Here is a 43,036-nt window from a genome sequence, read left to right on the forward strand (position 1 = left end):
GGCTTCGGGCAGAACGACCAGTGGAACCACGGGCAGAACGACCAGACGAGCCACGGCAGCTTCAGCCAGAACGACCAGTGGAACCGCGGCCAGAACGACCAGATGGCCGGCAACGGGCACCAGCAGTTCCAGCAGAACGCCGGCCACGGCAGCGGCCAGCAGATGCCCGGGCACTTCGTGAACCACAGCAACCCGCACGTGTACCAGCCGGGGACGCTGCTGAACAGCCCGCAGTCGCTGTCGGACGACTCGGTCGGCGACAGCCACCAGTTTTTCCACGGCGGGAGCCACCAGAGCGCCGGCCACAAGAGCGCGGGCGGCAAGGGCGTCGGCCACAAGAGCGCCGGCATGATCGAGGAGTCGGCCGCCGGCCGCGACGCGGATGTCGTCTCCGTCGGCTTCAAGCGGAACGGCCTCCCGGTCATCAGCGGCCTCCTGCCGGACGGCAGCCGGACCCGGGAGAGCGCCTCGGCCCTGAGCGGTCTCCCGGTCGGCGGCGCGCCGGTCGACCCGGCACGCCTGGTCCCCACGGTGGCGTCGTCGGCCTCCGCCGCGCCGTACGGCTCCGCTCCGGCCCGCCCGGGCGCCATCGCACCGTCCACTGTGCCGTCGGCGCCGTCGGTCGCGCCGTCGTCAGTGGCCCCGACCGCGGTCGCGCCGTCTTCGGTCGCCCCGACCTCGGTCGCGCCGAGCGCCTCGGAGGCGCCCTACACCAAGAAGGACGCCGTCGACGACCCCCGACTGAAGGAGGAGCCGATCGAGAGCATGCCGTCGAGCTGACCTGAGCTCGCCGAAGAGCGCGCACCCCGGGCAAGGGGGGTGCGCGCTCTTTCCGTTTCACCCGCCCTGATCAGGGAAAAGTCCTGTGATGCAGACCTTCCTGCCGTACCCGGACTTCCTGGCGAGCGCGAAGGCACTGGATCCCAGGCGCCTCGGCAAGCAGCGGGTCGAGACGATCCAGGTGCTGCGCGCCCTGACCGTTCCGGACTACGGCTGGCGGCACCACCCCGCGGTGCTGATGTGGCGTGGCTACGAGGAGGCGCTGGTCCGCTACGGCCTGGCGATGTGCGAAATCTGGACCGCCACCGGCCGCGCCGACACCTGCGCCGGCACGCTCGTCGCCGACCTGCGGGAACGCAAGGGAATCACGACGGTACGCAGCCAGCCGCAGCTGGCCCGGATCGTCGCCCTGCCGCCCTGGCTCGGTGACCCGGAGCTGCACCGCAGTCACCAGTCCGCGCTGATCCGCAAGGACCCGGACTTCTACCGCCCGCTCTTCGGCGACGTGCCCGACGATCTGCCTTACGTCTGGCCTGGCGAGTCGACCAGCAGATCCCAGCTGAGCAGCGTGAACGTGGTCTCCTCCAGGGCGCCGGCGGAGCGGTAGGTGGCCAGCGCCGCGGCGTTGTCGTTCTCGGTCGCCACCCACATGCCGTAACAGCCGGCCTTGCGGGCCAGGTCGGCCATCGCGCTGACCAGCGCGGTCCCGATGCCCTGCAACCGGGCCACCGGCGCCACCCCGAGCTCGTAGATCAGCATCTCGGTGCCCTTGTCCGGGTGGGTGGTCTCGACCCCGGAGATCATCCCCACCGGGCGGCCGGCGTCGTCGTAGGCGAAGAGCAGGTGGTGGGTCGGGTCGCTGAGGAACCGGTGGGTCGCCTCGGGAATCGGCGGCGCGTCGAAGAGATCGGCCCCGCGGTGGACCTCCTCGGCGTCGGTCACGCGTTCGATGCGCATGGCGCCACCCTAGCGATGGGTAAGTCACGCTTCAGCACTCAATCGCCGGAAACGGACAGTCCTGGCAGACGGGAGGAGGACTTCGTGATCGCCCGGTTCGCCGGCTGAAAGCGACCGCGACCTCGCCGAGCCGCCCCGTCCGGCGAACGGAGAAGGGGCCGCCCGGCGGGCGGCCCCTTCCCTCAAGCCTCGGTTCAGATACGGACGCCGGTGGTGGCGTTGAAGACGTGCAGCGAGTTCGTCTGCGGCTTGATGTAGACCGTCTCACCCATGCTGGGCATGTTGCGACGCTCGGTCCGCACCACGAACCGCTCCGAGCCGCCCGCCAGGTCGGCGTGGCCGTAGACGTTCGCGTCCGAGCCGAGGTCCTCGACCAGGTCCACCACGATCGGCAGCGCGTCGACCGACTCGTTCACGACGTCCGCGGCCTCCGGGCGGAAACCGACGGTGACCTTGCCGTCGCCGTTCTTCGCCGCCTCGACCTGCTCGCGGGTCAGCGGCACGGTCAGCGGGCCGAAGGTGGCGCCCGACTCGGTCAGCGGCACGGTCTTGATGTTCATGGCCGGCGAGCCCATGAAGCCGGCGACGAAGACGTTGCCGGGGGTGTCGTAGAGCGCCCGCGGGGTGTCCACCTGCTGCAGCACGCCGTCCAGCATGACCGCGACCCGGTGCCCCATGGTCATGGCCTCGACCTGGTCGTGGGTGACGTAGACGGTGGTGACGCCGAGCTTCGCCTGCAGCGTGGCGATCTGCGAACGGGTCTGCACGCGCAGCTTCGCGTCGAGGTTCGACAGCGGCTCGTCCATGAGGAACACCTGCGGCTGGCGGACGATCGCGCGGCCCATCGCGACACGCTGGCGCTGACCACCGGAGAGCGCCTTCGGCTTGCGGGTCAGGTACTCCTCGAGCTGGAGGAGCGACGCCGCCTCCTTGACCGCCCGGTCGATCTCGGCCTTCGGGGTCTTGCGCAGCTTCAGGGCGAACGCCATGTTCTCGTACACCGTCATGTGCGGGTAGAGCGCGTAGTTCTGGAACACCATCGCGATGTCACGGGACTTCGGCGGGAGGTGCGTGACGTCCTTGTCGTTGATCAGGATGCGGCCGCGGTCGACATCCTCCAGGCCGGCGAGCATGCGCAGGCTGGTGGACTTGCCACAACCGGAGGGGCCGACCAGGACGAGGAACTCGCCGTCGCCGATCTCGAGGTTCAGCTCGTTGACCGCGGGACGCTCAGCGCCCGGGTAGATCCGGGAGGCCTTCTCGTACGTGACGGTAGCCATGGTGAATCGAACTTCCTTTCCACCGGCAGGAACGTGCCGGACGATCCGAGTAGAAGGAACAGCTCCGCAACCGTATTTGCTTTGAACAGTCCTGCCAAGATGGCGAACACAATTCGGGACGTTATGCTGAGCCGGTCGCCCCTGTAGCTCAGTTGGCCAGAGCACCCGTCTTGTAAACGGGAGGTCGTCGGTTCGAGCCCGACCGGGGGCTCCACTCGGGGTGTCCCTGTCCGCGGAGGGCGCGGACCGGGGCGTGTCGCTTTGCTTCCTGGGGGCCGAGCCCCCAGACCCCGCGTTACGGGGTCGTTGTGGGTGGGACGCTCCGGGTTCGCGTTCGGCGGGTGCCTTTGCGGGGGTGGCTTCGCCACGCCCGCTCGGCTCGGTTTGGCCTGCTCTGAGCTGTGCAAGCGCTCACGGCGACTCGGGGATGGCTTCGCACCCCCGGCCGGCTCGGTTTGGCCTGCACTGAGCTGCGCAAGGCGCTCACAGCGACTCGGGGATGGCTTCGCACCCCCGGCCGGCTCGGTTTGGCCTGCTCTGAGCTGCGCAAGGCGCTCACAGCGACTCGTCGGGGGGTGGCTTCGCACCCCCCGATCGGCTCGGCTTGGTTTGGCCTGGCTTGGAGCGCCTGGTCTGGTCTTGTTCAGTTGGTTTCTCGGGGGTTCAGCCGTGGGTTCGGCGGCGGGCCACCTCGGCCAGGGTGACCGCGGCGGCGACGCTCGCGTTCAGGGACTCCACGTCGGACGCCATCGGGATGCTGACCCGCAGGTCACAGGTCTCGCCGACCAGGCGGGAGAGGCCCCGGCCCTCGGAGCCGACCACCACCAGCAGCGGGCCGACCGCGGCCTCCAGCTGGTAGAGGTCCGTCTCGCCGTCGGCGTCCAGGCCGATCGCGGTGAAGCCCTGCTTCTGCGCCGACTTGATCGCCCGGGTCAGGTTGACCACCTGGGAGACAGGCACCCGGGCGGCCGCGCCGGCGCTGGTGCGCCAGGCGGTGGCGGTGATGCCGGCGGCCCGCCGCTCGGTCATGAACACGCCGTGCCCGCCGAACGCGGCCACCGATCGGATCACCGCGCCCACGTTCCGCGGGTCGGTGACGCCGTCCAGCGCGACCAGCAGCGGCGAGGTCTGCTCCAGCGCCGCGGCCACCAGGTCGTCGAAGTCCTCGTAGGCGAACGGCGGCACCTGCAGCCCGATGCCCTGGTGCAGCACCCCGCCGGTCATCCGGTCCAGCTCGTTGCGGCTGATCTCCAGGATCGGGATGCCACGGTCGCCGGAGGTGCGCACGATCTCGGCGACCCGCTCGTCGATGTCGATGCCCTGCGCCACGTACAACGCGGTGGCCGGCACCAGCGCGCGCAGCGCCTCGACCACCGGGTTGCGGCCGAGCAGCAGCTCGGGCCCTTCCTTGGTGGGGTTGGACTTACGCCCGGGCGCGACCCGCGGGCCGCGCGGACCGGAGGCCCGGCCACCGCGGGCCGCGGCGGTGCGGGTGATGCCCGGGGCGCGGCCGCCGCCACGGCCCCACGTGGTGTCCTTCGTGCCCGGAGTGCCGACCTTGGGGGCGCGCCCCTCGGACGCCGCCGCCCGGCGCTCCTTCTCCTGCTTACGGGCGGTCTTGTCGGGCAGCTTCTCGGTGCCCGAGTAACCCTTGTGCCACGGCCGCTCGTCGGCCGGCAGGGTCTTGCCCCGGCCCTTGAGCCCGGCGCGGTTCTTGCCACCCGACCCGATCGAGGCGCCCTTCTTGGACGTCGCCCGCTTGCTCGCGTTCTGTGAGTTACCCGGCATCAGTGCTGCTCTCCTACCGTCCAGCGCGGCCCGGCCGGAGTGTCCTCCACCTGAATACCCGCGTTCTTGAGCTGGTCGCGCACCGAGTCGGCGGCCGCCCAGTCCTTGCGTGCACGGGCCTGCGCCCGCTGTTCCAGAGCCAGCGCGACGAGCCCGTCGACCACCGGCTTCAGATCGTTGCCGCCCTGACCGCCGTCCCACGCCTCGTCGAGCGGGTCGATGCCGAGCACGCCGAGCATGGCCCGGACCGCGGTCAGCGCGCCGCGGATGGCCGGCTCGTCACCGGCGGCCAGGGCGGTGTTGCCCTCCCGGATGGTGTCGTGCACCACCGCGAGCGCCGCCGAGGTGTTCAGGTCGTCGTTCATCGCCTCGGCGAAGGCCGGCGGCACGGCTTTGGGCCGGCCGGGGCCGACCACCTCGGCCGCCCGCTGCACGAAGCCCTCGATCCGCTTGTACGCCACCGCCGCCTCGCGCAGCGCGTCGTCGGTGTAGTCGATCCGCGAGCGGTAGTGCGGGCTGCCCAGGTAGTACCGCAGCTCGACCGGGCGGATCCCGGACCCGGTCACCGAGGCCAGGTCGATGACGTTGCCCAGCGACTTGCTCATCTTGGAGTCACCCAGGTTGAGCAGGGCGTGGTGCACCCAGAACCGGGAGAAGCCGAGCCCGGCCGCCCTGGACTGGGCCAGCTCGTTCTCGTGGTGCGGAAAGGTCAGGTCCAGGCCGCCGCCGTGGATGTCGAACTCGTCGCCGAGGTAGCGCCGGGCCATCGCCGAGCACTCGATGTGCCAGCCGGGCCGGCCCCGGCCCCACGGTGACGGCCAGTACGCGTCCTGTGGCTCGTCGGCCTTCACACCCTTCCAGAGCGCGAAGTCGCGCGGGTCGCGTTTGTCCCGCTCCGGCGCGTCCTCGGCGGAGCGCATGTCGTCCGGCCGCTGACCGGAGAGAGCGCCGTACTCCGGGAAGGAGCGGACGTCGAAGTAGACGTCGCCGTTGCCGGCGGCCGCGGGGTACGCGTTGCCGCGCTCGATCAACGCGGCGATCAGGTCGTGCATCTCGGTGATGTGACCGGTGGCCAGCGGCTCGTAGGTGGGCGGCAGCACGTTGAGGCTGCGGTAGTCGCGGTCCAGCAGCAGCCGGTTCTCGTAGGCGATCGCCCAGTACGGCCGGCGCTGCTCCAGCGACTTCTGCAGGATCTTGTCGTCCACGTCTGTGACGTTGCGGACGAACGTCACCTCCAGGCCGGTGTGCAGCAGCCAGCGGCGCAGCACGTCGTAGTTGACGGCGGACCGGAGGTGGCCGATGTGCGGAGAGGACTGCACGGTGACGCCACACAGGTAGATCCCCACCTGACCGGGCGTCATCGGGACGAAGTCCCGGACCGATCGGGTCGCGGTGTCGTACAGGCGGAGAGTCACCGTACAAGGGTACCGACCGGGGCGATCGGTTCGACCGCCCCGGTCGTCCGACACGTCAGCGGCCGCCGACCGCCGCGTAGGCGTCGACGATGCCGTGGCCGTAGAACCCGTTGAAGTCCGTCCCGCCCTCGCAGAGCGCGTCGAACTCGGCCGGGCGGCCCTCCTGCGCGTAGCTCTGCAGGCGCGGCGCCGGGCAGGCGTGCTCGTCGGCCGTGCGGTAGAGCACCTGCTCGACCACGTCCGGCGACAGGGTCTTGCCACCACGGCGGAGGTCCGGAAGGCCGTACCGGCTGACGATCAGGGCGCCGACCCCGGCCGCGTGCGGCGAGGCCATCGAGGTGCCCTGCAGGTACGTGTAGTAGCCGCACTTGCCGGCCTTGGTGCAGTCCTTGAGCACCGAGCCCGCACCGGCCTCGGTGATGTCGCCGGCCGCGTCGACCAGGCCCTCCTCCTGCAGCACCTTGAGGGGGTAGCTGGACAGGATCTCGTTGCCCACGGTCTGGAACGTGTCGGTGCCGAAGCCGTCGCGGTACCAGCCGCCCGGCGCGGCGACCGAGATCTGCTCCCGGCCGTAGTTCGAAAAGTCCGACTTGCGGCCGGACGGGCCGAGCGAGGAGACGCCGATCACGTGCGGGCCCTCGACCGGCAGGTCGAGGCAGGACGAGTTGTCGATCGGCCGGTCGTGCGGCGTGCCGCCGTAGTCCGGGCTGGAGACGTCGGTACGCGGCTTGCCCAGGTCCTCGTGGTTGTTGCCGAGCGCGCCGAAGAGCGTGACGCCGCGGGCGTGCGCGTAGTTCAGGGCCCGCTTCATGCCGGTGATGATGGCCCGCTGCTCGGCCTGCTCCTCGGCGCTGTCCGCCGGGTTGGCCGTGCAGTTGTAGAGCCACGGGTCGACGTAGAACGACATGTTGACCACGTCGAGGCCCTTGTCGCCGGCGTAGGTCAGCGCGTTGACCACCGGGTCGAGGAAGAAGAATCCGGAGTCCTGGCCGCCCTTGAGCTCGACCAGGGTGACGCCCGGCGCGACGCCGGAGAGCCCGGACCCGTTGAGCGCGGCGCCGATCGTGCCGGCCACGTGCGTGCCGTGCCCGCCGTCGTCGGTGCCGACCGGGTCGAGGCAGCCCGCCACCTCGCACTCGCCGTCGATGTCGACCAGGTCGGGTGCGAAATTGCGGGACAGCCGGCTGCTGAAGTTCGCCGCGAGGTCCGGGTTCGACGCGTCCAGCCCGGTGTCCAGGACCCCGACCGTGACGCCCTTGTCACCCGACTCGATCTTGCGGGCCTTGTCCGCCTTCACCATGGCCAGGCCCCAGAGCTTGTCGTCCAGCGGGTCGGCCTTGGCCGGGCCGTGGCCCTTGCCGCCCCTGCTCCTCAGGCCCTTCTCGACCTTCTCCACGCCGTTCGGCGCGTACCCGATGGCCTTGCGCTCGCTCGCGCCGATCAGCTCCGCCGAGGCGGTCGCCTTGCTCTCGAACCGGGCGTCGGTCGACGAGACCCGGTACACGCCGACCGCGTCGTTACCGCTCACGACAGTGCCGCCGGCGGCTTTGATCGCCGCCGTCGCGTCCGCGGCGGAGACCCCGTCGGCGGCCACGACCGTGTAGTCGGTCGCGGCTGCCGGCTCCGCCTGGGCGGAGCCTGGGACCGTGGTCAGGAACGCCAGACCCGTCACGGTGACGACGGCTCCGACAGTGAGGCGTCTTCTCATGGAATGCGCTCCTCAGAAGAGTTGTTCCCCGCATCACATCGAGAAAGATCGTTCAGCGCAAGGTCGAGGACCGCCTATTTCACGGCCTTGTCATCTTCAGAACATCGAGCGCCTGGTCGAGCTGCTCCTCGGTCAGGGTTCCCGCGCTCACGTGCCCGCGCTCGATGACCACCTCACGGATCGTCCGGTTCGTCGCGAGCGCCTGCTTCGCGATCGCGGCGGCCTCGTCGTACCCCAGGAATCGGTTCAGCGGGGTGACGATCGACGGCGAGCCCTCGGCGTACCCCCTGGCGATCTCCTCGTTCGCCTCCAGGCCGGCCACGCAGCGGTCGGCGAGCAGCCGGGCCGCCGCGGCCAGCAGCCGGATCGACTCCAGCAGGTTGCGCGCCATCACCGGCAGCATCACGTTCAGCTCGAAGTCGCCCTGGGAGCCGGCGAAGGCGACCGCCGCGTCATTGCCGATCACCTGCGCGGCGACCTGCCGGACCGCCTCGGGCACCACCGGGTTCACCTTGCCCGGCATGATCGAGGAGCCCGGCTGCAGGTCGGGCAGGCGCAGCTCGCGCAGCCCGGCGCGCGGGCCGGAGCCCATCCAGCGGATGTCGTTGGCGATCTTGTAGAGGCCCACCGCCACGACCCGGAGCTGGCCGGACGCCTCGACCAGCGCGTCCCGGGCGCCCTGCGCCTCGAAGTGGTCGCGGGCCTCGCTCACCGGCAGGCCGGTCTGCTCCCTGAGCCGGGCGATCACCGCCGGGGCGAACCCGGGCGGGGTGTTCACGCCGGTGCCGACCGCCGTGCCGCCCAGCGGCAGCTCACCCAGCCGCGGCAGGGTGGCGGTGAGCCGCTCGACGCCGTTGGCGACCTGCTGGGCGTACCCGGAGAACTCCTGCCCGAGGGTGACCGGGGTGGCGTCCATCAGGTGGGTGCGGCCGCTCTTGACCACCTCGGACCAGGCCGCCGCCTTCTCCCGCAGGGCGCCGGCCAGGTGCTCCAGGGCCGGGATCAGGTCGGCGGCGACCGCCTCGGTGGCGGCCAGGTGGATCGAGGACGGGAACACGTCGTTGCTGGACTGCGACGCGTTGACGTGGTCGTTCGGGTGCACCGGCCGGTCCAGCGCGCGGGACGCCAGCGTGGCGATCACCTCGTTGGCGTTCATGTTCGACGAGGTGCCCGAACCGGTCTGGAAGACGTCGACCGGGAACTGGTCGTCGTAACCGCCGTCGGCCACATGCGCGGCGGCCGTGGCGATCGCCTCGGCCAGCTCCTTGTCCAACACTCCGAGCTCGGCGTTGACCAGCGCCGCGGCGCCCTTGATCCGGGCCAGCGCGTGGATGTGCGCCCCCTCCAGGCCGCGCCCGGAGATCGGGAAGTTCTCCACCGCGCGCTGGGTCTGCGCCCGCCACAGGGCGTCGACGGGCACGCGCACCTCGCCCATCGTGTCGCGTTCGATCCGGTAACCACTCACATCGTTCGTCACCGGTCCATCCTCTCTCCGATCACCGCTTTTCGGATGTGATGCCGATCCTCCCACCGAGGTCGAGCAGGGCGGCCCGGCCGCGCGCCTCGGCCAGCCGGCGCCGGCTGGCCGGGGCCACCCGCGGCGAACGCTCGTACATCGCCCGCACCCCGGCGACGGCCGGTCGCGCGAGCGATATTCGACGATCATGCCGCGACGTGCGCCCGGAACTCGGTCCGCTCCGGCACGCCCATCCGCTCGAACAGCTCGGCGGCGTGCGCCCGGAGCCGGTCCCGCTCCGGATCCGCCGGGTCCAGGCAGGCCGCCAGCCCGGCCTCGGCCTGCGCCACCACGTACGCCTGACCGCCCCGCCGGGCCAGGTCCAGTACCCGCCGGTACATCTCCCGGGCCGCGGGCAGGTCGCCGGAGAGCCGCAACGTCGTCGCCCAGTCGTAGCGGAACTCGGTCTCGTGCCGGGAGTCCAGCAGAGGCCGGGCGATCTCGACGGCCCGCCGGTGCTCGGCGACCGCCTCGGCGTACCGGCCCTCGGCCTGGAACAGCACCGCCCGGTAACCGTGCACGTCGGCCTCCGACGACCGGTAGCCGGACGGCCGGACCAGCCGGTCGGCCGCGTCGACGTAGCGGTGCGCGGTGGCCGGGGTCATCGTCCCCTGGACGGTCCGCAGGCGCTGGATCAGCAGCAACGAGGTGGCGATCAGGTTGTCGTCCCGGTCGTCGATCACGGCGAGCAGCCGGATCCGCGCATAGCGCAGCGCCTCCTCGTACCGGCCCAGCGTGCCGAGCGTCTCGGCGAGGGTGAGCAGCTTGGTCGCGAAGCCGGCCGTGCTGCCGGCCCGGATGCTGAGCAGGCGGAACAGCAGGACCGCGTCGATGCACTCGGTGAACCGGCCGACCGCCTGGTAGACGGACGCCAGATTGCTGTACGCGGTGGCCAGCCCGGAGAAGTCGCGGAGCTCCTCGCGCAGCCGGATCGACCGCCACAGACACTTCTCCGCCTCGGCGTGCTCCGCGGTCCGGGCGTGCACCGAGGCCAGGTAGTTCGCCACGCTCGCGATCGCGGCGCGGTCCGGCTCGGCGGCGCGCTCCAGCACCGCCATCGCCCGCAGCAGCAGGTCGCGGAGGTCGTCGGTGTACCCGCGGAAGAACAGCAGGTACCAGGCGGCCCGGGGAATGGCCCAGGCGTAGTCGGTACGGCCGATCCCGGCGGCCGCGTCGACCAGGGCGGCCAGGTTCGGCCGGTCCCACTCCAGCCGGCCGGTCGGGTCGCCGAGCGCGGCCAGCAGGTCGGGCCGCAGCGGGCTGGGCGAGCCCAGGTCGCGGCGCAGGCGCTCCTGGTAGCCGGCCGCGGTCCCGGCGATGCCGGCGTGCAACTGGAAGTCGAGCAGGCCGGTCAGCGCGTCCCGGCGCTCGGCGGGCGGCAGGTCGGCGGCGAGCATTCCGGCGTACTCCCGGAGCAGGTCGTGCATCCGGAACACCCCGCGCTCCGGTTCCTCCACCAGGTGTACGTCGAGCAGGTCGTCCAGCGCGTCCTCGGCCTCGTCCAGCGGCAACCCGGTGAGCGCGGCCACCGCGAGCGCGTCGAAGGCCTTGCCGGGGTGGACGCCGAGCAGCCGGAACGCCCGCCGCAACGGCTCCGGCAGCAGCCGGAAGGTGAGCGTGAACGCGTCCGCCACGCTCCGGTCCTCGGCGGCCAGCTCGGGCAGCGCCGTCTGGCCGAGCCGCCGCACCAGGTCGGCGACCCGCCAGCGCGGGCGATGCGCCAGCCGCGACCCGGCCAGCCGGACCGCCAGGGGCAGCCGCCCGCAGCGCCGGACCACCTCGGCGGCCGCCTCCGGCTCGGTCCGCACCCGGTCCCCGGCGATGCGGGCGAGCAGCGCGACCGCGTCGTCCGGGGCGAGCAGCGGCATCGACTCCAGGTGCACGCCGTCCAGCCCGGCCAGCCGCCGGCGGCTGGTGACCAGGGCGAGGCTGCCCGGCGCGGTCGGCAGCAGGTCGGCCACCTGGGCGCTGGACGCGACGTTGTCCAGGATCACCAGCGACCGGCGGCGGGACAGCTCGGTGCGCCAGAGCGCGACCCGGTCCACCGGGTCGGCCGGGATCTCGCCGGCGGTCCGGCCCAGCTGTCGCAGCAGAACCAGCAGCGCGGCGGCCGGCTCGACAGGGGCCTGCTCGCTGTGCCCCTGCAGGTCGATGAAGAGGTGCGCGTCCGGGTACCGCTCGCCGATCAGCCCGGCCACGTGCAGCGCCAGGGTGGTCTTGCCGCTGCCGGCCATCCCGTCGATCACGGCGACCACCGGGCCGGCGTCGGCCGCCACGGTGATCTCGTCGAGCAGCCGGTCGATCTGCTCGCGGCGACCGGTGAAGTCGCCGACCGTACGCGGAAGGCAGCGCACCGGGCCCTCGGCCCGCGTCTCAGCCGCGGGACCGGACGAGATCTCCCTGTTGAGGATCTCCCGGTGCCGGCCCTGCAGCTCCTCACCCGGCTCGATGCCCAGCTCGTCGGCGAGCAGCCGGCGGGCCTTGCGGAACTCGGCGAGCGCGTCGGCCTGCCGCCCGGACCGGGCCAGGGCCAGCATCAACTGCCCGCGCAACCGCTCCCGCAGCGGGAACCGCTCGACGTAGGCGCTCAGCTCGCCGGCCAGCTCCCGCTCGTTCCCGGCGGCCAGCTCCAACTCGGCCCAGTCCTCCACCGCGAGCCCGAACCGCTCGTCCAGCACCGCGGCCGCCTGCCGGATCGCCGGAGCGTCCAGCTCCGCGCACGCCGGGCCGCGCCACAGCCCCAGCGCCGCCCGGAACGCCGCCCGGTCGCCGCCGGCGCGGGCCCGCTCCACCGAACGGGCGAAAACCTCGGCGTCCAACTCGTCCGGTCCGACCCGGATGCCATAACCGGCCCGATCGGTAAGGATCACCCCGGGTTGTAGGATTCGCCGCAATCGCGATATACATGACTGTAATTGCCCGCGCGCTGTCGCCGGCGGAGCGCCGTCCCACATCGCCTCGATCAGCTCACCCGCGCCGACTATCCGGTTCGGATTGACGAGCAGCATCGCGAGCACGGTCCGGTCACGCCCGGCCGTCACCGCCACCGCATGTCCGGCCTCGGTGACGGACAGTGGCCCCAAGATGCGGTAGCGCACAGTAGCCACCCCGTTCCCCGTGCCGGGCATCGAGATTAGCCGACACGTGAGAGCGGATCGACAGCGGAACGAGAGTGTTGTCCCGCAGAGTCTTCTTCGCGCCGCTCCGTCGCTGATGTTCGGACATCGCCCCCAGAATGCGAGGGTGCGGCCGCGGCTTGGAATCACGGGGGCGCGCAGCCCGCTCACGGTCACCGTGGGCGGGCTGTTCGTATCTCGCCGGTAACTCTCGGTTGGACGTCGGCCGGATCGGAACGTACCGTCGGTCGGAGCTTCCCGGCACCTCCCCCCGACGAAGAGGATCCACAGATGCGACCCGCCATCCTGGCCGTGCTCGCCGGCGGCGTGCTGCTGACCGGCGCCGCCTGCGAGAGCGATGTGCAGGTTTACAACACCGGCGCCCCGGCCGCGTCAGCCAGCGCGGACGCGTACACGCCGCCGGACTACTCCCAGGACACCGCCAAGGTCTGCGGGGAACTCGACAAGGTCTTCACCGGCGAGCTGGACGACTTCGGCGCGGCGATCGGCAAGATGATCGCCTACCAGGAGGCGAAGCAGACCGAGAACGCCGACAAGGCGGAGAAGACGGCCGCCGCCGAGCTGCAGTCGGCGGGCGCCCGGATCCGCGAGGAGACCAGCGCCGCGCAGGACCCGGAGCTCAAGGCGGCCGGCGAGACCTCGGCGCGGAAGCTGGAGAAGAGCGCGAAGGACCGCGCGTACATCAAGAAGATCAAGTCCACGGCGGACCTGGACAAGACCCTCAAGCCGCAGCTGGCCGAATGGCTGAGCCCGGTCGCCGGCTACTGCGCCTGATCATCGCGCCCGGCGCCCTCCGACACCCCGGCATCCGGCCGAGAACAGCGAGCTGGCACCCAGGGGCGCGGCAAAGGGATCAGGTCGACCCCGGGGACGGCTAGCGCCGGCCGATGCTCAGGACCGGCTTGGTGACCTCGGCGAAGAAGTCGTTGCCCTTGTCGTCGACGACGATGAAGGCCGGGAAGTCCTCGACCTCGATCTTCCAGACCGCCTCCATGCCGAGCTCCGGGAACTCCAGCACCTCGACGTGCCGGATGCAGTCCTGGGCGAGCCGGGCCGCCGGACCGCCGATCGAGCCGAGGTAGAAGCCACCGTGCGCCTGGCACGCGTTGGTGACCTGCTGCGACCGGTTCCCCTTGGCCAGCATCACCATCGAGCCGCCGGCCGCCTGGAATTTCTCCACGTAGGAGTCCATCCGGCCAGCCGTGGTGGGCCCGAACGAGCCGGACGCGTAGCCCTCCGGGGTCTTCGCCGGGCCGGCGTAGTAGACGGCGTGGTCCCGCAGGTACTGCGGCATCGGCTCGCCCGCGTCCAGCCGCTCGGCGATCTTGGCGTGGGCGATGTCCCGGGCGACGACCAGCGGGCCGGTCAGCGAAAGGCGGGTCTTGACCGGGTACCGGCTGAGCTCGGCGCGGATCTCGGCCATCGGGCGGTTCAGGTCGATCCGGACGACCGGCTCCTCGCCGAGGTCGACGTCCGGGAGGAAGCGTGCCGGGTCGGTCTCCAGGCGCTCCAGCCAGACACCGGACGGCGTGATCTTGGCAACCGCCTGGCGGTCGGCGGAGCACGAGACGGCGATCGCCACCGGGCAGGACGCGCCGTGCCGGGGCAGCCGGACCACCCGGACGTCGTGGCAGAAGTAGCGGCCGCCGAACTGGGCCCCGATGCCGAAGTCCCGGGTCAGCTCGAGGACCGCGGCCTCCAGCTCGAGATCGCGGAAACCGTGCGCGGCCATGGTGCCCGCGGTGGGCAGGTTGTCCAGGTACTTCGCGCTGGCCAGCTTCGCCGTCTTGAGGGCGTGCTCGGCGCTGGTGCCACCGATCACGATCGCCAGGTGGTAGGGCGGGCAGGCGGACGTACCGATCAGGCGCAGTTTCTCGTCCAGGAACTGCATCATCCGCTGCGGGTTGAGCAGCGCCTTCGTCTCCTGGTAGAGGAACGACTTGTTGGCCGAGCCGCCACCCTTGGCCATGAACAGGAACTTGTACGCGTCGGGCTGCCCGTTCGGGTCCTCGGCGTAGAGCTCGATCTGGGCCGGCAGGTTCGTCCCGGTGTTCCTCTCGTCCCACATGGTCAACGGAGCGAGCTGCGAATACCGCAGATTGAGCCGGGTGTACGCCTGGTAGACGCCGAGCGCGATGGCCGCCTCGTCGGCGCCGTCGGTGAGCACGTGCCGGCCACGCTTGCCCAGCACGATCGCGGTGCCGGTGTCCTGGCACATCGGGAGCACCCCGCCGGCCGCGATGTTCGCGTTGCGCAGCAGGTCGAGGGCGACGAACCGGTCGTTCGGCGAGGCCTTCGGGTCATCGATGATCGCGCGCAGCTGGGCGAGGTGCGCCGGGCGCAGGTAGTGCGCGATGTCGTGCATCGCCTCGGCGGTGAGCTGGGTCAGCGCGGACGGCTCGACGGTCAGGAAACGGCGGCCGCCCGGCCCCTCCACGACATCCACGCCCTCGTCCGTGACCAGGCGATACTCGGTCAGGTCGTCGCCGGTCGGCAAGAGCGGCGAGTAGGTGAAAGCGGCGCCTCTGCTCATGAGCGGCAAGCCTAGGCCAGCGGTGAGCCGGGACGCACACCCGCACCCCGGCAGATGCGGGCATCGGCGGTCAGCTGTAGGGCAAATAGGCCATGTCACGCCCGGAGACCAGAATCAGGCCGCGCTGCGCGGCGGCGAAGACCTTCGCATCCGTACGCACATCGGCACGTACCGCCCCATTGGCCGGGTTCAGTGCCGTCACCCGTCCGGACGAGACGACGATCACCGCGTACGGGGTGACCGCCGCGCCCGCCTTGGCCCGCCCGTTCTGCCGCCACACCGCCTTGCCCCTGCTGAACGACCAGCCGCGCAACGAGTCGCCGGTGCGGATCACCGCGTACCGGTCGTCGAGTGACAGCACCTCGGCGGCCTTGTCGCCGTACCAGAGGATCCGCCCGTCCGCGGCGTTGATCAGCTCCTGCCGGCCGTACGGATCGACGCCGAGCACCACGTCGTACCCACCGGCAGGGTCCCGGTCCTGCTTGCAGTCGCTCTCCGCGGTCCGCAGGTTCAGCCCGTCGCGCTTCCACACCGTCCGGTTGCCCGGCGGCGACGTCGCCACCACGCCGTAGTAGCAGGTGCCGTCCCGCGCCGTGCCGGTGATCGTCAGCACCCGCCCGCCGATCACCGCGATCCGCTGGTCGGCGCCGGCCTCCACGGTGCGCACCAGGCGGCCGTTCGCGGTGTCGATCACCCGGACCCGGCCGCCGTCCGGGAGCCCGAGCAGCCCGGGCATCACGGCCGGGCCGGCCGCGTCGTCGTCCACGTCCCCGGTGCCGAGCCGGCGGGCGTCCGGCAGGTCCGGGTTGGCGGCGTGCAGCACGAAGCCGATCCCGCCGGTGGCCACCGACCAGAGCCGCGAGCCGGACCGCGGGTCCCAGGCGGTGAGGCGGCAGTCGTTGCCGCCGGAGCAGCGCAGATCGACGATCCCGTTCTGGTACGCCCAGACCGCGCCCGCCCCGGTGTCCGCCCGCCGCACGGTCCCGGTCCGCGGGTCCAGCACCTGGTAGCCCTTGGTGAGCAGGCGGCCGGTGACCACCACCGCGTCGTCGCCCTGTCCCGCGACCGAGGCCCAGTCCGCGTCGCTCGACCACATCTTGACCGAGGTGGTCAGGTTGTAGGCCTCCACCGAGGTGCGGTACTCCACCACCACCGACTCGCCGACCACCGAGATGCTCTGCGGGGTCCCGCCGAGCCGCTGCTGCCAGCGGGTGCCGGGGGCGACCGGCCCGCTCGTGCTGACCCACTCCCACAGCTTCGGGAACGGATTCCACACCCCGGTGGTGGCCAGCACGGTGACCGTGACGGCGGCGACCAGCGTGAATCCCTTCCACGTTCCCGAGGAGGCCATGCGGGCAGGCTAATGACCTCGATCCACAGCACGGCAGAGGCGAAGAAAGCCCGTGTCGATGCCTTACATCCGGATTGCGGCCTTTGTCAGGGGCACTGTCCGGTACGGGATCAGCTCGGCCAACGCGATGATCGTATGCGCCCGCCTGATGCCCTCGTAGCCGACGATCTTGTCGATCACCCGCTGCAGGTCGGCGTTCGAGCGGGCCACGATCCGGCACATGACGTCACCGCCGCCGGTGATCGTGTGCGCCTCCAGGACCTCGGGGATCTCCGCCAGGTGGCCGGTCACGGCGTCGTGCCCGTACCGCTGGCTGATCTCCAGCGTCACGAAGCTCATCACCCCGAACCCGATCGCGGCCGGCGTGACGTCGGGGCCGAAGCCCTTGATCGCACCGCGGGCGGTCAGCTTGTCGAGCCGGGCCTGGACCGTGCCACGCGCCACCGCGAGGCGCCGGGAGAGCTCCAGCACACCGATCCGCGGCTCGGCGGCGAGCAATTCGATCAATCGCGCGTCGAGTTCGTCGAGCTGGACAGCCTGTTCAGCCAAACCCGTCTCCCACCATACTGATTGCACAGAATGACCAGCCGGAATACTCACTGTTGCCCACCGGTGTGACCTAGGTCAACCTCGGATTCATGACGACTCTTCAGGACGGCTCGGCCGCGAGCGCCGACACAATCGGTGAACTGCCGGAGAAAAACGACGTCTTCCCGGTGCGAGGCGTCGACCACCTGCGCTTCCTGGTCGGTAACGCCCGGCAGGCCGCGCACTTCTACTCGACCGCGTTCGGGATGCGCTGCGTGGCGTACCGCGGGCCGGAGCAGGGCTACCGTGATCACGCCGAGTACGTGCTGGTCAGCGGAGGCGCCCGGTTCGTGCTGACCGGCGCGGTGCACGCCGGCGCGCCGGCCGCCGGGCACGTCGCCAAGCACAGCGACGGCATCTCCGACATCGCCCTCGAGGTGCCGGACGTGGACGCGGCGTACCTGCACGCCACCTCGACCGGCGCGCGCGGGGTGACGGAGCCGTACGACGTCAAGGACGAGCACGGCACCGTACGGATGGCGGCGATCGCCACCTACGGCGACACCGTGCACACGCTGATCGACCGCTCCGGCTACGACGGCCCGTTCCTGCCCGGCTTCGTGGCCCGGGACCCGATCGTCGCGGTCCGCCCGAAGCGTTTCTTCCAGGCGATCGACCACGTGGTCGGCAACGTCGAGCTGGGCCGGATGGACGAGTGGGTGGAGTTCTACCGCCGCGTCATGGGCTTCACCAACATGGCCGAGTTCATCGGCGACGACATCGCGACCGACTACTCGGCACTGATGTCCAAGGTCGTCGCGGACGGCACCCGCAAGGTGAAGTTCCCGCTCAACGAGCCGGCCGTCTCGCAGCGCAAGTCGCAGATCGACGAGTACCTCGAGTTCTACGGCGGTCCGGGCGCCCAGCACGTCGCGCTGGCCACCAACGACATCCTGAACACCGTCGACGCGATGCGCGGGGCGGGCGTCGAGTTCCTGAACACGCCGGACTCGTACTACGACGACCCGGAGCTGCGAGCCCGGATCGGCGAGGTCCGCGTCCCGATCGAGGAGCTGAAAAAGCGCAAGATCCTGGTGGACCGCGACGAGGACGGGTATCTCCTGCAGATCTTCACGGCCCCGGTGCAGGACCGGCCCACCGTATTCTTCGAGTTGATCGAGCGGCACGGCTCCCTCGGTTTCGGCAAGGGCAACTTCAAGGCGCTCTTCGAGGCCATCGAGCGGGAGCAGGAGCGGCGCGGCAACCTGTGACGCTTCCGACCTGCGCGCAGGGAACCGTCAGGCATTCGTGGTAAAGGTTTGCGCATGAGTTCCCTTCCCGCGGGTTGGTACAAGGACCCGGCCGACACCAGCACCCAGCGCTACTGGGACGGTGAGGGCTGGCTGGGCAAGGCCATCCCGGCCGACGCGGTCCCGCCGGACGGGCCGCCGCCGGTGGAGGCGGAGCCGCCCACCACTCCGCCGCCGGCGACGGCTCCGCCGGCGCAGCCCCTCGCGCCTCCCGGGCCGCCGCCCGGCTGGGCTCCGCCGGGAGCCCAGCCCCCGCCCGGCTGGCAACAACCGCCGGCCGGCTGGCAGCAACCACCGCCCGGCTGGCAGCAACCGCCGCCCGGTTGGCAGCAACCGCCGCCCGGCTGGCCGCAGCCGCCGGCGAACTTCCAGCACCCACAGCCCCCGGCCGGCTGGCAGCAGCCTCCGCCGCCGCCACCCCCGGGCTGGCAGCCGTATCCGATGGCCCAGCCCCCGCACGCCTACCTCTACCCGATGCCGGAGGTCCGTCCGCACGGCTTCCCGCTGGCCGGCCTCGGCCAGCGCCTGGTCGCCCGGCTGATCGACATCGCCGTCGTGCTGGTCCTCAACGTCATCGTCAACGGCTGGTTCGTCTACCAGTGGTGGCAGGACTTCCGCCCGATCTACAACCACTACGTCGACCAGATGCTGGCCAACACCGAGCCGGACATGATCCAGCCCACGGGCCGGATGCAGTCGCTGCAGATCGCCATCATCCTGATCGCCACCCTGCTCTGGCTGCTCTACGAGGCTCCCGCGATCGCCGGTCGCGGGCAGACCCTCGGCAAGATGGTGATGGGCATCAAGGTGGTCGGGGTGGAGGGCACCGCACCGATCGGTTTCCGCCGCGCGTTCGGCCGCTGGGCACAGCTCGGCATGTGGACGCTGTTCTGGGGGTGCCTGGTGGGATTCGTGGTCCAGTTCCTGGACTCGCTCTCCCCCACGTTCGATCCGCGCCTGCGGCAGGCCTGGCACGACAAGTCCGCACGGACTGTCGTCGTCGCGGTCCCGCACGGTGTCCAGACCGTCGAGGCCGCGCCGCGCGGCGACAACCCAGGAGGACGAGAATGACCCGGTTGACCCGCGCCGACCTGGACGCGCTTCCCGCGTACGTGCCCGGTCGCAACGTCGCCGACCTGGCCCGCGAGCTGGGCATCGCCGAGGCGATCAAGCTGGCCAGCAACGAGGTGCCGTACGGTCCGCTCCCCGGCGTGGTGGAGGCGGTCACCGAGGCCGCCCGGGAGATGCACCGCTACCCGGACATGGGCGTGCTCAAGCTGCGCGACGCGCTGGCCGCCCGGCTCGGGGTGGCCGCCGAGCGCGTGGTCACCGGCTGCGGCTCGGTCGCGCTCGCCGAAATCCTGGTCAAGGCCACCTGCCTGCCCGGCGACGAGGTTCTCTACGCGTGGCGCTCGTTCGAGGCGTACCCGATCGTCGCGGCCGGCGCCGGCGCCACCAGCGTCCGGGTGCCGAACACCCCGGGGCACGCCCACGACCTCACCGCGATGGCCGAGGCGATCACCGACCGCACCCGCCTGGTCTTCGTCTGCAACCCGAACAACCCCACCGGCACCGCGCTGCGCAAGCCGGAGCTGGACCGCTTCCTCGCCGCGGTGCCGTCGGACGTGCTGGTGGTGCTCGACGAGGCGTACCGGGAACTGGTCACCGACCCGTCGGTGCCGGACGGCCTGGACACCTACGGCGACCGGCCCAACATCGTGGTGCTGCGGACCATGAGCAAGGCCTGGGGCCTGGCCGGCCTGCGGATGGGCTACCTGGTCGCCCAGCCCGAGGTGGCCACGGCGGTGCGCAAGGTCCTCACGCCGTTCTCCACCAGCCTGGTCGCCCAGGCCGCCGCGCTCGCCGCGCTGGCCCAGGAGCAGGAGGTGGTCCGGCGCTGCGCCCTGGTCACCGCGGAGCGTGCGCGCGTCACCGAGGCCCTGCGGAAACTGGCCGTCGACGTCCCGGAGAGCCAGGCCAACTTCGTCTGGCTCCCGATCGGCGACCGCACGGCCGCCTTCGCCGCCGCCTGCGAGAACCGCGGGGTCATCGTGCGCGCCTTCCACCCGGACGGCGTTCGCGTCACCATCGGCACCCCGGAGGAGAACGACGCGTTCCTGGCCGCCGCCGAGGCCGCCCTGACCCTCTGACCCACCCGACCCTCTGATCCGCCCGACGAAGGTCGCCCGGCCGGTCCGCGAATCCGCCGCGGGCCGGCCAGGCTTTTCCTTGCGGCCGTCTTCGACGTTAGCCGCCACCACCAGCCGGTTCGCCACCCACCGGGCGGATTGCCCACTATCGGGTGGTGTTCCCGGCCCGGCAAGCGCGGATCTCCGCGTCGCGTCAGTGCGGCGCCGCGGCCTCCGCGGAGACCCGGTGATGGTCGTCCGCGCTGATCCGGAACGGGAACACGGTCCGCGAGGTGGCCACCAGGATCCCCGCCGCCACCGCGAACAGCGCCGCCAGCAGTGGCAGCGCCCCCAGCCCGCCGGCCGTCACGAACCGCTCCCCGACGAACGCCCCGCCACCGATGCCGATCTGGAAGGCCACCACGTAGACCGCCGAAGCCGCATCCCGGGCGGTCGGCGCCACCCGCATCGGCGCCGCGCCCAGGAACACCGGGATCGCGGTGAAGGCGCCACCCCACAGCAGCGCCGCCAGCACGGTCGGCACGGCTCCCAGCACGGGGGCCAGCAGCGCCACCGACGCCGCGTGCACGGACAGCAGGACCAGCAGCACCGGCCCGGGATGCCGGTCCACGTACCGCCCCACCACGAAGTTGCTCAGCAGGCCGACCGCCCCGTACCCGAGCAGCAGCACGCTCAGCGCCGCCCCGTCCAGCCCGGCGTCCCGGCGGACCAGCGGCGCGATGTAGGTGTAAGCCGCGAAGTGCCCGATCACCAGCACCGCTGTCACCGCACACAGCCGCGCCACCCGCGGGTCCCGCATGATCCGCACCGCGTTGCGCAGCTGCTGCCCGCTGCGGGTCGCCATGTCCCGGGGCAGCGGCGGCAACTCGGGCAGCACCGCGAGCAGCAGCGCCACGCACACCACCCCGCCGACCGCCATCGAGCCGACCGCCACCCGCCAGCCCAGCCACTGTCCCAGCGCGGTACCGATCGGCACGCCGAGCACGATGGCCAGCGAGTTGCCCAGGAACGTCATAGCGGTGGCCCGGCCGATCTGGTCGGGCGGGGCCAGCCGGGCGATGATCGGCCCGATCACCGACCAGAACACGCCGTGCGCCAGCGCGCAGAGCAGCCGGGCCGAGGCCAGCACCGCAAAGGTCGGGGCGAATGTGGCGGCCGCCTGGGAGACCGCGAAAATCGCTACGGTTGCGGCGATCAGGGTGTGCCGGGGGACCCGCATGGTGAGCGCGGTGAGCGGGATCGTGCTCAGCGCGGCCACCACTGCGTAACTGGTCAGCAACAGGCCCACCTGGGCCTCGGTCACGTGCAGCCCGGCCGAGATCTGCGGCAACAGCCCGACCGGCAGCGTTTCGGCAGTGACATAGAAGAACGTGGAGGATCCGAGAACGACCAGCGCGGGACGGTTGAAGCTCACCTCCGCACAATAAGCTCTGAGCAAGAGCAAAAGAAGGGCGACAGATGTGACGACGCGCTCCACCGAACTGCTCCGCGTGGTGCACCGCAGCCCCGGCGTCACCCGTGCCGACGCGGCGCGGCTGCTCGGCGTCGGCACCGGCGCGGCCACCGAGCTGGTCACCAAGCTCAGCCGCGCGGAACTGCTGATCCAGGGTCCAGCCGCGCCGAGCGGCGCCCGCGGGCGCCCGACCACCGTGCTGCTGCCGCACCCGGACGGCCCGCTCGTACTGGCCGTCGCGATCACCCACGAGACGTGGCGGGTGGAGGCCGTCCAGCTGGGCGGCACGTGCGCGGCCGAGGTGGAGGGCCGGCACGCCGGCGCCGCCTGGCCCCAGGTCCGCTCGGCGGTGCGGGGCGCGATCGGGGAGCTTCGCCGCCAGTACGGACCCCGCCTGCGCGCGACCGGGGTGTCGGTGCCCGGCACGGTCTCCCGGGACCTGCGCCTGGACGCCGTCGGCGCCGGCTGGCACGACGTCGACCTGACCACGCTCTGCCCGGACACCGACGTCTTCGTGGCCGGCAACGACGCCACGCTGGCCGCCACCGCCGAGTCCCGCCGCGGCGCCGCCACGGACGCCTCGGTCGCCCTGCACCTGCGCATCGAGTCCGGCCTGGGCGGCGCCGTGGTCGAGGACGGCCGCCCGGTGATCGGCGCCCGGGGAGCGGCCGGCGAGTTCGGCCACATGCCGTTCGGTGACCCCGCGGTCCGCTGCCCGTGCGGCGCGCGGGGCTGCTGGGGCATCGCGGTGGACGGCCAGGCGCTGGCCCGCCTGCTCGACGAGCCGGCCCCGCTGGACTCGTTCAGCTACGCCCGCCGGGTGCTGGCCAGCGCCGCGCGGTCCGCGGAACCCGAGCTCAGCGCCGTCCGGACGGTCGCCGCGACCCTGGGGCGGGGCATCGCCGGCCTGGTCAACGGCTTGGACGCGGACCTGGTCACGCTCGGCGGCCTCGGCGCCGACCTGCTGGCCGCCGTTCCCGCCGAGATCGGCGCCGCGTACCGGGACGGCCTGATGTCGATCCACCGCGAGTCACCGCCGCCGATCGTGCCGGCCGCGCTCGGCGACCACGGCCCGATCGCCGGCGCCGCCGAGGAGGCCTGGTCCGCCCTGCTGCCCCGGCTCGCGTAGGGCGTCGGCCCGGCCGCCTCCTACAGCGCGACCAGCAGCACGGTGTCCGTGGTGTAGTAGTAGATCGGCGAGTCCGGATCGTCCGGGCCACCCTTGCGCCGCCGCTCGATCGCCACGTAGTGCTCGGAGACCATGAGACCGCCGAGGTCCCACAGGTCGTCCTCCTTCCGGTAGGCGAGGCGGAACCGGTAGCGCGCCCGGCCGTCCCTGACGTCCAGCCCGACCAGGTAGTGATCGGGCGTGAGCAGCAACACCCGGCCGGTCACCCCGCCCAGCAGCCGCGCCTGCCCGGACCAGGTCCACAGCGTGCTGCCGTCCTCCCGGTAGGCGGTCACCACCCCGTTGCCCGCGGACACCACCAGACCGGCCGCGATCGTCGACTCCGGCCGGTCCAGCGCGGGCGAACGCCGGGGCGCCGGCGCATCGGCCAGCCACCCACGGCTCGCGCCGTCCCGGAAACCGGCGCACCCGGAGCGGGCCACCGCGCAGCCGGCCGGGACGAACGGACCCGCCGGCCAGCCCGGCACGGCCTTGCCGGTGGCCAGGTCGTAGGCGCCGGTGGCACAGACGTAGGCGCCGCCCGCGGTGGTGAAACCGTCAGCGCACCCGGCCGGGGCGGTGACACGCCAGCGCTCGGCGCCGGTGCTCACGTCGTACGCCCAGATCTGGTGATCCACGGTGACCACCACGGCGCCGGCGGCGATCCGCAGACCCGGCGGATCCCACACCGTCGCGGCGCCGGTGCGGTGCCCGGCATAGCCCGGCCCCGCACCCGCCTCCGCCCGCCAGGCGATCCTGCCGGTCCGGCCGTCGAGCGCCACCAGCGCGCCGTCGGACCACCGGGTGATCACCGTGGGGCCAGCCGCCACCACCCCGCTGAGCTGCTCCGGCCAGCGCCGCAGCGACCAGCGCGTGGTGTAGACGGACTTGCCGTAGACCGGCTCGTCGGCGCGCACCTGATGCTTGGCGGCGTAGACCCGCAACCGGTCCTCGATGATCAGCGGCGCCACGTTGATCCGCCCCAGCACGCCGGGCGCGGAGACCACCAGCGGCGGGTACGGCGTCTTCGACGTGGCCAGCACCTCGGCGGGCTTGAGGATCCGCCAGCCGACCAGAACCGTCGCCAACAGCAAAAACGCCGCCGCCGACCCTCGCAGCAGCACCCTCGTCACGGCCGGAAGTATCTCAGGTGCCGTCCAGATCGATCACTCGTACCCACCGTTGACGAGGCCGAGGCGGACCAACTCGGTCAGCGGCTCCACCACGTTCGCCGCGCCGAAGCCGGCGAAGAGGGGGCGCGGAGCGTCCCGGTGCGTCCGGGCCGGCTCGACCAGCGGCACCGGATGCGTGGCCGCCAGCGCCTCGGCGACCTCCGCCACCTCGCCGCCGTCCACCGCGAGCAGCGTGGCGACCAGCACGTTGAGGAAACCGTGGTGGGTGAAACCAGTCTCCGGATCGGTGTGCCGGGTGGCGTGCCGCAGGCCTGCCGCCAGCTTGAACGGCAGGTCGCGGTCGCGGCACGCGCAGATCACCGCGGCCAGCTCGACAGGCGTCGGGAACAGCTCGGCGGCCAGCCCGCCGACGCGGAACTTGGGCGCGATCGGCAAACCCTCCCGGCGGATCTCGGCGACCGTGTCCAGCGCGCCGATCAGGCCCCAACTGAGCGGGATCTCCGCCCACACCCGGGTGGACTCGTGCGCCGCGAACGCGCTCAGCAGCGCCAGACCCGGCTGCGGATCCTCACCGCGCCGGGCCACCGCCGCCTCGACGTGCTCGATCGTCATGCCGGCCGCGCGCAGCTTCTCCACGGTCGCCGGCAGCGCGCCGGCCGGGATGTCGCCGATCAGCGCCGCCCGCGCGATCCTGGGCACCGGCTCGGCACCCACCACCGAGGCGGGCACCAGCAGCGCCCCGACCAGATCCGCATACCACGCCGCGGCGTGCTCGTGGAACTTCGCCTCGGCCTCGGCCAGATCGGTCGCGCTGGGCGGCAGCAGGGACGCGTCATCGACCAGCCCGGCATACAGCGGAGGCACCATCGTCGACACGAACCGAACCTAACGGACCACGTGTGAGCCGGACAACCATGCGGCTCAGACCGCCCAGACCGCCGTCTCGATCGTGAGGCTCGTGGGCACCGGCTTCTCCACCGGGAAGGCCGGGATCCGGAAGGCGACCACGTGCCTCGGATCGGCGGTCCGGCGCATGCAGTAGGCCCGGCCGGCCTCCAGCTCCAGGTACTGCGACTGGTAGCTGACACCGTTGGCCTCCGCGCAGGCCTGCGGCCCGGCGAACGGGTCACCGGCGGCCCGGGCCACCACCGACAGCCTCTCCAGCGGGTCGGCGCTCCACACCCGCTCGTCCTCGCCGGCGCAGTGCTGCACGTCGTCGCCCTTGCCCGGGGTCGAGCAGATCAGCGACAGGTCACCGGTCCACGGATCCGGGCCCGGCCGCGGCGGATCCAGCAGCAGGATCGCGGCCTGCGGATACCTGTCGCCCCTGGGCAGCTTGAGAGCCAGCCGCCGGGCCGCGGCGCCGAGCCCGGCCTGGGCCGAGAACGACGGTGTGACCGGGGCCTTCTCCGCCGGCCGGTGCGACCGGTAGAGCAACACGCCGGTCACACCCGCGGCCAGCGTCATGACAACCAGGCCGGCCGCGAAGTAGGTGCGCCCGAGAGTCTCGGCCCGGAACAGCACGACCAGCACCACGGCCAGGGCCGCCAGGGCGAGCGCGGCAATCAGGAGATCGGCCATGAGCGCCAAAATACGGGGACGCCTGTCGATGCGGCTGCACGGGTCGCGCTCATCCCGGGTCCCGGCCCGATTGCGCTGGTACGGCGTGAGCCGGCGGCCCTGCTGGCCGCGCACCGGCCCTGGCGCTGGTGCGGCGTGAATCTCCCGGTCAGCGCCGGCGGGTCAGCACCACCAGATCGGCGGCCGCGGCCAGGACCATGCCGGCGATCAGCGTCGGCAGGCCGCCGACCACCGCGTAGGCCAGCAGGAACAGCGGCGCGGCGAAGGTCAGGTAGAGCGCGGCCAGCAGCGCCCGTCCGGTGCCGCGCAGGCGCGACAGCACGAGCCCGGCCGGCTCGGCGAGACGGCTGCGGAACCACAGGACGACCGCGAGGAACACCAGGAAGCCGATCAGGCCCGCCCAGACCCGCGAGATGCCCGCGCTGACCAGGGTCATCGCGGCGGTGAGCACGGACGCGACGAGCGTGCCGTTGGCGCCGTAGCGGATGGTCTCCAGCACCGCGTCCAGGGAGTCGGCGGAGACGTCCAGCACCGGCTTGCGCGGGCGGCTGACCGCGGGCGGCTCGGACCAGTTCGGGCGGGGCGCCGGCGTCTTCTCCGGCTCCGGATCCGCCTGTTCCGGATCCACCGCGGATGGCGGCTCGGCCGGGACCGCGCCCAGCGACGCCTCCTCGGCCAGTTCCTCCAGCGCGCGGGCCCAGCGGCGGCGCTCCAGCCGGACCACTCCCACGTCCTGGACCGCGTCGCCGATCGCCGGGTCGAGGTCCAGCGCTTCCGCATACGCCCGCTGAGCCAGGTCGAACAGCCGCAGCCGGGCCGCGACCACGGCCAGGACCAGGTGCGCCTCCGCCTCGGCGGGCGCCACCCGGACGCCGTTCCACGCGGCGTTCAGCGCCTCCTGGCCGTTGCGCGACTCACTGAGCAGGGCGGCTCCGGTGCGTTGCGCGTACGCGTCCCCGGGCCAGGTCCGCAGGATCTGCCCGGCCACCCCGGCGGCGTCCGCGAACCGGCGGCTGTCGATCAGCGCCATGGCGCGCACCACCAGCGCCGGGAGCGTGCCCGGCTGGGCCGCGGCGGCCCGGTCGGCGGCGATCAGCGCCTCGGCCGGCTGCTCGGCGGCCAGGTGGATCCTGGCCAGGGTGGTCAGGAGCGCGGACTCCTCGGGGCCTGTCCCGCCGGCCGCGCCGGGCTCGGCGCCGGTGGCCGCGTCGGGCCCTCCGCCGGCCCCGGTGTCCGGCTCTGCGCCGGCCGCGGCGCTCAGGCCGGCCGCTATCTCCTCGGTCGCCTCGTCATAGCGGCCGAGATCGGCCAGCAGCAGCGCGCGCTGGCGGTGCTCCTCGGGCGTGGTGTCGGGCTCCATGGGGGCGGGCACAGTCGGAGCGTAGGCGGTCTACCTGTAGATCACATGGGTCGGGGTGAGACGGCAGACCAGCCGGACGGTCTCCGGGCCGTCACCGGTCCATGGCTCGTTCGCGTACTTGAAGCTGAGCTCGCCGATCAGATCGGCCTGGTCGTCGCTGAGCGCTACGGTGCCCTCGACGGTGCAGTAGGAGTACGGCTGCGCCGGGTCGTAGGCGCAGATCGACACGCGGGGGTCGCGCTCCATGTTGCGGGCCTTCTGCCGGCCGCGGACCGTGGAGAAGAGGATGTCGTCGCCGTCGCGTTTGACCCAGATGACGGTGGACTGCGGGGTGCCGTTCGAGTTGATCGTGCTGAGCACCGCGTAGGTGGGATTGTCGATCAGTATGCGGGCCGCACCAGGCAGAACGACAGTCATGATCGTCATCATGCCGGAAGATCGGCCCTCCTCCCGTCGTGACGGTCCCCACCCGAAGCACAACGTCCCAGCTCAGCGGACTTCCCCGGTGGCGGGCCTCACCGCACCCGGCACCGTTGCACCCGGCACGACCGCGCATTTGGGCCAATCCCACCCCGGCGCCACCGCACATGTTGGTTCACCCACCCGGCACCGTTCCGCATCCGGGCTCGCCCCACCCGGCACCAGCGCGCGTCCGGGCTCGTCCCACGTGCCGCCGCTCTGCGGGAGAGCTCAGCTCACCTGGCGTTCCGCCGCGTCGGGCGGCTCGTTGTAGACCATGGCCACCGCGACGCCGGCCAAGCCCTCGCCCCGGCCCGTGAGGCCCAGCCCGTCCGCGGTGGTCCCGGAGACCGTGACCGGCGCCCCGACCGCGGCGGACAGCACCTTCTCCGCCTCCGCGCGCCGTTTGCCGATCTTCGGGTGGTTGCCGATCACCTGTATCGAGACGTTCCCGATCGCATACCCGGCCGCCCGCACCAGCCGGGCCGACTCCGCCAGCAGGGTGACGCCGGCCGCACCGGCCCACTCCGGCCGGCTGGTACCGAAGTTGCTGCCCAGATCACCGAGCCCGGCCGCCGAGAGCAGCGCGTCACAGGCGGCGTGCGCGGCGACGTCGGCATCCGAGTGACCGGCCAGTCCCGGCTCGCCGGGCCACTCGAGCCCGGCCACCCAGCAGGCCCGCCCAGCGTCGAATGCGTGCACGTCGGTGCCGATACCCACCCGCGGAATGATCACCCAGCCACCCTATCGACGGCCCCGTGCTCCCCTCCCCCAGCCCAGCGGCCCCAACCGGCCGCCAGAGGCGCCTTCGGACCTGCGACAGAACCGTCACCTCCAGCTCAGCCGCATCGGCCGCCGCCAGCGGGCCCTTCGGACCTGCGACGGATCCCCACCCCCAACTGAGCTGCCATGGCTGGCCGCCAGGGGTCTCCTGGGCCCCGAGAGACGACCCCTCGTGTCCAGCTGGACGCTGCCTCAGGGGTGACCGGGCCTTACGGCCGCCGGCGGAGATCAGTGTTTCGGAGGCGGTCGATCCACGTACTTCTCTCAGCTTCCAGCCGGCTGGACCCAAGGTCGGCGCAGCGTCATCGATGTCATCGCCGGCTTGGGCGGTGCTTCGTGGCCACGCCGGTGGCCGCGGTGGAGCCGGGAAGGTGAGGGAAAGCGAGCGTCAGACGGTTGGAGGCTCCGGATCGGGGAGGGCGAGGAGATGCGTGGCAAGGGCCAGATCGAGCGGGCGCGTGATCTTCAGCGCCAGGTCGGAACCGGGGACGCAGCGAACCGGGATTCCGAGCTTCTCGACCGCACCGGCGTCGTCGGTGTGGGAGTCGGCGGCGGCCTCATGGGCGGCCCGCAGCACCGCGGCGCGGAAACCCTGTGGCGTCTGGACGGCCCTGAGCACCGAACGGTCGACCGTGCCCAGCACGGCGCCGTCGGCGTCGACCTCCTTGATCGTGTCGACCACCGGAAGGACCGGGATCACCGCGTCGGCGCCCGCCCGGACGGCCGCGGCCACCCGCTCGGTCACGGACGGTGGGGTAAGACAGCGGGCCGCGTCGTGCACCAGCACGATCGGGACCTCCTCGGGTACTACCGCGAGCGCGGCGGCCACCGACTGCTGGCGCTCGGCGCCGCCGGCCACCACGGTGACCGGCGCCACTGGAGCGAGCAGGGCGTGCACCGCGTCGACGTCAGCGCGCGGCGCGGCCACGACGATCATGCGAACCGAGGGCGCCGCGGCGAGCCGGCGGACCGCATGCACGAGCAGCGGCTCGCCCTCGAGGAGGCGCAGCGCCTTCGGCGCGCCTGGGCCGAGCCGCAGACCGGCGCCCGCGGCCGGAACGACGACCGCGACGTCACCGCGAGCATTGAGCTGCGCGGTCACGTCGCGGTCGTCGTTCACGGGGCGGTGAGGGTGCTTCGGTCGGATCAGGCCTCGGTGAGGACCTTGTCGAGCAGGACCTCAGCCTCGTCCTTGGTGCTCTTCTCAGCGAGGGCCACCTCGCCGACCAGGATGTCGCGCGCCTTCGCCAGCATGCGCTTCTCGCCAGCCGAGAGACCGCGCTCCCGCTCGCGACGCCAGAGGTCACGAACAACCTCGGCAACCTTGAGCGGGTTACCGGAAGCGAGCTTCTCCAGGTTGGCCTTGTAGCGCCGTGACCAGTTGGTCGGCTCCTCGGTGTGCGGAGCGCGGAGGACGTCGAAGACCTTGCCCAGGCCTTCCTCGCCGACCACTTCGCGCACGCCGACTTCCTCGGCGTTCTCAGCGGGCACCCGAACCGTCAGATCGCCCTGGGCGACACGCAGAACGAGATACTGCCTTTCAACGCCCTTGATGACCCTAGTCTCGATTGCCTCGATGAGTGCGGCCCCGTGGTGGGGGTAAACAACGGTCTCGCCGACACTGAAAACCATAGGTTCGAAACCCCTTTCGCTGTGTCTAGGGTAACACGCTCAGGCGACGGTGTCTCGCCCTGACGGTCACTGTTAGTGCAGCTCAGAGGCCCTGTGACGGGGCTTTCTACCGCTTGACAGCAGGACGGCAAGCTGCCTGTGTAACGCAAAGTGACCAGGGCATCACTCAGCCTGCTAATGAGTCGGGAATTCCGGACCTGATGGCTTTGCGAGATCAAGCGTATCGCTGAGGTCCGCGCCGCCCCACCACTGGCGATGCGGCGTAGCGTGCGAGACGCTGGACGGAAGTTCCCCGACCGAAGCAAGATCTGGTCGGCCAGGGGGGAGGTGGATCATGGCAGGTGCGAGCGACAACGGCGGCTGGCCGCCCGACGGCGGCTCCTCGGACGAACTGCCCGACCTCCCTGAGGAGTGGGGTGTCATCGTCATCCCGGACGACCTGTCCGAGCTGGCCGACGAGGTCGAGGCGGTGCGCGCGGAGCTGCATCTGGCCCCGCCACCCAACCGCTGGCAGCGCTTCCTTCGCCGGCCCGGGATGCGCCGGCTGCGCCGGGCGGGCGCGCTGCTGCTGCGCGCGCCGGTGCTGATCGTCTCGATGGCGATCCTGGTCACGGTGGCGAGCCTGTTCGCCTCGGCCTGGCCCGGGCCGGTCCGGCAGCCGGCCGCCCAGCGCACCTCGGGCAGCACCGCGGCGCCGGTCCGGACGCTGCCCGCGCTCGAGCTGATCGGCTCCGAGGGGCAGGCCGTGCCGATCACCGGCCACATGCCGGTGGTCATCCTGCTCGTCGACGGTTGCGACTGCGCCGGTCTGATCGCCGAGACGGCCGCCGCGGTCGACGCGGAGACGACGGTCCTGGCCGTGTCCAGGTCCGCGCCGTCCCCGGCGGCTCCCCGTGGTCCGCTGGCCACCGGACCCTCCTCAGCGGCCCCCGGCGGCCCGGCGGCCGACGGAACCTCCTCAGCCGCCCCCGGCCCGCCGGCCGACGCAACGTCCCCAGCGGCCCCCGGCCCGCCGGCCAACGCGCGGACGCCGCGCGCCGACGGCGGAACCGTGCACTATCTGCGTGATCCGGCCGGCAGTCTCCGCGAGCACCTCAGCCTGACCGCGCAGGACGGCACCGCCGCCGCGATCCTGGTCGACCAGAGCGGCAAGATCCTCCGCACGGTCTCCCACTACGTCGCCGTCAAAGCCATCCTGCCCGATCTCGAACGCCTCTGACCACGGCCGGCAGCCCGAGCCGGCGCGGGCGCCGGGAAAGAATCGGCAGCAAGGAAGCCGGGGCACGCAGCCACCACGGCCACCGCGGGCACGCGGCCACCGCGGGCATACGACCCCCGCCGGCATGAGGGCGGTCAGACGGATCGCTGCAGGGTGAAGCGGAAGATCACCGGCCCCTGCTCCTCCACCAGGGCCCGCAGGTGGAGCCGCGTGCCCACCCCGACGCTGAAGATCTCCGGCGTACGGGACCCGGAGCACGGCAGCCCTCGCCCCGAGTCCTCACCGCCGCCGAAGCTGACCCGCACCCGGCTGCCCTCCGGCCCCGCGCACACCACCGCCACCTGGAACGCGCCGCCGTCCAGATCGGCCGCCTTGTCGTAGCCTCCCCGGGCCGGCAGCACGACGGTGTCGGTCATCTCCTGCTCCCCGCTCTCCGGCAGGAGCTGCTCGGCCGCGAGCCGCCAGGCCAGCAGACGCGGGTCGGAGTCGTCACGCGGCGCCGACCGCCACCACCAGACCCCGCCGACCAGCAGGAGCAGGGCGGCCAGCCCGTGCAGGACCGCACCGCGTCCCCGTTCGCTCACGCCGCGACTGTTTCGCTCACGCTGCGACTGTAGAGAACTCGAGCAGCGCTCCGTAGAGGGTGAGCCCCGGACCGAACGCGAGCACGACGACGTACCGCGGGGGTCGCGGCCTGCGGCGCAGGGCGTCCAGGACCAGCAACACGGTAGGTGACGAGCAGTTCCCGTACGCCGAAAGCACGCCCCGTGACGCCGCCAGCGCCTGATCGTCGCGCCCGAGCCGTTCCTGCACCACGTCGAGGATCTTCGGCCCGCCGGGGTGCAGCGCCCAGCCGTCCACCTCCCCGATGCTCAGCCGGTTCCGCTTGAGCAGGTCCTCGACCAGCCCCCGGACGTGCAGCGAGAGCACCGCGGGCACCTCCGCCGACAGCCCCATCCGGAATCCGAGATCGGTGACCTCCCAGGTCATGTGCCCGGCAGTGGTGTTGTCGGTGACCGCGGCGATATCGCGGACCTCGTACCCCGGAAGGGCTCGCGAAGCGGGCGTGAGCACAGCGGCGGCCGCCGCGTCGGAGAAGAGCGCGTGCGACACGATCTGCTCCACGTCCGGCACGGTGGCGTCGGCCGGCTGCATGTGCAGGCTGGTCAGCTCGGCGCAGAGCAGCAGCGCGGGCCGGTCCCGGGCCACCACGAAGTCACTCACCGTGCCGAGGCCCGGCAACGCGGCGTAACAGCCCATGTGCCCGATGAAGAGCCGCTGCACGTTCGGTGACATGCCCAGATCCCGGGCGAGCACGATGTCCAGCCCGGGCGTGGCGTATCCGGTGCAGGAGCAGACCGCGAAAAGTCCCAACTCGGACGCGGCCAGCCCGGCGCCGGCGAGCGCCCGCTCCACAGCGGCCCGGCCCAGCGGTGGCGCCTCGGTCTGGTAGCGGCGCATCCGCCGCTCGGTGGACCACGCCGACACGTCCTCCACCAGTGGGCTCACCGCGGCCTGCCGGGTGACCACCCCGGAGTTCGCGAAGATCCGCTTGGCCAGGCCGCGCCGCCGGCCCGCGTAGTGCCGGGCGAAGAAGCCGTCCCAGAGCTCGTCCTGTACCGCGGAGGGCGGCAACGCCACGCCCAGCCCGCTGATCACCGCAGCCACCTAGACCAGCACTTCCTTGCGACCGGCGCCCTGATAGAGAACCGCTGTGGAGAAGGTGGGCACCATCCGCCCGAGGGGACGCCCGGCCGGCTCACGCCTCAGGGCGAGCCACCGCACCATCCCGGGGAGGCTGGGCCGCACGCCGCGCACCGCCAGCCGCACACCGTGCCGCCCGAACTCGGCCCGCAGCCGCTCCGGCGTCACGAACAGCGCCGGATCGTGCACGCCGATCGGCGCCACACCGAGCCGCTCGCCGAGCGTCACCGTGAGGAACCGGCTCACCGCGTTGTCGTTCACCGTGTCGAGCACCACCCGCCCACCCGGCCGCAGCACCCGGCACAGCTCGGCCACCGTGCCCCGGAGGTCTGTCACGTGCTCCAGGATCTCCCCGGCGACCACCACGTCGACCGAGTCGTCGGCGAGCGGCAGCGCGGTCACATCCCCCGCGATCGGGGCCACGCCCCGCTCCGCCGCCCGCACCAGCCCGGAAACCCGCAGGTCGACGCCGACATGGCGATAACCCAGCGCGCGCACGTGCGGCGCCAGCAGCCCGCCGCCGCACCCCGCGTCCAGCAGCACCTGGCCGGGCGCGGAGGCCGGCGGCACCAGCTCGGCGCGGGCCGCGGCCAGCCAGTGCAGCAGCTCGAAGCCACCGCCCGGCCGCCACCACTCGCCGGCCAGCTCGTCGTACAGGCGCGGATCGTTACGCCGCATCGACACCATGTGATCGAGCCTGGCACGGTTGCCGCCCGCCCACCACCGGAGACGATCGTCCTGTGGAAAACCGGCGGGCCGCAACCGCCGCCCCTGTGGACGACAGCTGTCCCATCGGGCTCGATCTGGCAGCTTGGTCCCATGCACCGCGAACCCGTGCGAGCGCTGATCCGCTCGTCCCATCCGGAGCCGGGCGCCGCCGTCACCGCGGCGATGACCCTGCTCGCCCTCGGCGCCGGGCACCGTGGCCGGAGCCTGCTGTGCGTGGCCCTCGCGGTGGCGTTCAGCCAGCTCGCCGTCGGCTGGGTCAACGACTGGCTGGACGCCGATCGCGACAGCCGCACCGGCCGGCGGGACAAACCGATCGCCCGGGGCGCGGTCTCCCGGCGTACCGTCGGGGTCTCGGGCTTCATCGCGGCCCTGGCCGCTCCCGCGGCGGCGATCCCGCTGGGCCCGGCGGCCACCGTGACCATCGCCGTGGCCACGCTCTTCGGCCTGCTCTACGACTGGCCACTGAAGTCCACGCCGTTCTCCGTGCTGCCCTATCTGGTGGCCTTCGGGCTGCTCCCGGTGTTCGTGGTGATCGCGCTGCCCGGGCATCCGGCGCCGCCGCTCTGGTTGGTCGCGGCGGGCGCCCTGCTGGGTGCCGGCGCGCACTTCGCCAACGTGCTGCCCGACCTGGACGACGACGCGGCGACCGGGGTGCACGGCCTGCCGCACCGGGTCGGCGCCGGCGGTTCCCGACTCGCGGCCGCGGCGCTTCTGCTGGGCGCGACGGTCACGCTGGTGCTCGGGCCGCCCGGAGCGCCGTCGTGGTCCGGCTGGGCGGCCGGCGCGACCGCCGTCGTGGTCCTGCCGATCGGGTGGTACGCGGCGACCCGCTCCCGTGGCAGACCGGTCGCGCTGTTCCGCGCGGTGATCGTCGTCGCCCTGATCGACGTTGTCCTGCTGATCCTGAGCGGGCCCGTGGTGTGATCCACAGCGACCGGATGGATGGGTCGGCGCACGCGGCCGATTGCCGCCCACTAGGCTGATCTCACACCTTGGTGTCGCTATTTGGAGGATCGTGATGCGCACGCTGGGAACCCGTCGCGCCGCCCTGCTCACGGGTGTCGCCACGGCCGCGGTCGTCGCGCTGGCCGGTTGCTCGGCCGGTCAGGTCGCCGAGACCGCCATCCTGGACACGCCGATCGCCGGTGTGAACGCGGATTCCGCCCACGGCAGCGTGTTCGTGCGCAATGCCCAGGTGGCGTACAACGGCATCGAGGGCTACGCCCGCGGCGGAAACGCCCCGCTCGAACTGGGCCTCTTCAACCAGTCCGAGAAAGACGTCACGGTCACGATCAGCAGCACTCCGCTGGAGCGGCCGCAGGTCACCTCCGCGGCGCAGGTGGGCTTCGTCACCCAGCCCGCCGCCGCCCAGGCCGGCGCTTCGGCGCAGCCGGGTGCGACCACGTCCGCGCAGGCCGGCGCTGGCGCGCTGCCGGGAACGTCCGCGCGGCCGGGGGCGTCCGCCCAGCCCGGAGCGTCGGCTCAGCCGGGAGCCTCCGCGCAGCCGGGAGCGTCCGCGCGACCGGGTGCCGGCGCGAGCGCTCCGGCCCAGACGGTCACCGCGGCCGAGATCAAGCTCAAGGCGCTCGGCTCCGCGCTGTTCAAGGCGGAAGACGCACGGCAGCTGCAGGTCGTCAACCTCGCCGACGACCTCAAGCCGGGCGAGTCGGTGAACCTGGTGTTCCACTTCAGCAACGGCGAGCCCGACCTGGTCCTCCAGGCGCCGGTCGCGGTCCCGCTGAGCCCGGCCCCCCGGGCTCCCGGCGTGCAGCACGAGAACACCGAGGAATGACGTTGTCGTACCCGGCGGCTAACTTGGCCGGGTGACGACCTCTCGGACAAGTTCCAAGGCGGCCCGGCCGGCCTACGTCTGCGACGCCTGCGGCCACCAGCCGCCGAAATGGCTGGGCCGGTGCCCGGAGTGCGGCGAGTGGGGCTCGATCATCGAGTCCACGGTGACCGTCGGGGTCTCCGGGCGGGTGGTCAGCTCACGCATGCCGGCCGAGCCGGCCCGGCCGATCTCGCAGATCAGCGCCGCAGCCGCGCGGGCCGTGCCGACCGGGGTCGGTGAGCTCGACCGGGTGCTCGGCGGCGGCCTGGTCCCCGGCGCGGTGGTGCTGCTCGCCGGCGAGCCCGGGGTCGGCAAGTCGACGCTGCTGCTCGACGTCGCCCAGCAGTGGGCTGCCGGCGCCGGCACGCCCTCGCTGGTGGTCAGCGGTGAGGAGTCGGTCAGCCAGGTCCGCCTGCGGGCCGAGCGGCTCGGCGCGTTGCACGAGCGCCTTTTCCTGGCCGCGGAGAACGACCTGGGGACGGTCATCGGCCACCTCGACGCGGTCAAGCCCGGCCTGCTGGTGCTCGACTCGGTGCAGACCGTCTCGGCGCCCGGCACCGAGGGCGTCCCCGGCGGCGTCACCCAGGTCCGCGCCGTCACCGCCGCGCTGGTCTCGATCGCCAAGGAGCGCGGCATCGCCACCGTCCTGGTCGGTCACGTCACCAAGGACGGTCAGGTGGCCGGCCCCCGCGTGCTGGAGCACCTGGTCGACGTGGTGCTGCACTTCGAGGGCGACAAGCACTCCTCGCTGCGCCTGGTGCGCGGCGTGAAGAACCGGTTCGGCGCGGCCGACGAGGTCGGCTGCTTCGAGATGCACGAGGGCGGCATCACCAGCCTGCCCGACCCGTCCGGGCTGTTCCTCACCCGCTATCAGGAGCCGGTCCCGGGCACCTGCGTGACGGTCGCCATGGAGGGCCGGCGGGCACTGGTCACCGAGGTGCAGGCACTGATCGGGGCCGAGGTGCAGGGCTCGCCGCGGCGCACGGTGTCCGGCCTCGACAGCGCTCGGCTGGCGATGGTGCTGGCTGTGTTGGAGCGGCGCACCAAGCAGCTCAAGCTCTACAACCGGGAGGTCTTCGCGGCCACCGTCGGCGGCATCCGCCTGGTCGAGCCCTCCGCGGACCTGGCGATGGCGCTGGCCGTCGCGTCCGGCGGGCTGGATCTGGCGATGGCGCCGACCCTGGTGGCGATCGGCGAGGTCGGGCTGACCGGTGAGATCCGTCGGGTCAGCGCGATCGGCAGGCGGCTGGCCGAGGCGGCGCGGCTCGGCTTCCGGGTGGCCCTGGTGCCGCCGGGGTCGACGAACAGCGGCGAGGGGGTGGCGCCCAAGGGCATGGAGGTGATCGAGGTCGGCGACCTGCGGTCGGCGTTGCAGAGCGCGGCCCGCGCCTCGGCCGAACGCGGCTCAAGGTAACCAAGAGTGACGAATCATCACGCTACGGAGCATTCATCGAACCATGCCTCGTTGCTCCGTGCGGCAGTTCGTAGACTGTACCGGTGCCGCTCGACCGCGATGGTTCCAAGTCCGCCGCCAGTTCAACGCCGCGCCCCGGCGTCAACGGCGCGGGCCACCGCGCGGTGAGCCCGGCGACCGGCCCGGGTCTCACCGGTGGCGCCAGCGATCCGCTGCGCGCCAACCTCGCGCTGATGGCTCCCGGCACCGCCCTGCGCGACGGTCTGGAGCGCATTCTGCGCGGCCGCACCGGCGCGCTCATCGTGCTGGGCTACGACGCGGTCGTCGAGGCCATCTGCACCGGCGGTTTCCCGCTCGACGTGGAGTTCTCCGCGACCCGGCTGCGTGAGCTGTGCAAGATGGACGGCGCGGTGGTGCTCTCCAGCGACGGCACCCGCATCGTCCGGGCCGCCGTGCACCTGATGCCCGACCCGTCGATCCCGTCCGAGGAGTCCGGCACCCGGCACCGCACCGCCGAGCGGGTGGCCAAGCAGTCAGGCTTCCCGGTGATTTCCGTGAGCCAGTCCATGCGGATCATCGGGCTCTACGTGAACGGGCAGCGCCACGTCCTGGACGACTCGGCCGCCATCCTGTCCCGGGCCAACCAGGCGCTGGCCACCCTGGAGCGGTACAAGCTGCGGCTGGACGAGGTGTCCGGCACACTCTCCGCATTGGAGATCGAGGACCTGGTCACTGTCCGGGACGCGGTGGCGGTGGTGCAGCGGCTGGAGATGGTCCGCCGGATCGCCGACGAGATCTCCGGTTACGTGGTGGAGCTCGGCACCGACGGCCGGTTGCTCGCGCTGCAGCTGGACGAGTTGATGGCCGGCGTCGACTCGGACCGCACCCTGGTCATCCGGGACTACCTGCCCTCCGGCCGCAAGGCCCGCACGCTGGACGAGGCGCTCGTCGAGCTGGACCTGCTCACCGCCACCGAGATGATCGATCTGGTATCGGTCGCCAAGGCGATCGGTTATCAGGGCGCCTCCGATGCGCTGGACGCGGCGGTGTCGCCGCGCGGGTTCCGGCTGCTGGCCAAGGTGCCGCGGTTGCCGGGCCAGATCGTCGACCGGCTGGTGGGCCACTTCGGGAGCCTGCAGCGCCTGCTCGGCGCGACCGTGGAGGATCTGCAGGCGGTCGAGGGGGTGGGCGACGCCCGGGCGCGCGGCGTCCGCGAGGGCCTGTCCCGGCTGGCCGAGGCATCGATCCTGGAGCGGTACGTCTAGAGCGAGCGCGTGTCGCCGATCCCGGAGCGGTACGTCCCGGGCGAGCGAGGTCGCCGGTCCGGCAACGGCGGTGACTCCGGGGTCCGCCCCGCCTCAGAGGGCGCGCATGATGTCGTTCGCGTGATCGGCGATCGCCGCCCCGGTCACGGTAGCGGTGAGCGGCAGGATCTCCAGGCACCGCCGGATCGCCGGGGCCATCACCGGGTTGGGCACCCGCAGCGACACCGTGCAGTGCGGCACCCACAGCCCCGGCCGGTAGTGCTCCCAGACCTCCACGCCGCCCGCTGACAGCCGTTCGTGGATCACCCGATGGTGGTCCATCAACTCGGGCGTCATCGTCACACCGAGCCAGAGGACGCGCCCGACGAACTGGCCGGCGAAGTCCATCCGCAGGGTCAGGCCGCGCCCGACGACGAGACCGTCCAGGGCGGCCGCGGCGGCGTGCGGATCGATCGTCCGCGCCGCCGCGAGCGAGACGTGCGGCCGGTGCTTCTGGTGCAGCGAGCCGAGGGTGGGGATGCCCTCCGACTCGAGGGCACGCCACAGTGTCCGGACCCGCCGCGTGGCATCGACGTCCAGGTACAGCTCGAGGGCGGCGACCAACCTCAGGAGATGGTCACGGTGACCGGGTTGCTGAGGATGGTGTCCAGCCGGCCGCGCAGCTCGTACTTTCCGGCCTGCAGAGCCGGCCCGGACGCCGCGCCGCCGCTGCACGCGGTGGACTGGCGGCCGTTCCAGGTGATGTTGTACTCCCGCTGGTCGCCGGGCTTGAACGTCTGCACGTCGCTGCCCTTGGTGGTGCTGCACTTGTCGGACGACCAGTACTTCTGGGCCCCCTGATCCAGGTACAGCTCCTGCGGATCCGCGCCGACGTCCCGCGTACACGTACGGGATCCGATGTTCTTGATCCGCAAAGTGATCGCCAGGGCGCCGCCGCGCTTGACAGTGGTGGCGGACGGCACCGGCGTCACCGAGATCTCGTTGTCCGCGCAGGCGTTGCCACCCTGCCCGCCGACGTTGGTGTTGGTCCCGTTGGCGGTGGCCGGGTTGTTGTTCGGCAACAGGCCGCTGTCACCGTCCGGCTGCTGCGACTGCACCGGGTCCGGGTAGACCTGGCCGCCGGGTGGTGCCGCGTCGAGCAGGTCGTCGTCGGGCGCTGCCGAACCGCTGGGCGCCGCGGCGCTGGTAGAGCCCGGAGCCGGCGTCGGGTACTGCGTCGAGGCGCTCTTGGTGCTCGGTTTGCTGTCGTCCTCGTGCGAGCACGCGACGAACAGAGCGATGATGCCCAGCAGCAGGGCGCCGAGCACGACCGCGCGTCGCCGCCAGTAGACCGCGGGTGGGAGGGAACCAACCGTCGTACGCATGATGTGGCCAACCGTAAACCGGACACCCGCGGCCATCGCACGCGACGCGCCGGAGACGCGACACCAACTCACGGATCGTTCGTTAGAGATAGACCTTGCGCGGAAAGATCGCGTGCGCACCGGCCACCCGATCGAGGAACAACTTTCCCGCGCAGTGATCGATCTCATGCTGCAGGGCGCGCGCCTCGAACGCGTCGGTTTCGAGCGTGACCGGCTCCCCGGTGCCCGGCCGCAGGCCTTCGACCACGATCCGGGCGGCCCGCTTCACGTCGCCGGTCAGGTCCGGCACCGACATGCAGCCCTCCCGCCCCGGCCGCCACCGGCTGGCCTCGACGATCCGGGCGTTGCAGAGCACGAAGGCGCCGTGCGTGGTGATCGCCTTGGGATGCCCGGTCACGTCCACACAGAACACCTGCGCGGAAACTCCGATCTGCGGCGCGGCCAGCCCGACGCAGCCCGGCGAGGCCCACATGGTCTCGATCAGCTCCTCGGCGAGCCGGACCACCGCCGGATCGGTCGGGTCCACCTCCTCGGCCGGGGTGCTCAGCACGGCCGAGGGGGCGGTGACCAGCTTCACAGCAGTTCCGATTCGGCGTGCCGCAGGGTGACCTCGACGCCCAGCTCGGCGGCGGCCACCGCGAGCTGCTCGGCCAGCTCCCCTTCCCGCCCCGGGGGCAGGTCCACCTCGGCGACGAGCAGGTAGAGCGGCCCGGTGAGCCGGGTGGTGAGGTCGGTGATGTTGCCGCCGGCGGCCGCCACCACCCGGGTCACCGCGGCGACGATCCCGAGCCGGTCGGCGCCGTGCACGCTCACCAGGTACGGCTCGCCGGTCTCCCGGTCCGGGCAGGCCTCGACCTCGCGCACCGTGGTGAGCAGCTCCGCGCCGAGCCTGACCAGCGCCCGCTCCGCGTCCGCGGCCGGCGGGCCCGTGCAGATCAGGGTCATCGTGAAGTGCCCGCGCAGCCGGGTCATCGTCGAGTCGGTCAGATTCGCGCCGACGGCGGCGAGCGCCTCGGCCACGTCGGCGACGATGCCGGTGCGGTCCGGGCCGATGACGGTGATGGCGAGCTCAGGCACCCGCTTACAGTAAGTCCTGTTATGACTCTCGCCGACGAAGCCATCACCTGGTACGACCTCCACGCCCGCGATCTGCCGTGGCGGCAGCCGGAAACCACTCCTTGGGGTGTCCTGGTCAGCGAGGTGATGCTGCAGCAGACCCCGGTGGTCCGGGTGGAGCCGGCCTGGCGCTCCTGGATGACCCGCTGGCCCACGCCGGCCGCGCTCGCCGCCGACCCGCAGTCCGAGGCGGTCCGGATGTGGGGGCGGCTCGGCTACCCGCGGCGGGCGATGCGGCTGCACGCCTGCGCGCTGGCGATCGTGGAACGGCACGGCGGCCGGGTGCCGGACGACCTCGACCAGCTGCTCGCGCTGCCCGGGGTGGGGACGTACACCGGGCGGGCGGTCGCCACGTTCGCGTACGGCCAGCGGCACCCGGTCGTGGACACCAACGTCCGCCGGGTGGTCTCCCGGGTCGTCGAGGGCAAGCCCGACGCCGGTCCGGCCACCACGGCCGCCGACCTGGTCGCCATGGAGGAGCTGCTGCCCGAGGAGCCGCCTTGCGCGGCCCGGGCCAGCATCGCGTTCATGGAGCTCGGCGCGATCGTCTGCACGGCCCGCTCGCCGAAGTGCGCGGAATGCCCGTTCCGCGACGTCTGTGCCTGGCGGCTCTCCGGCGAGCCGCTGCCGGAGGGCCCGAGCCGCAAGCCGCAGCGCTACGCGGGCACCGACCGGCAGGTCCGCGGCCTGCTGTTGGAGGTGCTCCGGCACGCCACCGGCCCGGTGCCCCGCCAGCGCCTGGACGTGGTCTGGAGCGACGAGGTGCAGCGTGCCCGCGCCCTGTCCGGCCTGGTCGAGGACGGCCTGGTGGAGGCGTTCGGCGCGGAGGAGTTCATCCTGGCCGGAGACGCTCCGAAGGGCGAGGTGCAAACGCTGTAGGGGTACCGGCATCGCCGGCGCGGGCCGACGTCCGCGATGACGTCACCCCGCGCCGGGCGGCGTGGCGCCGAGACGAGCCCCGATCGCCTCGGGCAGTGGATACACCCGCTCGTCCGGCAGCAGCCCCGCCGCCCCGGCCTCGTCCCCCGCGTCGAGCCGCCCGCGGATCTCCCGCACCATCTCGGTCACGTCCTCGATCCTGGTGATCCACTCGTCGGCGTACCGCGGAACCGCCGCACCCCCGATCCCCACCTGCAGCGACCGATACGGCAGCTCCCGCAGCCGCAGGTCGCGTTCCGGGTCCCACTGCACCCGCGTCGGCGCCGCCCGCAGCTCCCGCTGCCAGGCCGCCTGGTCCACGTGCACGCCGCGCACGTAGTGGCTGAGAGCCGCCCGCTCCAGCGCCCACTCGAAACCGGCCCGGGTGATCGACACCGCGAGCACCCGCTCCTGGCCCTGCTTGGTGGCCCAGCCGCAGCGGTACATCATCCACAGGAACGACGGCTTGATCCAGGTCATCCGGTCCCGTTTGAACGGTTCCACGAACCGGCCGGCCCGCACCGCGGGCTCCGCGATGGCCGGCGAGTAGGCCTGGTAGACGGTGATCGTGTGCTGGTCGAAGCGAGCCCGGATCTGACGCATACCGGAAATGATCGCCGGTCAGATGTGGTGCAGCCAGGCAATAAAGAAGACCACCTCGGCGGCCGCGGCGACCATCACCACCGGCAGCACCCAGGCGCCGCCCGGCTCGCCCGCCAGCCGGGCCGTCCAGCGCCGGTGCAGCGCCGCGATCCCCACCAGCGCGGCCAGCCCGGCCGCCGCGAGCGGGACGCCCACCAGGAAGTGCACGAGCCAGGCGCCGCCCCGGGTCGGCCCGCCCCAGGACGTGTCGTACGGCCCCGGGTCGACCCACCCGTAGCAGATGCCGCGCGCCACGAAGGCCGCCTGGAAGCCCAGCGGGATCACCGCCAGGATGCCGAGGACCAGGCCCAGGAGGGCGTTGCCGGCCGCGGGGAGGAACCGGCCGGGCAGCGCCGGGGGCCGCCCGATCCGGCTCTGCCAGCCGGTCGCCAGGTGCGCCGCGGCGGCCGGCCGCCCGGCCACGATCAGTCCCAGGCTCGCGGCGCTGACCAGCCCGAGCCCGGAGGAGTAGAGAACGGCCTGTCCGATGCGATTCACGTTCATGCATCGCAAGCTATGGATCACCCGAGGCGGCCGGCGTCACCCCGGGGTGCCAACCCCATGTCGTACCCGGGTATGACAAGGAACGGCCCGGCCTCCGAGAGGAGACCAGGCCGTTCCGTCGTGCTTAGCGGATCACTCCTCGCTGGAGGCCGCGCCGAGGTCGGCCGGCACCGCGTCGGGCACCGCACCCGCCTTCTCGGCGCCGCGGAAGACCAGCTTGGACTTCTCCACGTTGGCCGGGTCGCCCTCGCAGTCCACGACCACGATCTGGCCGGGGCGCAGCTCGTTGAACAGGATCTGCTCGGAAA

Annotated in this window: 41 protein-coding genes and 1 tRNA gene; 14 read left to right on the plus strand and 28 right to left on the minus strand. The window is 72.3% G+C overall.

The genetic code is table 11. From position 1 onward, the window contains the following. Both Asi03nite_RS32870 and Asi03nite_RS32875 read left to right on the plus strand, forming a co-directional pair. The coding region (locus Asi03nite_RS32870) for a hypothetical protein (RefSeq protein WP_373872198.1) at nt 1-780 on the plus strand (780 nt) is incomplete at its 5' end. An 88-nt stretch (nt 781-868) separates the two neighbouring features. After that, nucleotides 869-1,387 carry an MSMEG_6728 family protein gene (locus Asi03nite_RS32875; protein WP_203684411.1) on the plus strand — a complete coding sequence of 173 codons (519 nt, stop codon included), beginning with the start codon at nt 869-871 and terminating at the stop codon, nt 1,385-1,387. Here the strand turns inward: Asi03nite_RS32875 and Asi03nite_RS32880 are convergent. Both Asi03nite_RS32880 and Asi03nite_RS32885 read right to left on the minus strand, forming a co-directional pair. Continuing rightward, the gene (locus Asi03nite_RS32880) at nt 1,303-1,737 is read right to left on the minus strand and encodes a GNAT family N-acetyltransferase (protein ID WP_203684412.1); all 435 of its coding nucleotides are present in this window, start codon (nt 1,735-1,737) and stop codon (nt 1,303-1,305) included. The two genes, Asi03nite_RS32875 and Asi03nite_RS32880, sit on opposite strands and share 85 nt — an antisense overlap. Before the next feature lie 194 nt (nt 1,738-1,931). Next, nucleotides 1,932-3,017, minus strand: coding sequence for an ABC transporter ATP-binding protein (locus tag Asi03nite_RS32885; RefSeq protein ID WP_203684413.1), 1,086 nt, complete (start codon nt 3,015-3,017; stop codon nt 1,932-1,934). 137 nt (nt 3,018-3,154) lie between these two features. On the opposite strand from Asi03nite_RS32885, the gene Asi03nite_RS32890 reads away from it, so the two are divergent. Beyond that, nucleotides 3,155-3,231: transfer RNA gene (locus Asi03nite_RS32890), tRNA-Thr, on the plus strand. A 449-nt stretch (nt 3,232-3,680) separates the two neighbouring features. Here Asi03nite_RS32890 and rlmB read toward each other — a convergent pair. From rlmB to Asi03nite_RS32915, 5 genes are all read right to left on the minus strand, one after another. Then, nucleotides 3,681-4,805: a 23S rRNA (guanosine(2251)-2'-O)-methyltransferase RlmB gene (gene rlmB / locus Asi03nite_RS32895; RefSeq protein WP_203684414.1), complete on the minus strand. Its 1,125-nt coding sequence runs from the start codon at nt 4,803-4,805 to the stop codon at nt 3,681-3,683. Beyond that, nucleotides 4,805-6,220 (minus strand): cysteine--tRNA ligase, encoded by a 1,416-nt coding sequence (gene cysS / locus Asi03nite_RS32900; RefSeq protein WP_203684415.1) that lies wholly within the window; start codon nt 6,218-6,220, stop codon nt 4,805-4,807. The genes rlmB and cysS overlap by 1 nt, the downstream gene beginning before the upstream one ends. Nucleotides 6,221-6,275: 55 nt before the next feature. Beyond that, complete coding sequence (locus tag Asi03nite_RS32905) at nt 6,276-7,928, minus strand: S8 family serine peptidase (protein ID WP_203684416.1); 1,653 nt, start codon at nt 7,926-7,928, stop codon at nt 6,276-6,278. A gap of 79 nt (nt 7,929-8,007) precedes the next feature. After that, nucleotides 8,008-9,405 (minus strand): class II fumarate hydratase, encoded by a 1,398-nt coding sequence (locus Asi03nite_RS32910; RefSeq protein ID WP_203684417.1) that lies wholly within the window; start codon nt 9,403-9,405, stop codon nt 8,008-8,010. A gap of 185 nt (nt 9,406-9,590) precedes the next feature. Next, entirely contained in the window at nt 9,591-12,542 is a 2,952-nt protein-coding gene (locus Asi03nite_RS32915) for an AfsR/SARP family transcriptional regulator (RefSeq protein WP_239103094.1), read from the minus strand. A 309-nt stretch (nt 12,543-12,851) separates the two neighbouring features. On the opposite strand from Asi03nite_RS32915, the gene Asi03nite_RS32920 reads away from it, so the two are divergent. Beyond that, on the plus strand, nt 12,852-13,355 hold the full coding sequence (locus tag Asi03nite_RS32920; RefSeq protein ID WP_203684419.1) for a hypothetical protein: 504 nt from the start codon (nt 12,852-12,854) through the stop codon (nt 13,353-13,355). 100 nt (nt 13,356-13,455) lie between these two features. On the opposite strand, the gene Asi03nite_RS32925 is transcribed toward Asi03nite_RS32920, so the two are convergent. The 3 genes from Asi03nite_RS32925 to Asi03nite_RS32935 form a co-directional block, all read right to left on the minus strand. Next, a complete protein-coding gene (locus Asi03nite_RS32925) occupies nt 13,456-15,114 on the minus strand; it encodes a fumarate hydratase (protein ID WP_203684420.1) in 1,659 nt (552 codons plus the stop codon). Nucleotides 15,115-15,184: 70 nt separating this feature from the next. Then, nucleotides 15,185-16,465 carry a PQQ-binding-like beta-propeller repeat protein gene (locus Asi03nite_RS32930; RefSeq protein ID WP_203684421.1) on the minus strand — a complete coding sequence of 427 codons (1,281 nt, stop codon included), beginning with the start codon at nt 16,463-16,465 and terminating at the stop codon, nt 15,185-15,187. A gap of 63 nt (nt 16,466-16,528) precedes the next feature. Beyond that, the gene (locus Asi03nite_RS32935; RefSeq protein WP_203684422.1) at nt 16,529-17,014 is read right to left on the minus strand and encodes an Lrp/AsnC family transcriptional regulator; all 486 of its coding nucleotides are present in this window, start codon (nt 17,012-17,014) and stop codon (nt 16,529-16,531) included. Nucleotides 17,015-17,103: 89 nt separating this feature from the next. On the opposite strand from Asi03nite_RS32935, the gene hppD reads away from it, so the two are divergent. The 3 genes from hppD to hisC are packed head-to-tail and all read left to right on the plus strand — an operon-like array spanning nt 17,104 to nt 20,453. Next, the gene (gene hppD / locus Asi03nite_RS32940) at nt 17,104-18,264 is read left to right on the plus strand and encodes a 4-hydroxyphenylpyruvate dioxygenase (RefSeq protein WP_203684423.1); all 1,161 of its coding nucleotides are present in this window, start codon (nt 17,104-17,106) and stop codon (nt 18,262-18,264) included. A 54-nt stretch (nt 18,265-18,318) separates the two neighbouring features. Continuing rightward, nucleotides 18,319-19,374, plus strand: a complete 1,056-nt coding sequence (locus tag Asi03nite_RS32945) for an RDD family protein (protein ID WP_203684424.1) — start codon at nt 18,319-18,321, stop codon at nt 19,372-19,374. After that, a complete protein-coding gene (gene hisC, locus Asi03nite_RS32950) occupies nt 19,371-20,453 on the plus strand; it encodes a histidinol-phosphate transaminase (RefSeq protein WP_203684425.1) in 1,083 nt (360 codons plus the stop codon). Before Asi03nite_RS32945 ends, hisC begins: the two co-directional genes overlap by 4 nt. 193 nt (nt 20,454-20,646) lie before the next feature. Here the strand turns inward: hisC and Asi03nite_RS32955 are convergent, their stop codons facing one another. Further along, complete coding sequence (locus Asi03nite_RS32955) at nt 20,647-21,867, minus strand: MFS transporter (RefSeq protein ID WP_239103095.1); 1,221 nt, start codon at nt 21,865-21,867, stop codon at nt 20,647-20,649. A gap of 46 nt (nt 21,868-21,913) precedes the next feature. Between Asi03nite_RS32955 and Asi03nite_RS32960 the strand changes: the two genes are divergently transcribed. Further along, nucleotides 21,914-23,035: an ROK family protein gene (locus Asi03nite_RS32960; protein ID WP_203684426.1), complete on the plus strand. Its 1,122-nt coding sequence runs from the start codon at nt 21,914-21,916 to the stop codon at nt 23,033-23,035. A 20-nt stretch (nt 23,036-23,055) separates the two neighbouring features. On the opposite strand, the gene Asi03nite_RS32965 is transcribed toward Asi03nite_RS32960, so the two are convergent. From Asi03nite_RS32965 to Asi03nite_RS33000, 8 genes are all read right to left on the minus strand, one after another. Further along, nucleotides 23,056-24,207 carry an outer membrane protein assembly factor BamB family protein gene (locus tag Asi03nite_RS32965; RefSeq protein ID WP_203684427.1) on the minus strand — a complete coding sequence of 384 codons (1,152 nt, stop codon included), beginning with the start codon at nt 24,205-24,207 and terminating at the stop codon, nt 23,056-23,058. Between the two features lie 33 nt (nt 24,208-24,240). Next, complete coding sequence (locus Asi03nite_RS32970; RefSeq protein WP_203684428.1) at nt 24,241-25,083, minus strand: hypothetical protein; 843 nt, start codon at nt 25,081-25,083, stop codon at nt 24,241-24,243. A 45-nt stretch (nt 25,084-25,128) separates the two neighbouring features. After that, complete coding sequence (locus tag Asi03nite_RS32975; protein WP_203684429.1) at nt 25,129-25,788, minus strand: hypothetical protein; 660 nt, start codon at nt 25,786-25,788, stop codon at nt 25,129-25,131. Nucleotides 25,789-25,936: 148 nt separating this feature from the next. Then, entirely contained in the window at nt 25,937-27,160 is a 1,224-nt protein-coding gene (locus Asi03nite_RS32980) for a tetratricopeptide repeat protein (RefSeq protein ID WP_239103096.1), read from the minus strand. Between the two features lie 18 nt (nt 27,161-27,178). Further along, the gene (locus tag Asi03nite_RS32985; RefSeq protein WP_239103097.1) at nt 27,179-27,565 is read right to left on the minus strand and encodes a PPOX class F420-dependent oxidoreductase; all 387 of its coding nucleotides are present in this window, start codon (nt 27,563-27,565) and stop codon (nt 27,179-27,181) included. 273 nt (nt 27,566-27,838) lie between these two features. Beyond that, nucleotides 27,839-28,342 carry a 2-C-methyl-D-erythritol 2,4-cyclodiphosphate synthase gene (gene ispF / locus Asi03nite_RS32990; RefSeq protein WP_203684431.1) on the minus strand — a complete coding sequence of 168 codons (504 nt, stop codon included), beginning with the start codon at nt 28,340-28,342 and terminating at the stop codon, nt 27,839-27,841. Nucleotides 28,343-28,778: 436 nt separating this feature from the next. Next, nucleotides 28,779-29,492: a 2-C-methyl-D-erythritol 4-phosphate cytidylyltransferase gene (gene ispD, locus Asi03nite_RS32995; protein WP_203684448.1), complete on the minus strand. Its 714-nt coding sequence runs from the start codon at nt 29,490-29,492 to the stop codon at nt 28,779-28,781. A gap of 44 nt (nt 29,493-29,536) precedes the next feature. Continuing rightward, nucleotides 29,537-30,022 carry a CarD family transcriptional regulator gene (locus tag Asi03nite_RS33000; RefSeq protein ID WP_014447856.1) on the minus strand — a complete coding sequence of 162 codons (486 nt, stop codon included), beginning with the start codon at nt 30,020-30,022 and terminating at the stop codon, nt 29,537-29,539. A 334-nt stretch (nt 30,023-30,356) separates the two neighbouring features. Here Asi03nite_RS33000 and Asi03nite_RS33005 point away from each other — a divergent pair, with 334 nt between their 5' ends. Continuing rightward, nucleotides 30,357-31,241: a hypothetical protein gene (locus tag Asi03nite_RS33005; protein ID WP_203684432.1), complete on the plus strand. Its 885-nt coding sequence runs from the start codon at nt 30,357-30,359 to the stop codon at nt 31,239-31,241. A 134-nt stretch (nt 31,242-31,375) separates the two neighbouring features. On the opposite strand, the gene Asi03nite_RS33010 is transcribed toward Asi03nite_RS33005, so the two are convergent. Genes Asi03nite_RS33010 through Asi03nite_RS33020 form a run of 3 tightly spaced genes read right to left on the minus strand, consistent with a single transcriptional unit; the run spans nt 31,376 to nt 33,632 of the window. Continuing rightward, on the minus strand, nt 31,376-31,825 hold the full coding sequence (locus tag Asi03nite_RS33010) for a DUF6023 family protein (protein WP_203684433.1): 450 nt from the start codon (nt 31,823-31,825) through the stop codon (nt 31,376-31,378). Nucleotides 31,826-31,841: 16 nt separating this feature from the next. Next, entirely contained in the window at nt 31,842-32,909 is a 1,068-nt protein-coding gene (locus Asi03nite_RS33015) for a type III polyketide synthase (RefSeq protein WP_203684434.1), read from the minus strand. Next, nucleotides 32,910-33,632 carry a methyltransferase domain-containing protein gene (locus tag Asi03nite_RS33020; protein ID WP_203684435.1) on the minus strand — a complete coding sequence of 241 codons (723 nt, stop codon included), beginning with the start codon at nt 33,630-33,632 and terminating at the stop codon, nt 32,910-32,912. 132 nt (nt 33,633-33,764) lie between these two features. On the opposite strand from Asi03nite_RS33020, the gene Asi03nite_RS33025 reads away from it, so the two are divergent. The 4 genes from Asi03nite_RS33025 to disA all read left to right on the plus strand — a co-directional run bounded on the left by Asi03nite_RS33025 (nt 33,765) and on the right by disA (nt 38,184). After that, entirely contained in the window at nt 33,765-34,598 is an 834-nt protein-coding gene (locus tag Asi03nite_RS33025; RefSeq protein ID WP_203684436.1) for a UbiA family prenyltransferase, read from the plus strand. Between the two features lie 94 nt (nt 34,599-34,692). Beyond that, nucleotides 34,693-35,466, plus strand: coding sequence for a hypothetical protein (locus Asi03nite_RS33030; RefSeq protein ID WP_203684437.1), 774 nt, complete (start codon nt 34,693-34,695; stop codon nt 35,464-35,466). Nucleotides 35,467-35,497: 31 nt separating this feature from the next. Then, entirely contained in the window at nt 35,498-36,919 is a 1,422-nt protein-coding gene (radA, locus tag Asi03nite_RS33035; RefSeq protein WP_203684438.1) for a DNA repair protein RadA, read from the plus strand. An 83-nt stretch (nt 36,920-37,002) separates the two neighbouring features. Then, the gene (gene disA / locus Asi03nite_RS33040; RefSeq protein ID WP_203684439.1) at nt 37,003-38,184 is read left to right on the plus strand and encodes a DNA integrity scanning diadenylate cyclase DisA; all 1,182 of its coding nucleotides are present in this window, start codon (nt 37,003-37,005) and stop codon (nt 38,182-38,184) included. 93 nt (nt 38,185-38,277) lie between these two features. On the opposite strand, the gene Asi03nite_RS33045 is transcribed toward disA, so the two are convergent. The 4 genes from Asi03nite_RS33045 to Asi03nite_RS33060 all read right to left on the minus strand — a co-directional run bounded on the left by Asi03nite_RS33045 (nt 38,278) and on the right by Asi03nite_RS33060 (nt 40,625). Beyond that, nucleotides 38,278-38,787 (minus strand): 2'-5' RNA ligase family protein, encoded by a 510-nt coding sequence (locus tag Asi03nite_RS33045; RefSeq protein WP_203684440.1) that lies wholly within the window; start codon nt 38,785-38,787, stop codon nt 38,278-38,280. Nucleotides 38,788-38,789: 2 nt separating this feature from the next. Continuing rightward, entirely contained in the window at nt 38,790-39,548 is a 759-nt protein-coding gene (locus Asi03nite_RS33050; protein WP_203684441.1) for an adhesin, read from the minus strand. An 82-nt stretch (nt 39,549-39,630) separates the two neighbouring features. After that, nucleotides 39,631-40,125, minus strand: coding sequence for a peptide deformylase (gene def, locus Asi03nite_RS33055; protein ID WP_373872200.1), 495 nt, complete (start codon nt 40,123-40,125; stop codon nt 39,631-39,633). Continuing rightward, nucleotides 40,122-40,625 carry a glycine cleavage system transcriptional repressor gene (locus Asi03nite_RS33060; protein ID WP_203684442.1) on the minus strand — a complete coding sequence of 168 codons (504 nt, stop codon included), beginning with the start codon at nt 40,623-40,625 and terminating at the stop codon, nt 40,122-40,124. The genes def and Asi03nite_RS33060 overlap by 4 nt, the downstream gene beginning before the upstream one ends. A 21-nt stretch (nt 40,626-40,646) precedes the next feature. Between Asi03nite_RS33060 and Asi03nite_RS33065 the strand changes: the two genes are divergently transcribed. After that, nucleotides 40,647-41,543, plus strand: a complete 897-nt coding sequence (locus Asi03nite_RS33065; protein WP_203684443.1) for an iron-sulfur binding domain-containing protein — start codon at nt 40,647-40,649, stop codon at nt 41,541-41,543. 42 nt (nt 41,544-41,585) lie between these two features. Here the strand turns inward: Asi03nite_RS33065 and Asi03nite_RS33070 are convergent, their stop codons facing one another. Next, nucleotides 41,586-42,185 (minus strand): DUF4291 domain-containing protein, encoded by a 600-nt coding sequence (locus Asi03nite_RS33070; RefSeq protein ID WP_203684444.1) that lies wholly within the window; start codon nt 42,183-42,185, stop codon nt 41,586-41,588. Between the two features lie 18 nt (nt 42,186-42,203). Further along, complete coding sequence (locus Asi03nite_RS33075; protein WP_203684445.1) at nt 42,204-42,728, minus strand: hypothetical protein; 525 nt, start codon at nt 42,726-42,728, stop codon at nt 42,204-42,206. Nucleotides 42,729-43,036: the final 308 nt, after the last annotated feature.

The sequence above is a fragment of the Actinoplanes siamensis genome, assembly GCF_016862395.1.
GTDB lineage: Bacteria > Actinomycetota > Actinomycetes > Mycobacteriales > Micromonosporaceae > Actinoplanes > Actinoplanes siamensis.

Bases quoted from the DNA above. Each gene is read 5' to 3' on its own strand.
- Asi03nite_RS33075 (WP_203684445.1), bottom strand. From the start codon at position 42,728: ATGAACGTGAATCGCATCGGACAGGCCGTTCTCTACTCCTCCGGGCTC.
- Asi03nite_RS33030 (WP_203684437.1), top strand. From the start codon at position 34,693: ATGCGCACGCTGGGAACCCGTCGCGCCGCCCTGCTCACGGGTGTCGCC.
- Asi03nite_RS32880 (WP_203684412.1), bottom strand. From the start codon at position 1,737: ATGCGCATCGAACGCGTGACCGACGCCGAGGAGGTCCACCGCGGGGCC.
- Asi03nite_RS32905 (WP_203684416.1), bottom strand. From the start codon at position 7,928: ATGAGAAGACGCCTCACTGTCGGAGCCGTCGTCACCGTGACGGGTCTG.
- Asi03nite_RS32885 (WP_203684413.1), bottom strand. From the start codon at position 3,017: ATGGCTACCGTCACGTACGAGAAGGCCTCCCGGATCTACCCGGGCGCT.
- Asi03nite_RS33025 (WP_203684436.1), top strand. From the start codon at position 33,765: ATGCACCGCGAACCCGTGCGAGCGCTGATCCGCTCGTCCCATCCGGAG.
- Asi03nite_RS32985 (WP_239103097.1), bottom strand. From the start codon at position 27,565: ATGACTGTCGTTCTGCCTGGTGCGGCCCGCATACTGATCGACAATCCC.
- Asi03nite_RS32930 (WP_203684421.1), bottom strand. From the start codon at position 16,465: ATGGCCTCCTCGGGAACGTGGAAGGGATTCACGCTGGTCGCCGCCGTC.
- Asi03nite_RS33005 (WP_203684432.1), top strand. From the start codon at position 30,357: ATGGCAGGTGCGAGCGACAACGGCGGCTGGCCGCCCGACGGCGGCTCC.
- rlmB (WP_203684414.1), bottom strand. From the start codon at position 4,805: ATGCCGGGTAACTCACAGAACGCGAGCAAGCGGGCGACGTCCAAGAAG.
- Asi03nite_RS32875 (WP_203684411.1), top strand. From the start codon at position 869: ATGCAGACCTTCCTGCCGTACCCGGACTTCCTGGCGAGCGCGAAGGCA.
- Asi03nite_RS32920 (WP_203684419.1), top strand. From the start codon at position 12,852: ATGCGACCCGCCATCCTGGCCGTGCTCGCCGGCGGCGTGCTGCTGACC.
- Asi03nite_RS33065 (WP_203684443.1), top strand. From the start codon at position 40,647: ATGACTCTCGCCGACGAAGCCATCACCTGGTACGACCTCCACGCCCGC.
- Asi03nite_RS33070 (WP_203684444.1), bottom strand. From the start codon at position 42,185: ATGCGTCAGATCCGGGCTCGCTTCGACCAGCACACGATCACCGTCTAC.
- Asi03nite_RS32975 (WP_203684429.1), bottom strand. From the start codon at position 25,788: ATGGCCGATCTCCTGATTGCCGCGCTCGCCCTGGCGGCCCTGGCCGTG.
- Asi03nite_RS33000 (WP_014447856.1), bottom strand. From the start codon at position 30,022: ATGGTTTTCAGTGTCGGCGAGACCGTTGTTTACCCCCACCACGGGGCC.
- Asi03nite_RS32945 (WP_203684424.1), top strand. From the start codon at position 18,319: ATGAGTTCCCTTCCCGCGGGTTGGTACAAGGACCCGGCCGACACCAGC.
- Asi03nite_RS33020 (WP_203684435.1), bottom strand. From the start codon at position 33,632: ATGGTGTCGATGCGGCGTAACGATCCGCGCCTGTACGACGAGCTGGCC.
- hisC (WP_203684425.1), top strand. From the start codon at position 19,371: ATGACCCGGTTGACCCGCGCCGACCTGGACGCGCTTCCCGCGTACGTG.
- Asi03nite_RS32925 (WP_203684420.1), bottom strand. From the start codon at position 15,114: ATGAGCAGAGGCGCCGCTTTCACCTACTCGCCGCTCTTGCCGACCGGC.
- hppD (WP_203684423.1), top strand. From the start codon at position 17,104: ATGACGACTCTTCAGGACGGCTCGGCCGCGAGCGCCGACACAATCGGT.
- Asi03nite_RS33050 (WP_203684441.1), bottom strand. From the start codon at position 39,548: ATGCGTACGACGGTTGGTTCCCTCCCACCCGCGGTCTACTGGCGGCGA.